This window comes from Corynebacterium sp. HMSC05D08 (assembly GCF_001807215.1).
GTDB classification, from domain to species: Bacteria; Actinomycetota; Actinomycetes; order Mycobacteriales; family Mycobacteriaceae; genus Corynebacterium; species Corynebacterium striatum.
This window is the reverse complement of the sequence record NZ_KV788361.1, coordinates 142,454-190,070: the sequence shown is the minus strand read 5'-3', so window position 1 is coordinate 190,070 and position 47,617 is coordinate 142,454. Positions and strand designations below refer to the sequence as shown.

Here is a 47,617-nt window from a genome sequence, read left to right as displayed (position 1 = left end):
CCCCCGATGTGTCCACTTTCCGGGGGTCGGGCCCCGCAGCGATCAACCACCTGGCCAGCCTGTTTATAGCTTTTTCCAGCGTCAACAAGTTTCAAAGCTTTAGCGATGCGATCCCGCTCGCGTTGTATGGCTCCACCGCGACTGGTATTAGCGAGTTCGATACCGTCTTGGGCAAGGTATCGGTAAGCAGTCTGTGGGAAACCAGTCTCTTTCAGTGCGCTATGCGCAGACTGGCCGCTTTCTACAAGAGCAACGACCTTTTGGTACTGATCTTTGAATTTATTCTCAGTCAGACTCCGCTGACGCTGACCACGGCTAAGGCCCTCAGCCTGACGCCACACCTTCGCCGTAGCCTTCGAGACCCCCAACTCCTTCAGGATCACCGACATCGGACGCGCATCATGCAGATACGCCTCCACGTACCGCTCACACAGCCTCTTATCACTTGACATCTACACAACCTCCTAGCTGTATAGATGCATTCACCACCTGAACTCGCCTTCCCTGCACGGCACCGATTTGGCAGTTAGGGCGAAATCCTCGCCGTGCCCGGCGCCATAACCCAGGCCCACAAAATAGATCTCTGCGCACATAGCCCCGAATCCGCACCGCACGGCCGCATGGCGTAGAATATGCGGTCTGAAAGCTTTCACAACTCGTTCAGGAGGACTTCGTGCCACCAAAGGTCACTGACACTCAGCCCGCTGCAGACCAGAACAATGCAGTCGAGGAGGAGACCGCCCGCGCTGCGCGCCGCATCGTCGCTACTTATGCTGAGGACTTCCTCGATGGCGTGACCTTGATGTCCATGCTCGGCGTCGAGCCAGATGGCTTGGTACACAAGAAGGTCCTCGCAGAGCAGGAAGACGCTGCACCAAAGAAGGCTTCTAAGAAGTCCTCGAAGAAGGCAACCAAGAAATCTTCTAAGAAGACCACCAAGAAGGCAACGAAGAAGTCGACCAAGAAGTCCACAAAGAAGACCGCCAAGAAGGCTTCTAAGAAGACCACGAAGAAGGCCTAAGAACAATGTCTGGCCACGACAATTCCTTCGTGGTGGTGGCCAACCGCCTCCCCGTGGATCTGGAGATCCAACCGGACGGCACCCGCACCTGGAAGGCCTCGCCTGGCGGCTTGGTTACTGCTTTGTCGCCAGTGCTGGAGGCCGAGCAAGGCTGCTGGGTGGGCTGGCCAGGCATCACAAACGACGCCCCGGAACCCTTCCACACCGAAAACGGTGTGCTGCTGCACCCGGTCAAGCTGACCGACGTGGATTACGAGGGCTTCTACGAGGGCTTTTCTAACGCCACCCTGTGGCCGCTCTACCACGACCTCATCGTCACCCCGCAGTACAAGCGCGAGTGGTGGTACTCCTATCGCGAGGTCAACCTGCGCTTTGCCGAAGAAGTAGCCAAGGTCGCAGCACCCAACGCCACGGTGTGGGTACAGGACTATCAGCTGCAGCTGCTGCCAGGCATTCTGCGCCAACTACGCCCTGATCTCACCATCGGCTTCTTCCTGCATATCCCATTCCCTTCCGCAGATCTCTTCCTGCAACTGCCATGGCGCGAAGAGGTCGTCCGCGGGTTGATGGGCGCCGATGTCATCGGATTCCACCTCGAATCCAATGCCCGTAACTTCTTAGAGCTGGCCACTCGCCTCGGCTTAGAGGTCACGGGCGAGGTCAGCACGCGCGACATCACTGCCGGCATCAAGGTCGATGGCCGCACCGTTGGCGTGGGCGCGTTCCCGATCTCCATCAAGTCCTCCGACATGACGCGGTTCAGTAAGGCGGAGGACCGCGACGTCGCCAAGCTGCGTGCGGAATTCGGCGGCCACCACCGCGTCATTTTGGGCGTCGACAGGCTGGACTACACCAAGGGAATCCTGCAGCGCCTCAAAGCTTTCGAGGAGCTGCTGGAGTCGCAGGCGCTGGATCCGAGCGAGGTTACGCTGGTACAGATTGCCACGCCTTCGCGCGAGCGCATCGACCATTACCGCGTGACCCGCTCGCAGGTCGAGGAAGCCGTAGGCCGCATCAATGGGCGCTTCGGCCAGATTGGGCGGCCAGTGGTCCACTACGTGCACCGCGCGGTGGACAAGGACATGCTGCGCAAGTACTACCGGCTTGCCGACGTCATGCTGGTCACCCCTTTCAAAGACGGCATGAACCTGGTGGCCAAGGAGTATGTGACCTGCCACGACGACGGCCGCGGTGCATTGGTGCTCTCCGAGTTTGCCGGCGCCGCCGCGGAGCTCAAGCAGGCCAACCTATGCAACCCTTTCGACATAGAGTCCATCAAACGCGCCCTGCTCAGCGCATTGAAGGCGCTTGATGATTCACCCGACACCATGCGCCAGCACATGCTCGACCTGCACGCGCAGGTGGTCCAACACGACGTGGATGTATGGTCGCGCGCCTTTTTGAGCGCCCTAGAGAAAGCAGCGAAGAACAAGTGAAGCGAGTAATTACAGCGGCACTTCTCGCCGCATCAATGACACTTAGCGCCTGCGGCTCCGAGGATGAAGGGCCGCAGCCACGCGGTGACGAGAGAATCGTGGGCAAGGACTGGCAAGTAGTGGCTATCTACACCAAGCCGGATGAGCCTTCTGCGATTCCGCAGACCGCGAAGGCGGTGCCACAAATGAGTTTCGGCGAATCCTCCATTGTGGGCTCTACTGGCTGTGCGCCGTTCCAAGCCAAGGTCTCCTACAGCGAGGCCGAGGATGCCGCCAATATCCGCGACGCGGACACCATGCACATCGATAAGGTGCGAATGGATACCCGTCCCGACGATTGCACCGGCTCCGCACTGTGGGCGGATAATCTGCTACGCAATCTGCTGGCGGAAGACCATGATTTTGAGGTTCGGCTAAACCCGAATAATCAGCTGGTGCTGACTCTGGATACCGCCGAGGTGGACTCCCCCGCTATTCGCATGGTCTCGCTTTAGGGCTGTTTTAGGATGAGGGCATGATTGAAAAGCTCGCAGCAACCAAGCATCTGGCCGTAGTTTCTGACTTTGATGGCACCCTCGCCGGTTTTGCCAATGACATCTATGCGGTTCACGCCGAGCCGCGGTCGTTGGCTGCCCTGGAGCGTCTGGCGCAGCTGCCGGATACCACGGTGGCGGCGCTTTCTGGGCGCCACTTGGAAGGGCTAAAGCGCGTCTTCCCGCTGCGCGAGCCGGTTCTGTTGGGCGGCTCCCACGGCGCGGAGTCCTCGTGGCAGGACTCTTCCCTTTCGCCGGAAGCCCAGGCGCACTTGGACCGCAAGGAAGCAGAAATCCGTGAGCTGATGGAGCGCTTTCCTGGCGCAGAAATTGAGATTAAGCCTTTCCAGCGCGTGTTCCACCTGCGCCGCCTAGAGCTCAGCGACCCGGAGCTAGCCGCCGAGGCCTACGCTGCTTGCCGCGCACTCGACCCAGCCGGTTTCCCCATGACTGCCGGCAAGTCTGTCATCGAGTTCTCCGCTACCCAGGCCACGAAGGGCTCATGGATTTCCGAGCTGCGCGAGCGCGTCGGCGCCACCGCCACCGTCTTCCTGGGAGATGACGTCACCGATGAAGACGGATTCGCGGTTTTGAATCAGCCGCCAGACCTGGGCGTGAAGGTTGGCGAGGGCGAGACGCTAGCCGCACACCGCGTTCCGGATATTGCGGCTGTGTCTGATTTCTTGGAGGAGCTCGCCGCGGCCCGCGCGGTTCACCTCGGCGCTTAAGCGTGATGCGCGGTGAACGGGGCAAGCGCGGTAAACGGAGCAAGCGCGGTACATTTTGCCAAACAAGGCGCTGATTTCGGCAAGTTTTGGCGCAATATTTGGCAAAGTGTGCCGACTAGCGCCGCCAATCCAATAAATGCTGCTCGCGCGGCGAGCCCACCGTGGTCCCCTCGTTGAAGCGAGTGGGCAGCAGCTTATGGTCGTGTGCTGGGGCAGTCTCGGAAAGCGCGGCGTCGATATGCTCGGCCAACATGTGGCCTGCCGCCGCGCCTTTGGCTTTATTCGGCTGGACCACGGTAGTAAGCCCCGCCAGCAAGGCGGTGGTGATGCCGTCAAACCCCGTCACGGAGAGGTCTTTCGGTGCCGCGAGGCCAGCATCGCGCAAGACACCGAGCACGCCGAGCGCCATCGAGTCGGTGGTGCACAGCACGGCGGTCAGCTCAGGGCGCGCGGCAAGCAGCTCTTCCGCGGCAGCGCGCGCGGTGCTCGCATCGTTGATGTGGCGGGTGACAATGGGAATCTCGCCAATGCCTGCCTGTGCAAATACATCGAGAGCGCCCAGCACGCGGTCGCGCTGGACGTGCATGTCTGCGCGTTCGACCTGCTCCGGGCTCACGAAACCATCGATGCGCTCGTGGTGGAGACGAATGCACAGGATGCCAATGCGGCGATGGCCGGCCGCGAGCAACGCGCGGGCGGCGGGTTTGATTGCCTCTCGGTCATCGATGCCCACGAAGGGAAGGCCAGAGTCCTTGGGCTGATCGCAGACCACCAGCGGAAGACCACGCGTTCGCGCCGCTTCCACGGATTCGGACGAGACCGAGTAGATAACGAAGCCATCCACGGCGGCGCGGGTGAGGAGGGCGGCAGCGTCGTCGGAAGGGGCGTCGGGCCCTGCGGGAATCAGAGTTAGGGTGGTCGCGGCACCCGTGGATGCCTCTGCCATGCCGGCTAGAAAATCAACGGAGGCGGCGTCCTCGAAGGCGTAGGACAAGTGCTCGGTCAGGAGGACCCCCGTGGAGCCCGCGCGGCGGGTGCGCAGGCTGCGCGCGGTGGGGTCGGGGCCCGTGTAGCCGTGGGCTGCGGCCGCGGAGAGAATGCGTTCGCGCGTGGCTGGGGCCAGCTGGTCTGGGCGATTATATGCATTGGAAACGGTGGTACGCGAAACACCCAATTCAGCAGCCAGCGAGGCTAGCGTTTTCCGATTCTGGCTGCGTTTTACCATGCTGGCTACCCTACCCTGTTCACCTCTGCGTTTCGCGTTTCAGGCAAGGTCTTTAGCGAGCGGATTATCAATACATTTCCGTTTGACAACAATTTTCAACAAACGCAAACTAGAGGGCATGAGTTTTTCCCTTAAATCCCTGGCTGCGCCCGCCGCTCTCCTGTGTGCAGGCAGCCTCACCCTGGCCGGTTGCTCCAGCACCGATAGCGCCGACGAGGACACCATCAAGGTCGTCGCCTCCACCTCCATCTGGGCAGATGTGGCCCAGGAAGTCATCGACTCCGCACAGGGGCAAGACGTCAAGATTGAGGTCGAGCCAATCGTCAAGGGCAACGGCATCGACCCGCACCACTTTGAGCCCACCGCGGCAGACATCGCCAAGGCCAACGAGGCCGACGTCCTCATCGTCGGTGGCGGCGGATACGATTCCTGGCTTTACCAGGCAGTAAAGAACCAGGACGAGATCATCCACGCGCTGCCGCTAACTGATCACGGCAAGCTTGACGAAGAGCCGGACGTCGTCACCGCGATGGAGGCCAAGGACGTCGCCAAGAAGGAGCCCTCCAAGGTCACCAACATCGAGGGCAATGAGCACGTCTGGTACGACGCTGCCGCCATCGAGAAGGTCGCCACCGAGGTCGCCGACCTCGTAAACGAGGAAAACCCAGAGGCCAAAGCCTCTGCTGATCCGCTGCTGGAGCGCGTCGAGGACATTAAGGAGCGTGTCGAGAAGCTGCCGAAGCTCAACTATGCGCAGACCGAGCCGATCGCGGACTACATCATGAAGTACACCCCTGCCCTTGACGTGACGCCGGAGGGCTTCCGCAAGGCCACTGTGTCCGAGGGCGAGCCAACCGCGGCTGACCTGGCGCGCTTTCTGCAGACCGTCAAGGACGGCAAAGTGGACCTGCTGATTTACAACCCGCAGACTGAGACGGACATCTCCTCGCGCATCCGCAAGGCCGCTGAGGACCGCAACGTGCCGATCGTGGAAATCGGCGAGACCCCGCCGGAGGGCACCAACTTCCTCGACTACTACGATCAGGCTGTCTCCGCACTCGAGGCGGTCAAAGCCTAGTGCTCGTACAGTTTCATGATGCAGCGGTAGAGCCGCTGTGGTCAGGCCTTAACCTCGCCGTCGAAAGCGGCGAGTTTATCGCCGTTTTGGGCCCCAATGGCGTGGGCAAGTCCACGCTGCTCGGCACCATCTTGGGCACGCGTCAACTCACCAGCGGCCGCGTGGAGGTCAACTCGAGCGTGGGCTTTATCCCGCAGCAGCGCATGTTCCCGCAGGATTTGCCGATGCGCGCCCGCGATCTCGTGTCGCTTTCCTTGGCCCATGGCTCCTTTGCTAAACGACGCCCTCCCCGCACCCGCGTCGACGAGCTGCTCGCCGAGGTGGGTGCCACCGGCATCGCTGAGCGCCGCGTGGGCCAGCTTTCCGGCGGCCAGCAGCAATTGGTCCGCCAGGCGCAGGCCCTGTCCAACGACCCACAGCTCATCCTCGCCGACGAGCCACTGCTTTCCCTGGACCCGGCCCGGCAGCAGGCCACGGTGGAAAAACTCGACCGCTGGCGCACGGAGCGCGGCACCTCGATTCTGTTCGTGACGCACGGCATCAACCCGGTGCTGGGCGTGGTGGACAAGGTGCTCTACATCGCCCCACACGGCCACATGTATGGCGCAGTGGACGAGGTCATGCGCTCCGATGTCCTCTCGGAGCTCTACGGTTCCAAGGTCAACGTCATTGAAGTCGATGGGAGGCTCATCGTTGTCTAGCTCGCTGTCTAAGTTTTGGGAAGACACCCAGTACCTGCTCAGTGTCGACTTCGTGCAATCCTCCCTGTGGGCCTGCGCGCTGCTGGGTATCTTGTCCGGCGTTATGACTTCGCTCATCGTGCTGCGGCAGATGTCCTTCTCGGTCCACGCCACCTCAGAACTGGCGCTGATGGGCGCCTCCGCGGCGCTGCTCTTTGGTTTCAACCTGGGCTTCGGCGCAATTGCCGGCGCCATCGTGGCGGCGATCATCCTCGCGGTGCTGGGTCTCAAAGGCCAGCAAGATAGCGCCATTGGCGTGGTGATGAGCTTCGGTCTCGGCCTGTCCGTGCTGTTCTTGCACCTCTACCCGGGCAACTCCAATACGGCGATGACGCTGCTGACCGGCCAGATCGTGGGCGTTTCCGCGGCCTCGGTATGGCTGCTCGCGCTGACCACGGTCATCATCGTGGCCATCGTGGCGCTGTTCTGGCGCCCGATGCTCTTCGCCTCCGCCGACCCCGTCATGGCCCAGGCGGCCGGCGTTCCGGTCCGCGTTATTTCCGTTGGCTTTGCCATCCTGGTGGGCCTGACCGCCGCGCAGTCGGTGCAGATTGTCGGCTCGCTGCTCGTCATGGCCCTGCTCATCACGCCAGGCGCCGCGGCGGTGCAGATTACTTCCTCCCCCGTGCGTGCGGTCTTGTGGTCTACCATCTTCGCGGAGGTCGCAGCCGTGGGTGGTCTCATTTTGTCGCTGGCTCCGGGCCTGCCGGTCTCGGTCTTCGTGACTACGATTTCCTTCATCATCTATTTGCTTTGCCGCCTCATCGGCTGGTTGCGCAATCGCCGCGCGGTTCGCGACGACATCGCCGCCGCCCGCGTCACCAAGGCCCACTTCGAGGGCCGCAGCGATTCAGAAAAGCACCACACCAGCACCCACGACGAGCACTGCGTGCACCAGGACTAAACTAGTGGCCCATGACCACCGTGGAATTTCAGGGCCAAAAGCGCAAGTACACCGTCGTCGCGCCGGAGAATCCTGGCCCTAACCTGCTGCTTTTCCTCCACGGTTCGCTGCAGAATGGCAGCGTTTTGCGGCGCTTCACGGCCGGCACCTTCGACGAGCTAGCCGAGCGCACGGGCACGGTGGTGGTCTATCCGGACGGCGTGGGCCGCCACTTCAACGACTCCCGCGCCATCCTGCCGGTCAAGACCCGCGAGCTGGGCATCGACGACGTCGCGTTCCTGCGCCACGTGGTGGATACAATCCACCACGAGTACGGAACCCAGCGCACCTTCGCGTGCGGCTATTCCAACGGTGGGCAGATGGTCATTCGCTTGCTTTTCGACGCCCCCGGCCTCCTCGACGGCGCCTGCATCTTCGCCTCCACGCTGGGCAGCGGTGCTAACCATGCGCCGTCTAATCCCGATGGCTATAAGCCCACCCCGATGCTCATGATGCACGGCACTGCGGACCCGCTCGCTCCCTACGAGGGTGGTGAGGCAGGCATTATGGGCAGCACGCGCGGAAAGGTGACCTCGGCGCCGTGGACTGCGCAACGCTTCGCTGAGCTCAACGGCGCGGGCGAGGTTGTTGTGTCTCGGCCCTTCGACGACATCGAGCTGCGCACGTGGCCAGGCAAAAACCCAGTGGAGCTGTGGACCATGGAAGGCGTGGGCCACGTCATCCCCTCGGGCAACGAGTTCGACGCGCGCTTAGGCCCGAATACCGATAGCTTCATCGCGGCCCAAGTGGTGGAGGATTTCTTCGGCTTATAGCCCCGCGGCTCGCCTCCCCCACCACCTACCCAGCCCTGGAAATGCAGCTCTCTGGTGGATTGCGCGGCGTCGGCAAGCGCGTGAAAATGCGAGCAGGAGGTCTGGTTTTCCTGCCCTGGGAATTTGCAACAGGTTTGGCAGCTCAACCCATAGCGGGTAAGGTTTTGAGGGCTAACTGGACTCTGTTCTCTGCAGCAAATATGTCGAGCAGCTGGGAAACTATTTTCTTGATCATCGGCACAGAAAGATGGGTTCCCTCCGCGATGCCATAATTTGAGTGCCCACATATAATTCCGTTTAAAACTCGAAGCTGAATCGCGGATAGTCGCTCGAGGTTTCGCTGCATATCTGGTTCAGGCATTGTCCCAACAGCTACGCCGTTTATTTCAAAGCAACAACTTATTTTAAGGCCCCCATGGCCGGATCGAGCTTCCCGGGTAACCACACAATATGCAGACGCGCCCAAATTGATTGCCTTTTGAAGCTTCTCACGCGAATGCTGTGAATAATCCACCAAGTAAATAAAATCGCTGCTCTTTAACTCTTGTATATCCCATACCCAGGTCGCCGAGTCTTTGCGCTCGCACAACACCAGCAATTGCTCCTGTGAGCGAGACAATGCATTCAGCAGCTCCCTCTGAGTGGACGCACATTCAACCTGGGTCCAGAGGAAGTAGCGTCTTAGCTCATCGAGTATCGGTTGCTCATCGTCTCGGATGCCTGCGAGCAGACACGGCATATCCGAGTATTTCAATCGCCACACTAAAGCGTTACCTCGCAGTCTGCTTGGTCGGCTACATGCTTGGAATGCGTCGCGACGACGACAACGGCGCCTTGGTCAGCGAAAGCACGGAGGTGTTCAACAACCAGCTGAGCATTGTCCTCGTCAAGCGCCCCGGTTGGCTCGTCCGCCAATACGATTTTGGGCTTGGAAACGAGGATCCTCGCCAAGGCTACTCGTTGTTGTTCGCCGCCAGACAAGCCGCTGACCACACGCTTTTCATAGCCGCGTAAACCAACCTGCGCCAAAGCGCTGTCTAGCGCCTCGTCGAAAGCACGGCGCGAAACGTTACTGGCTGCGAGCTTCACGTTGTCGACAACGGTGAGGTCAGGAACCAAGCCGTAGTCTTGAAAGAGATACCCAACGCATTCGCGTCGATACTTGCGCAGTCGACCTGCCGATAGCGATGCAATGTTGTTTCCATCCCACATGATTGAGCCTTTGTCCGGCGAGATCAGACCGCCCAAGAGGTTCAACAGGGTGGTTTTCCCACTTCCGGAGACACCGGTTAATGCAGTCACCCGGCCAGCCGCAAAAGACCGCGTAAAGCCGGAAAGAATCATTTTTCCCTTCACACTGTAGTGAAGGTCTTCAACCTGAATTTCCATATCCTAATTTCCTTCGCTGTCTGTCCAGCGCATTTGATTTCGCGCACTAATCCACCAGGTCAAACCGATTGAAATACACATCCACACGATCGAAAATGCGACGACAGCAAGAACGGTTGCCGTGGACCACCTGTTTTCAAACCCCATCGACCACGTTGATGGATAGTGCGATTCCAGTTGTTCCTTATGCTCGCGCAAACGATACAAAACCCAGCCGATGGTGGTAACGAAAAAGAATAGCTCGGCCAGCAGAATCTTCCTGCACATCTTCCACGGGCTGCGCCCACAAATGAAGGAAACATAGAGCTCTCGCCGGAACGCCACCTGGAAACTGAAAAGCCCCGCGACGATTAACAAGGAAACCAGTAATATCGCTACGACCGTATTTAACGACCAAAGGCTGAATTGCTCTTTGGCTTCCTCAAGGGACGATCGCCAGGAATCAGCATGCGGTTGTGCCGTGGCGAGCACCTTGCCCACCGTCCCATCTTTCAGCTCACCAACGACAGTTGGCTCGATGGCAAGGAGGACTTTCTGCGAGGCTTTCGCGAGTAAATTCCGGTCACCGATAGCTTCAAGCCCCACTGGTAACGAAACCACAATGGGGTCATTAATTACTGGCCGCAGCTCAACGTCATAGGAAAAGACTTGCCCAAGCGAACAATCTTCTTTCCAGTTAAAATTTGGAACCTTCTTTTTCGCGAGTTCGGCTTCAAATGCAACAGAGTCAATAATCGTCTGTTTGGATTCTTCACTGAGGGCAACAGGAGCACAAACGGTTATGTCTTCTTCAGAAGGGGCAACACCAGCTTGAACGGCGAACCGATGGTTGCTGAGAATAACCGGGGCTTCCAGTTGAGTCGGCCAGGTAAGCCAAAAAGGATCCGCTAAGAGTAGCTTTCCTTCGCGGTCCGCCTGACGCAAGGGCGCTGCAGCTGCAGCCTGTTCTTTTTCATCCGGAGTGATATTCGAGCTCAGGGCAAACTCTTGCTCATTGGCATGTCCGATCCAATACGGTTGCAATTCCTCTCGCGCGGACACCTCAGCACCGGTATCAACCATCTGTGAAAGTGCCGTCAGGCTCGTCAAGAGTGCCAATAGCCGGACAGCATACAGTGCGTAGGTAATTGGACGCGCCCGAACCTTGCCTTTGATGGCCTGCGGGATCGAAATATTTCGAACCAATAACTGCCCGAGCACATAGCCCAGCGCCAAACCTACCCATTGGAGCAACACAGAAACGCCGAAAAAGGCCCAAAACAACGTCGCTTCTGCCCAGTCGTTGTAAAGATACAATGCCGCCGCAATAAAAATGATCGCAAGAAAAAATGGTAGCCATGTTTGCTTGGCAAGCCGCGTTACATCAAGCCTTAGCGTCTGCGATAGCTTTAGCCCCAAAAGTCTGTGAATGCCGATTTCGCGAGCCCGCACTAGGCAGTGCCCGCCACCCAACACGAGCGCGAGTAGAAAAGCAGCCGCGACCAACAAAGGCAGCGACGAAGTCATGACGAAACTCCAAGTCAAGTTCTGGAGCCCTATCACGGAATACCCGCGCTCCTCCAACCATGTCGTTAGGTCTCGAGCGTCATTTTCTGATCCTTTAATGTTAAAAACTTGGCGCGGTTCCTTAGTCGGAATTTCCGACAATGGATACCAAACAAACTTTTCGCCTCTCTGAAACTTTTGAGACTCAAAGTTAGCTGCACCTGAAGGCAGAGCCGAGGAGTAGATTCGCAGCTCACCATCCGAATCAGCTAGCGAGGCGTAATAAACCGATACGTCAAATCCTGAGTCTCCCGCAAATTCAGAAAGCTCAGGAAACAGTGTTTCTGCGTGACTGTCAGGTTCGAAGTCTTCGATCTGGACAAACTCGTTGCCAAGCCGGTAATCCAGAGTCGATAAGAGGCTGGCTCCGACAAAGGCAATGAATGCGCTACTAACCGTAGAGAGCAAAATCCCTACGGTTAGTAGTCTGACTGAAGTTTTCATCGAGCCTTAGCAGTGTCGGTAGTAGGACTTATTTCCAGAGGACTTCTTGGGAGCTGTTGCCTGCTTAGACATGCCCACTTTCATAAGCATTCCTTTCTTGAGAAGAATCCGAACTTATAGCGCGCGCTGCTAAAAGATATACGCTGCCCATAAACTGGGTTCAAGTGTCAAAAGTTACCTTTCGCAGATTCATCAACTCCGCGCAAATACCCAGGCCTCGATCCGCAGCTCTCTGGTGGATTGCGGGGCGTCGGCAAGCGTGTGAAAATGCGAGCAGGAGGTCTGGTTTTCCAGGCCTGGGTATTTGCCCAAAAGCTAAAACCAGGCCGGGTAAAACAGCAAAAAGGCGCCGCACAACGCGACGCCCTCCAAATTACCTGTTACTTCGCCGCGCGACGCCGACGAGCGAACTCCGAAAGCACGGCACCGGCGGCGACGGATGCGTTCAAGGACTCAACCCAGGCGGTCATCGGAATGGACACGATGACGTCGCAATTCTCGCGCACCAAGCGGGAGATGCCCTTTCCCTCAGAACCGATGACGATGACCACAGGGTCCTTGCCACCGGTGTAGGTGTCGAGCGTGTGCTCGCCGCCGGCGTCCAGGCCTACGACCTGGTAGCCGGCATTTTGAAATTCCTGCACCGTACGGGTCACGTTGGTCACGCGCGCCTTTCCCGGCAAATACCCAGCCCTGGAAACCAAGACCTCCTGTTCACTTTCTCCCACGCTTTCCGACGCCGCGCTTTTCACCAGGAATCTGCATTTCTAGGGCTGGGTATGTGCCACAAGGAGAGGCTGCGGCGCAGGAACGCGCTGGGGCGACCCGCGAGTTACTGTTTCCAGACCACCGCTGTGGCCACCGCGGCGCGACCTTCGGAGCGGCCGGTAAAACCCATGTGGTCGGTGGTGGTAGCGGACACGGAAACGGGAGCGCCTAAAATCTCACTGAGCACGCGCTCGGACTCTTCGCGGCGCGGGCCCATCTTCGGCGACTGCCCCACCAGTTGAGCGGCGGCGTTGCCGATGACAAAGCCATGGGATTCGAGCAGCTCACGGCACTCGCGCAGCAGGCGCTCGCCGGAGACATTGTCGTATTCTTTGCGCCCCACGCCCACAAACGAGCCAAGGTCGCCGAGGTTGGAGGCGGAAAGGAGGGCGTCGACAAGCGCGTGGCTCACCACATCGCCGTCGGAGTGGCCCTCGCAGCCGTCCACGCCCTCGAAGAGCAAGCCCGCGATCCAGCAGGGCTTGCCTTCCTCAATCTGGTGGGCGTCCGTGGCGATGCCAACGCGCGGGATGATCGGCTGGGTCATGAGTTCTCCTTGAGAATCGCGGTAGCCAGGGTGAGGTCCATGGGCGTGGTGATTTTCAGCGCTAACTGGTCGCCCGGCACGGTGGCCACGGGCACGCCGAACCATTCCATGAGGCTGGCGTCATCGGTGGCGATGAACTCCTGCTGCCCGGAGAAGTACTTTTCGTTGGCGCCGCGCAGCGTGGCCAAGTCGAAGCCTTGCGGGGTCTGCACGGCGCGCAGTGAGGAACGATCCGGAGTGGAGACAACACGCTCGGCGTCGACGATCTTGATGGTGTCGGAAACCGGCAGAACCGGGATGACGGCGGGAGCGCCGTCAAGGACGGTCTGGGCCACGCGCGCGATCATGGCTGGCGGGGTCAGGGCGCGGGCGGCGTCGTGGATGAGCACCACGGCGTCTTCTTCGCCAATGGTTTGCAGGCCAGCCCACACGGAGTCGGCGCGCTCGCCGCCGCCGTGGACGAAGGTGATGGGCAAGGGGGCGTCGGCAAGCAATGCTCGCGCGGTGTCTTCCATCACCGGAGAGACGGTGACCACCGCGCGTTTGACCACGCCACTGTGCGCCATGGCTGCTACGGAGCGTTCCAGGAGCGTGCGTCCCTGGAGTTCAACGTATGCCTTGGGCACTTCCGCGCCGAGGCGAGTGCCCATTCCTGCTGCCGCGATGAGCGCGACAACGGGCTTATTCGTCTTCGTCGTCGAAGGAGAGGTCATCGAGATCGATGTCGTTGTCGATGTCGGTGGTGATGGACTTGTCCTCCACGATGCCCGCGGCGCGGTGGCGCTCGATGGTGGCGTCGATTTCCTCCAGCATGGTGTCGGCCTTCTTCTCGTCGACCGGGGAGGCCAACGCGAGCTCGCCCACGAGAATCTGACGGGCCTTGGCCAGCATGCGCTTCTCACCTGCGGACAGACCGCGGTCTTGGTCGCGGCGCCACAGGTCGCGGACAACCTCAGCGACCTTGTTGATGTCGCCGGAAGCCAGGCGCTCCTGGTTAGCCTTGTAGCGGCGGGACCAGTTGCCGGCCTCTTCAACGTCGATTTCACGCAGGACGGAGAATACCTTCTCGAGGCCTTCCTTACCCACGACGTCGCGAACGCCGACGAGCTCCACGTTCTTGGAAGGCACGCGAACCACAAGGTCAGACTGATTGATCTGGAGCACCAAGTACTCCAGGGTCTCGCCACCCATCTCGCGATGCTCAATATCAGCAATCCTGGCAGCACCGTGGTGCGGGTAGACGACGACCTCTCCGACCTTAAATTCCATTGCCACTCCTTATTAAATGTTCGCGCCGCTAACGGCACACATACAGGGCAACGAGTTTAGCACGCGCCGCACAGCTGCTTGCCGACGCCCACGTCTACCCCCGTATTACCCCGCTTACTACCCAATTGGTTTTCACGAAACTGTGTACTCGGCACGGAAAGGTACTAGGCTAAAGCGTTGATAAGCTTTGTGATCGCAATCTATGGAGGACCCTCAAAGTGCAGCCACTGAAGACCGCCGCCCGTCGCGGTGCCATCATTTCCGTAACCGCCCTGTCTGCGCTGGCATTGGCTTCCTGCTCTGCAGGCCACGTTACCCAGACTTCCGACAAGGTTGCGGCTGTCGACGGTTCCTCCGCTGCCACCGAGGACGGCGCAGTCGCAGTTCGCGACGTCACCATTCAGGTCGAACCGGACTCCGGCGAGACCTCCCTGAAGTTCGTAGCTGTTAACCAGGGCTACGAGGTTTCTGATATCACCCTCGAGTCCGTTTCCGTCGATGGCCAGGACGTTGACCTCGGCTCCGTTAAGCCAATGGCTCGCGACCAGTCCATCATCGCTGACTCCGCGGCTAACCTCAAGGAGCTCAAGAAGGACGAGAAGAACAAGAACGTCCAGTACGTTGAGACCACTCTGCAGAACGAGGACTACGGCTACGCCGGTTTCCGCCCGGTTACCTTCACCTTCAACAACGGCACCATCGAGGTAAACGCTGCTGTTTCCGCTTCCCCGCTGAAGTCCGGTGAGTACAATCGCGACTCCAAGTCCACCGAGGGCTACACCACCGAGAAGCCTGAAGCTGGCCACCACCACTAAGGTTTAAGCTTTCGAAGCCCCGCACTTTCGAGTGCGGGGCTTTGCGTTTGGGGCGGGTAGGTACCCGTGTCCGGTGGGTGTCTTAGAGTTACTGGCATGGCAAAGAAGTCCCGTCCCGTCCACACCTGTTCTGAGTGTGGCTACGTCTCCCCCAAGTGGCTTGGCCGCTGCCCAGATTGCGGCTCGTGGGGCACGCTCCAGGAGTCGGCGCCCGCGGCGTCGGCAGGCTCGGCGGCTTCGGCTGCCGTGACGGGGCAGATGGTCAAGGGGCTTACTCCCAGCAGCCCGGCGCAGCCCATCACCAAGATTGGGGCAAGCGCTACCAAGACCATTACCACCGGCATCGGGGAGTTAGACCGCGTGCTGGGAAAGGGCATTGTGCCGGGTTCGGTGGTGCTCATGGCGGGCGAGCCAGGCGTGGGTAAGTCCACGCTCTTGTTGGAGGTGGCCTCGCGTTGGGCGCAGCTAGACCGCAAGGCTCTCTACGTCACGGCGGAGGAATCCGCGGGCCAGGTGCGTGCGCGCGCCGAGCGCACCGACGCCCTGCATGACACGCTGTATCTCGCCGCAGAGTCGAACCTGGACGTAGTCTTCGGGCACGTTGAGCAGCTCAAGCCCAGCCTCATCATCGTGGACTCGGTGCAGACCATGCACGCCGCGGGCGTCGAGGGTGTGGCCGGCGGCGTGGCACAGTCCCGTGCCGTGACCGCGGCTTTGACCACCTTAGCCAAGTCCACCGGCATTCCGGTTCTCTTGGTGGGCCACGTGACTAAAGACGGCAACGTGGCGGGCCCGCGCGTGCTGGAGCACCTTGTCGACGTCGTGCTCAACTTCGAAGGGGACCGCCAATCCAGCCTGCGCATGCTGCGCGGCATCAAGAACCGCTTCGGCGCTACCGATGAGGTGGGCTGCTTCGAGCAGACCTCCGGCGGCATCCGCGAGGTCGCTGATCCTTCCGGGCTCTTCCTCTCGCACCGCGGCAGCACGCCCGATGGCTCAGCGGTGACCGTGGCCATGGATGGCGTTCGCCCCATCCTGGCGGAGGTCCAGGCGCTGACCGTGGATCCTGTGGCCAAGAACCCGCGCCGCGTGGTCACGGGCTTGGACTCCAACCGCGTGCCGATGGTGCTAGCAGTGCTGCAGGCACGCGCGGGCCAGCGCACCAATGACAAGGACGCTTACGTTGCCACGGTGGGCGGCGTGCGCATTCAGGAGACAGCCACGGACCTCGCGGTGGCGCTGGCAACGTGGTCCTCGCTACACGAAAAGCCGCTGCCGGCTAAGACCGTGGTCATCGGCGAGGTGGGCCTGGCCGGCGAGCTGCGCCGAGTGCCAAACCTGGACCGTCGCCTCGCCGAAGCCGCGCGCTTGGGCTATAAAAAAGCAATCGTCCCGGCTGGCAAAGTAGATGCCACCGGGATTCGGGTGCGTCAGGCTGCTACGCTCAGCGAGGTCATAGCGCTGCTGGGCTAAGCGCCGTTCGCATCCACGAGGTTGAACGTCTGAGCCGGTGCTGCGTTATCGCCGATGACCACGTGCATGAAGTATCCACCCATCGGCGATTCCTGACGGTCCACGCACTGGCCCGGCTGGGACATCTTGCGCGACCACACGGCTTCGAACTTGCGCGGCTCGCCCGGCTTGAAGGTCTGCGTCTTCTCCTCGACCGGCGGGTAGCAGTCGGTGTCGGTCCACATCTTCTGGTTGGTCTTCAAGTCATAGACCTCGAAGCGCATGGTGTCGGCTTCCAAATCAATGACACAGTCGACGGCCGTGGGGTTGTTGACCTCCATGTAGAAAGTCGGCTGCTCGCCCGGGCCATAGGTGGGCTTGCTGACAGAGCCCGTCAGTTGCAGGTCTGCAAGAGCGCACGTGTTCTTCTTCGGCTCCTCACTCGGGTTGGTGGCCGATGCCGTGGCGCTGTCTGAGGCCGGCTGCGTGCTCGACTCCTTGGAGCTAGTCGCCTCGCTGGTCTTTTCCGCCTTCGAGGTGGCCTTCGTCTCCGGCGCCGCTGCGGAGCCACGTGCACTTGTCGAAGCCGCCGGAACCGATTCATCCGAGCCGCCAAACATCGAGGTCGCAGCCCACAAGAGCAGGCCCACGACAACCAGGAGTCCAATCAGCGCGGCCACTCGGCGGCGCATGTAGATCTCTTGGGGCAGCGGGTTGCGTCGGTTCTCAGTCACGTTCTTGATTTTAAGGGGCCACGCCCCTAACCTGCACTAACCCTCGCCGCGTGTCTGACTAAATGGCGGGACTCAACTGGGGAGAGAGCGAGTGCAGCACTAAGCTACTGCACACCGTGCAGTACTACGGTCTCCACACTGGAATCCTCCAGCAGATAGCGCAAGCCCACGACGCCGAGGGTTCCGGCGTCGAGAAGCCGGCGGGCCGCAGGCACATCCGCGATGATCTGTGAAACCGTCTGTGCAGTGTTCTCCCGCTCGAAGTCCGGAGTGGAGTCGCGGCCCTCACGGCGCGACTGCAGCGCAGACGCAGCTACCTTCTCAATGATCGGGCGCTGCAGGCCGGTCGGCAGATTCATGTCGCCGTTGAGGAACGCGGAAGCCGCAGCAACCGCGCCGCAGGACTGGTGGCCCATGACCACGAGCAAGTTGGCGTTCAGATTCTCCAGGGCGTAATCCAACGAAGCCAGTACCGCGTTATCGAGGATGTGACCGGCGGTGCGGATGACGAAGGCGTCGCCAAAGCCAATGTTGAATACGTGCTCAATAGGGGCGCGCGAGTCGGAGCACGAAAGCACGATGACGCGCGGATCCTGGCCCTTGGTGAGCCCGGCGCGAATGTGGGCGTCATCGTTGACGGAGATGACGTTGCCGGTTACTAGGCGCTGGTTGCCCGCTTGCAGAGCTTCCCAAACCTTTTGTGGATCTTGTGGAACTTTAGAAAGTGGCATGTCACTAACTGTAGTCCCCTACCACCGCTGTCCTACACTGATTCCCGATGATTGATACCGCCGCCCTCCTTACATGGTTCGACTCCGCCGAACGCCCGTTGCCTTGGCGACGCCCCGGGACCTCCGCGTGGGGCGTTCTGCTCAGCGAGGTCATGAGCCAGCAAACGCCCGTCGCGCGTGTGGCTCCGGTATGGGAGGAATGGATGGAGCGCTGGCCCACCCCGGCGGACTTCGCCGCGGCCTCCCGAGCTGAGGTCCTGCGCGCTTGGGGCAAGCTCGGCTATCCCCGCCGCGCGCTGCGCTTGTGGGAGTGCGCGCAGGAGATTGGTGAGGAGCCGGTGCCAAGCGACGTCGCCAAGCTGCTGGCCCTGCCCGGCATCGGCGAGTACACCGCGCGGGCCGTGGCGTGCTTCCATTACGGGCGCAACGTGCCGGTGGTGGACACCAACGTGCGTCGCGTCTACGCCCGCGCCGTGGATGGGCAGTTCCTCCAGCCGCAACCGTCCAAGAAGGAGTTGGCGCAGGTGGAGGCACTCCTACCCGCGGTAAATGGCCCACGCTTTTCCGCCGCGTTGATGGAGCTCGGGGCTCTCGTGTGCACTGCGAAGTCGCCGAAGTGCGAGGAGTGCCCGCTGCGCACGGGCTGCGCGTGGCAACTGGCGGGCTGCCCGCAGCCCAGCGAGGAGGAGCTCGCGCGCGCAAAGAAGCGCATACAGAAGTTCAAGGGAACCGACCGCCAAGTGCGCGGGCTCATCCTCGACGTGCTGCGCGGGGCATCGGGGCCGGTGCCGCAAAGTTCCATCGACGTGGTGTGGCCTGACGCAGCGCAGCGTTCCAGGGCTTTGGCATCGCTGCTTGACGACGGCCTCGCGGAGCAAGATTCCCAGGGCCTGTTCCACTTACCGGCTTAATACGCTCTAGTACCTAGAGTCGTGCGGCGGGCGGCTGAAGTCGATGAGTCTGCCAAGCGCCCAATCCCGGTCGGAGAGCAGGCGGGCAAAGACGAGGCCGCAACCGATGGACATGACGACCATCGTCGCGGTGGCGAGGTTCGAAAGCGACTGGTCCATGTTGCCCGCGTTAAGGTGGAATACCGCGCGGAACATCGCGGTGCCGGGAATCATGATGACCGCGGCGGGGACCGTGGTGGTAATGCGCGGCAGATGCATCTTGCGAGCCACCTGCGCGCCCAGCAGGCCGATGATGACGCCGCCCACGAATGCCGCGAAGTAGCTCGTGGTGCCCAGCGATAAAATGCCAAGGCGCGCCATGTTCGCCACCGTGCCCACGAGTGCCGCGGCCAGCACCATGCGGCGCGAGGAGTTAAATAGGAACGCAAAGCCGGCGATGCCTGAGAAGCTGGCGACTACCGCGGCGGCGTACCAGGTGGCGTCGGGAGCTGGGGCAGGCGGGATTGGGGTCAGTTCGGTGAACCAGCTGACCATGGCCACTGTGAACGTGGCCGCGATGATGACGGTGAGCGAGTAACTCAGGCGCGCCATGCCGGCGTCGAAGTCGAAACGGGCCAAATCGATGATGGCGGAGAACAACGGGAAACCTGGTATGAGGAATAGCACCGCCGCCACGTAGCCCGAAGAGAATTCGGCGGGATCCGCCCAGCCGATAAGCACGAGGGCCTCCGTGGTGAGGAAGTAGACCATGCTCGAGACCGCACCGCCGGCAACGATGCAACCCAGCTGGTGCACATGCCTGTGATGCAAGGCCCAGCGGGTGAACTGCCCGCAGAACGCGGCCAAGGCAACCAGCAGCACCACATAAGATTGGAAGTAGTTAAGTACCGCGAAGGAAGCGCAGGCCACGCCCGCAGCGCTAGCCAGGACCCAGCCGTTCCAGCGCTTGATGACGTGCGATTCGATGTCGTCGAGGAAAGCATCGAGTTCCTCAGCGGTAATGCCGGCATACAGCCGATGGTGGGTGAGGTCCTCGAGGGCCTCGATGCGGGAGGCGTCGACAGCCGGCGAATGCTGCTGCGCCACCACCGTGCGAAATGCGCGGCCCTTGTGGAAGGTGCAGGTAATCTGCGTAACGCCCACGTTGGCGTCGAGCCGGTCGAAGCCCAGGGCACGGGCCGCGCGCTTCATGCCGCGCAGCACGCGGTAGCCGGACGTACCTGCGCCCATGAGCAACATGCCCAAGCGCAAAATGACGTCGGCTTCGATGCCCATCCGGACATAGTCAGGAGTTGGCTCTCGCATGGCTAAAGCGCTGGTCTTTAGCGCCAGCGACCCCGGAAGTTCAGGCCACCGGGCAGGTTGATCCACATGCCGCCGCGGGAATTGAAGGTCACGGGCCCAACTTTGGTGGACATGGATGCCCCGGAGCCGGAGATATTAATCCAGCTATTCTTGCCGGTTTTCTTGCGTGAACGGTATTGAATGCCCATGGTGACAAATTTTAGCGCACCCCCAGTTGCGCTGGCAGCTAGAGTTTAGTGCGTGAAGTTCCCTCGTCTCATCGCGGCCGCGGTACTCACCGCCGCCCTTAGCGTCCCCGTTCCTGCTGCACTCGGCGTCGAACCAGCGCAGGACACCTCCGACGTCACTGGCGTCGCCGCAGACACCGGTGCGGTCTCAGCGCCGGCGAATCCTGGCGTGAATGCGCCCGGCGCGGGCACCGTCATGGACTCTCGCCCTGCGAGCCATCCCGTAGCGCAGATGTCGTCTGCCACGGGTGCGCGCGCCACCACCTTCACATACGGCTCGACCCGCTCCGATGGCGTGGCCACCCCGGTGACGGGAACCGTGTTTGAGCCGCAGCGCCCGTGGACTGGCAAGGGCGAGCGCCCCACCATCGTGTTCGCGCCGGGCACGCGCGGCCAGGGTGACCAGTGCGCGCCGTCGCGCTCCGGCAGCCAGGTGGGCAACCTGGCTTTAGGCCCAGCCGGCCAGCCCACGTTGAACATGAACTATGAGTACCCTTTCTTCCAGCAGGCCGCTGAGCACGGGATCCGCGTGGTGGTCACGGACTACATCGGGCTGGGCACGCCTGGGCACCACTCTTATGTCAACAACATTGAGCAAGCGCACGCGGTTCTCGACGCCGCCCGCGCCGGCCTTGCGCTCTCCGGCGCGCCTTTGACCTCCCCGGTGGGCTTTGCAGGCTACTCACAGGGCGGCGGCGCTGCTGCGGCCGCGGCGGAGTATGCGGCGCTCTATGCGCCCGAGCTCAACATCAAGGGAACCTACGCTGGCGCCCCGCCGGCTGACCTGCTCTCGGTGATGAACGCGGTGGACGGTTCGAGTATCGTCCACGTCTTGGGATACGCCATCAACGGCTTCGCGGAGCGCAGCCCGGAGTTTTATAACGCGATCATTCCGCAGTTCAACGAGCGCGGCATCCACTTCCTGCGTTCGGCCGCGGACGCCTGCATCGGTGATTCCATGGCCACTTGGGGCTTTACGCGCACCTCCCAGCTAACCAAGACTGGTGAGTCCTTTGCCCACCTCGTTGCCCGCGAGCCGGCCGCCGCACGCGTGCTGGAGGAGCAAAAGCTGGGCAAACACCCGGTGACTGGCCCGATTCTGGTGGCCAACTCCCCTACCGATGACCTCATCCCTTACGAGCAGGCACGCACCATGGCTGGCCAGTACTGCCGCATGGGCGGCGCCGTCCAGTTTGAGGCGGCCCCGGCCGTCACCTTCATCACCGGTACGGGCCTGGGCCACGCTGGCCCGATGATGACTTCCGTACCGCGCGGCTTGGACTACTTGATGGCGCGTTTCAACGACTTCCCTGCTCCCACCAACTGCCTCTAGGTTCTGCTTTTTGTATCGCGTTCTTTCCCTTGCCCCTTGGGAAGCGGTGGCTTGGTCGGCGCCAGATGAGCCCAACTGCCAAATTGTGGGCGGAAATGTCTGATTTTTCGGCACAATTTGGCAATTAGGGCGGCTGCGCAGTTGGCTGCCCCGGGAAAACGACAAAGGTGCCGCCCAAAAGGGCGGCACCACGTCTAGTTCAGTCTAGATAGGCTGGCCAGCACCGGCAGCTGGCGGGTTATCATCGTCGGTTGGGTCTGGCAAGACATCGCTGGTGATGGAATCAGGACTGTCGTTCTGCTCTGCCACGAGCTCCTCGTCAGCCTCGCGTACCTCGGCATCCTCGAGTTCCTCCTCGAACGTGCCCTCCGGCAACGGACGCGGGCGTGGGCTGAAGGTAAAGGTCGCAGAAGAGTTGTCCTTGGACTCGCCGTCCCAGTTCTCCACGTCAACGGTGATGATTTCACCAGCACCGATTTCACCGAAGAGGATCTTCTCGGAGAGCTGATCCTCAATCTCGCGCTGAATGGTACGGCGCAGCGGACGAGCACCCAAGACTGGATCGAATCCGCGCTTTGCCAGTAGATCCTTAGCTTTCTGGGTCAGCTCGATGCCCATGTCGCGCTCTGCCAGCTGCTTTTCCACACGGCCAATGAGCAGCTCGACCATCTCAACGATCTGCTCCTGAGTGAGCTGGTGGAAGACCACAATCTCGTCGATACGGTTGAGGAACTCTGGGCGGAAATGCTTCTTCAGCTCGTCGTTGACCTTATTCTTCATGCGCTCGTACTGAGCATCGCTATCCGTTTCGGAGGAACCGCTAAAGCCCAAGCCCACAGCCTTAGAGATATCTTGCGTACCCAGGTTTGAGGTGAAAATCAGGACCGTGTTCTTAAAGTCCACGATGCGACCCTGGCCGTCGGTAAGGCGGCCGTCCTCGAGAACCTGCAGCAAGGTGTTGTAAATCTCCTTGTGGGCCTTCTCAATCTCGTCGAAGAGAACCACGGAGAATGGCTTGCGGCGGACCTTCTCCGTCAGCTGGCCACCCTCTTCGTAGCCAACGTATCCCGGAGGGGCACCGAAGAGACGGGATGCGGTGAAGCGGTCGTGGAACTCGCCCATGTCGATCTGGATGAGGTCATCATCAGAGCCGAACAGGAAGTTAGCCAGGGACTTCGAAAGCTCCGTCTTACCAACACCGGACGGACCGGCGAAGATGAAGGAACCGGAAGGACGACGCGGGTCCTTGAGACCTGCGCGGGTACGGCGGATGGCGCGGGACACTGCCTTGACTGCCTCGTCCTGACCAATGATGCGCTTGTGCAGCTCATCTTCCATGTGCAGCAAGCGGGAAGATTCCTTCTCCGTCAGCTTGAGCACAGGGATGCCGGTCCAGTGTGCCAGGACCTCAGCGATTTGTTCCTCGCCGACCTCAGCGATTTCCTCGAGGTCGCCGGAGCGCCACTGCTTTTCCTTCTCAGCGCGCTCTTCACCGAGTTTGCGCTCCTTGTCGCGCAAGCCGGCTGCCTTCTCGAAGTCCTGGGCGTCGATAGCCGCTTCCTTCTCGCGGCGGACCTCAGCGATGCGGTCATCGACCTCACGCAGGCCTTCCGGAGCAGTCATGCGCTTAATGCGCATGCGGGCACCAGCCTCGTCGAGGAGGTCAACGGCCTTATCCGGCAGGAAGCGGTCATTGATGTAGCGGTCAGACAGGGAGGCCGCAGCCTTCAGAGCCTCGTCAGTGTAAGAAACGCGGTGGTGTGCCTCGTACTTATCGCGCAGGCCCTTGAGGATGAGGATGGTGTCATCCAGGGAAGGCTCGTCGACCTTGACCGGCTGGAAACGACGCTCCAGCGCGGCATCCTTCTCAATGTGCTTGCGGTACTCGTCCAAGGTGGTAGCACCGATGGTCTGGAGCTCACCGCGGGCCAGCTTCGGCTTCAGCAGCGAAGCGGCGTCGATTGCGCCCTCTGCTGCACCTGCGCCGACCAGGGTGTGAATCTCATCGATAAACAGGATGATGTCACCGCGCTGGTTAATCTCCTTGAGGACCTTCTTCAGGCGTTCCTCGAAATCACCACGGTAGCGGGAACCCGCAACCAAAGAACCAAGGTCAAGCGAGTACAGCTGCTTGTCCTTGAGGGTCTCAGGGACTTTACCGTTAACGATGTCGAGAGCCAGGCCCTCCACGACTGCGGTCTTACCAACACCAGGCTCACCAATGAGAACCGGGTTGTTCTTGGTACGGCGGGAGAGCACCTGCATGATGCGCTCAATCTCGGAATCGCGGCCCACAACTGGGTCGAGCTTGCCATCCTTGGCGGCCTGGGTCAGGTTGCGACCAAACTGGTCAAGAACCAAGGAATTGGAGCGCTCGCCCGCGCCGGACGGTGCGGTGCGGCCACCCAGGCCTGCGCCCGCGCCGGCACCAGCACCGACTGGCCCGCCCTGGGACTGGCCGTCGTTTTCACCATTGCCGCCCTCGTAACCAGACAACAGCTGGATAACCTGCTGACGAACGCGCGGCAGGTCAGCGCCAAGCTTGATAAGTACCTGCGCTGCCACGCCCTCGCCCTCGCGGATGAGGCCCAGCAGCAGGAACTCAGTACCGATGTACTTGTGGCCCATCTGCAGGCCCTCACGTAGGGAAAGCTCCAGCACCTTCTTCGCGCGCGGTGTAAACGGAATGTGACCGGTGTGTGGCTGGGAGCCGTGACCGATAATTTCCTCTACTTCGCGGCGGACGTCCTCAAGCGAGATGCCCATGGACTCCAGTGCCTTGGCGGCAACGCCTTCACCCTCGTGGATGAGGCCGAGCAAAATGTGCTCGGTGCCGATGTAGTTGTGGTTGAGCATGCGTGCTTCCTCCTGCGCCAGGACGATGACGCGGCGGGCACGGTCGGTAAACCTCTCGAACATTGCCTTATACCTCTATGCTTTCGCTAATAATGTGTCACCCACTCTAACGCGCCGACTGGACATGCAATTCACGGTTTTTAGAACCAACTCTCCAGAAGGCACCTTTTCCCAGCTCAGGGCACTGTACGCCGGTAGCGAACAGGCCTTTCAGAAGGTTTCTTTACACCTCGCTACTGGAGTTTGACTCGGTTGCCGTTACTCTTAAATGCGAAAAGGCCCAAAACCATTATTCAAAAGGATGAATCCCTGTGAAAAAGCTCCCTGAGTTCTTCTCTACTCAGCATCAACTCCGTCAGCTTTCCGTAATGGACGAATCCTCGGTCTCCACGCTTTTCGGTGTCGTGGACTCCTCTAATAAGCCAATGACGGTCGAGCTTTTTGAGGCCAACCACCGCGGTGCGGTTAAGCAAGCCTCCGTGCTTGCCGACGTCCACCATCGCTCCATCGCCCCGCTCGTCGGCACCGGAACCACAGAAAAGGGCCAGGACTTTCTGGTGCGCGCCGCACTTTCCGGCGAGCCACTTTCTACCTTCACCGGCTCTGGCCTAGGCGCGCAGCACCTCACCAAGACCGAGGCGCTTTCAGTTTTTACTCCTTTGTCCGAGGCAGTGGATTACCTGTTGCAGAACAACCAGACGGGCTTTGCCATGCATGCGCTGCATCCACGCCGCATCATGGTTACGGGTTCGCGCAGCAATGCGGTGCTGTGTGCGGCAGGCCCGGGCGTGGGCAACGTCACCGCTGAGCAGGTCACGCAGCGCTTTGCGGAGCTCATTAAGTCTGCACATCCGGAGTTCAAGCCAAATTCCCAGTTCAACTCAGCTGGCACGGTTATCGACGCCCTGCGTAACGCCTCTACTTCCACCGGCACCGCTGCAGCGGGAGCAGCTGGTGCCGCAGCCGCAGGTTTTGCTTCCCAGTTCGCCAGCCCGCAAGCTGCGGCACCCCGCGAGCAAACCCACCCGCAGACGCAGCCTCAGCCAGCGCAGCAGGCCCCGCAGCAGCAGATGCCACCGCAGTACATGCCGCAGCAGCAGCCGATGATGCAGCGAGGCCAGTACCAGCAGGGGTTCCAGCAAGGCCAGCCGCAGGGGCAGATGCAGAGCCAACCAAACGGCGCGGGATTTGCTGCACCGGTTGCAGAAAAGAAGTCCGGCTCTGGCAAGAAGACCGGCCTCATCGCGCTATGCGCCGCACTGGCAGTGGTCGTTCTCGCCGCCGCCGGCATCTTCTTCTTCAACCAGTACCCGGGCTGGAACGATGATGAAAGCAACCTCGCAGAGGCCTACCCTGGACTGCTGGGCTCGCGCAGCGGCACCTCCGGCTACGGCGATACCAAGTGCCACCACCGCGAGCCGGAGGAAGGCCAGCTGGCGAAGATCACCTGTGAGGGCGACGACTTAAGCTATGCCGTCGCCTCCTACGAATCCGTGGAAGCCCGCGACGCCATCCTGCCTCCTGATCCAACCGAGCTTTCCAATGGCCAGTGCACCATCCAGAGCTTCGAAGCCCCGAACGCCGAGGAGCCGACCTATTACATGGCAGTACCTGGCACCCAGTCCGCCTTCATTATCTGGGGCACAGAGGCGGAAAACGCGCGCCTAAAGATGCAATTGTGCGCCTAAAGGAGCAGCGGCCATGGATAATTCGCAGGAAAACAAGAGCATCTACATCGCGATTGCCGTCGCAGTCCTAGCACTAATTGCACTGGTTGGCGGCAGTGTTCTGGCCATGCGAATGCTGGGCGGTGCCAAAGAAAATGCGCAGTCCCAGCTAGCCCCACTTGCCGAAGCCCCTGCAACTGGGAGCACCTCGCAAGAGGATGAGAATTCAGAAAGCAGCCAACGCACTGAGAGCGAGAAATCTGAAGAAACTGCAACCATGACCAAGACCGTGGAGCAGACGGTCACGCAGGAATACACGGCGCCTGCAACTAAAGATTCCAGCTCGGACTTGCCCGCTGGATTTAATCCTTCCGCCGTTGCTTGCGACGGCCGCGGCGTGCTGATCGTCGATTCCGTCGTGGCCAACAGCCCCGCAGAGGCCCTTCCGCAAATCCAACGATCTGTTGCTAACAACCCCGGCGCGGAGTACTACAACCCGGGAATCTGCCCGTCGTTACGCGGCGAGGTAGCAGAGGGCAAGGTCTACCCGGTGGTCATCGACTATGGCTTCGACACCGATGCGCTGTGCTACGCTGCTTCCCGCCTGGGTGGCAACCCGCGTATCCTCTCCACCCGCGCAGAGTTCCTCTCCCCCTGTTAGTCCTGCGGGACCGGACGCAGCAGCGGCGCCAGCACGAGCACCACAATCGACGCCGCGCCGGCGAACAGGAAAGCCCAGTGGGCACCCTGCGCGATCGCGGCGGCCTCGTCCATTCCCGACTGCATGCCGGCCACGGTGCCACGAGTCAGGAATACAACCAAGAATGCCGTTCCCGTCGCGCCCGCGAGCTGCTGCAGGGTGTTCATGATCGCCGAGCCATGCGAGTAAAGCTCATGCGGCAGCGAAGACAAAGCCGTGGTCATCAGCGGCGTCATCATCAAACCCATGCCCAAGGCAAAGGTGACGTGCATGGCAACAACCATCCACACCTGGGATTCGGCGTCGAGAGTCGTCATCAAGAACAGGCCCGCAACCAGCAGGATGGCGCCCGGAATCGTCAGCGGCCGCGGACCACGCGCGTCAAAAATACGGCCCACGAACGGAGAGATGATGCCCTGCAACAAACCGCCGGGCATCACCACGAGACCCGTCACTAGGGCGGAAACACCCACGGAGGTCTGGAGGTAAATAGGCAGCACCGTCACCGAGCCCAGCATCAGACCGAATGAGATGAGCATGATGGCCACCGCGATGGTGTAGTTGCGCACGCGGAACGGGCGCAGATCCAACAGCGCACGATTATCCTTTGCCAGGCTCATCTGACGGCGGGTGAAGATGATGAGCGCTACGACGCCGACCACCGAAACGATGATCTCCACCATGCCCTTTCCTTCGAGCATCTTCTCGATGGAGGAAAGGCCATACACCAAACCTCCGAAAGCTAGGACCGAAAGCACCACAGAGAATGGATCCAACGGGGTGTTGCGGTTCTCGCCCACGTTAACCAGCTTGATCACACCGGCAAACAGAATAAGAGCCACCAAGGGAACCATTGCCCAGAAGATGAAGTGCCAGCTCAAGGCATTGAGGATTGCGCCACCAACCGTCGGGCCTAGGGCTGGCGCAACCGAGATGACAATAGAGATAATTCCCATTACTGAGCCACGTCGCTGTGGTGGCACTAGCGTCATCGCTACTGTCATCAGCGTCGGAATCATCAATGCTGTTCCGGCAGCCTGCACCACGCGGCCAGCAAGCAAGACGATGAAGACTGGCGCCAGCGCTGCAATGACTGTACCGGCAAGAAACATCCCGGTAGAGGCGAGGAAAATCTGGCGAGTTGTGAAACGCTCGAGCAAGAAACCCGTCGTCGGGATAGTCACGCCCATGGTGAGCATGAAACCGGTAGTCAACCACTGCGCAGAGGTGGCAGGAATACTGAAGTCCGCCATGATCGCGGGCAAGGCGACAGACAAGGAAGTCTCATTGAGAATCATGATCATGGCCCCTAGGACCAAAATCGAGAGGTTGATAACTACGTCGCGGGACAGACGATTCGAACTAGCTGCATTATTAGATTCTTGAGACACGAAGTGTCACGTTAGGTGACACGCCCACCACTTCGTAAGTTCAAGATCGGGTTTGTGAGCAAAGACACTTCCAACTCCGGTGACCTCACCGGCTTTTACCCCGCCGGCAAGCACACCGACTATGCCGTCTTTTATCGGGGTAACTCGGAATCCGCAGCCGAGATTCCAGCCTGCTAAGACCGTCTACTTTTCCGGTTTCACGATTGGGAAGAGGACTGTCTCGCGAATCCCCAGGCCGGTCAGGGCCATGAGCAGGCGGTCCATGCCCATGCCGGTACCGGCTGTCGGAGGCATGCCCTGCTCCATGGCGGCAAGGAAGTCCTCGTCGAGCACCATGGCTTCGTCATCGCCGCCGGCGGCCAGACGAGCCTGATCCTCGAAGCGCTCGCGCTGGATGACCGGGTCAACCAGCTCGGAGTAGCCGGTAGCCAGCTCGAAGCCGCGGACGTAGAGGTCCCACTTCTCGGTAACGCCCGGGATGGAGCGGTGCTGGCGGGTCAGCGGGGAGGTCTCGACCGGGAAGTTCTTGACGAAGATTGGGCCTTCAAGCTGATCCTCGCAGAGCACCTCCCAGATCTCCTCGACGAGCTTGCCGTGGCCCCAGCCGCCGTTCTTTGGGACGTCGAGGCCGATGACGTCGGCGATGCCCTTGAGGGTCTCAACGTCGGTGTCGATGGTGACCTCAGGCTGGCCTGGGAACTTGCGCTGCAGGGCCTCGTTGAGGGACGGGTACATTTCGATCTCCGGCCACTCTTCGCCGCCGAAGTCGTACTCGGTACCGTCGGCCAAGGTGACCTTGTGGGAACCGAAGACCGCCTGAGCAACCGCCTGGATGGACTCGCGGGTGGTGCGGGCGCAGTCGTTGTAGTCGCCCCATGCGGCGTAGGTCTCGAGCATGGCGAACTCTGGGGAGTGCGAGCGGTCGACACCCTCGTTGCGGAAGTTACGGTTAATCTCGAAGACGCGGTCAATGCCGCCGACGACGGCGCGCTTCAAGTACAACTCCGGCGCGATACGCAGGTAGAGGTCGATGTCGAGCGCGTTGGAGTGCGTGACGAACGGGCGAGCAGCCGCGCCACCGTGCAGGGTCTGCAGCATCGGGGTCTCGATCTCCACGAAACCCTGGTCCTCCAGGTAGTTGCGCAGGGCGCGCATGACCTTCACGCGGGTCATCGCGTTCTTGCGGGCCTCTTCGCGCACGATGAGGTCGTTGTAGCGCTGGCGCACGCGGGTCTCTTCATTCATGTCCGCGAAGGCAACCGGCAACGGGCGCAGCGACTTTGCGGCCATGGTCCACTTGGTAGCCATGATGGACAGCTCGCCGCGGCGAGAAGCGATGACGCGGCCACGCACGGAGATAAAGTCACCCAGGTCCACGTCGGACTTCCAGGCAGCGAGCTGCTCCTCGCCGATCTCAGCCAGGGAGAGCATTGCCTGCACCTGGGTGCCGTCGCCGTCCTGCAGGGTGGCAAAACACAGCTTGCCGGTGTTGCGCATGAAGATGAGGCGGCCGGCGATGGCGTGCTCGGTATCAGTCTCCTCGCCCGCGGTGAGGTAGGTAACGCCTTCCTCGGTTCCAGGCTCCTCGCCTTCAGCAACGACCTGGAACTCGTGGCGCAGGTCGCGCATGGAGATCGTACGGTCGACGGTTACTGGATAGGCCTCAACGCCGGAGTCCAGCAGGCGCTCGCGCTTTTCGCGGCGGATGCGCAGCTGCTCGGGTACGTCGTTTACTTCGGGGGAATTCTTCTGCTCACTCACGCTGACAAGAATAGCCCATAGCAAGGTGAGGTCCTATGTTGAGGAGATGGCTTTCGGTGGGGCGTCGTCAAGCGCGCGGCGCCCCACCCTTTAACGAATAGTTCATTCAAATGACATTCTGATTACATAGTCTTGTCATAATCATGGGCTTACATAACTCCTTGGCAAAATCCCCCCATGACCTAGGAGCACTCAGCATGGCACTACTCGGTAAAAATCTACTTCCTTCCCGTTTTACTTCCTCCCGTTCAAGCCTTACCTGCACCTATAAGTGCGGCAACGCCTGCTTGGGTGAATGCGAAAACACCTCTGATAACGAATACTTCGGTGACCAAATCTCCCGCCGCACCGCCCTGCGCGCCGGCGGCCTGACCGTGGTCGCCGTCGGCGGCTCCGCGGCGCTTGCAGCGTGCTCGCCTTCCTCCACCGATTCTGCTGCTAGCTCCTCCACCGCTGCGGGCGGCGGCAAGACTTCCGACGCCAAGGTTGAGTTGACCTCCGCACAGGGCATGCTTTTCGACGCCGTCCAGCCCAACACCAAGGACGAGGTCGTCATCCCTGCCGGCTACGAGCAGTCCGTGCTCATCGCGTGGGGCGACCCAGTCATCGAGGGTGCTCCAAAGTTCGACGTCAACAAGCAGACCGCAGCCGATGCCGAGAAGCAGTTCGGCTTCAACAACGACTTCGCGGGCCTCATCGAGCACCCTTCCGACGACTCCCGCATGGTCTACATGTGCTCCCACGAGTACACCACCGAGCCAATGATGTTCCCGAACTACGACGCGGACAACCCTACCGAGGAGCAGGTCAAGATCGGCTGGGCTGGCCACGGCCACACCATTCTGGAGGTCTCCAAGGTCGAGGGCACCGGTGAGCTCAAGCGCGAGTTCGGACCCCTCAACCGCCGTATCACCGCCACGACCCCGTTTAAGCTCGTCGGCCCGGCGAAGGGCAGCAGCCTGGTCAAGACCAAGGCCGATCCCAAGGGCGAGACCGTCCTGGGCACCCTGAACAACTGCTCCGGCGGCGTGACCCCGTGGAACACCATGCTCTCCGGCGAGGAGAACTTTGACCAGTACTTCGCTGCTGGCGACATCAAAGATGAGAAAGCCAAGAAGTCCCTCGAGCGCTTCGGCATCAAAGACAAAGAGACCGACCGCAAGTGGGAGCGCTTCGACGACCGCTTCGACTGCTCCAAGGAGCCGAACGAGCCGAACCGCTTCGGCTGGGTCGTTGAGATCAACCCGCTGGACCCGAAATCCACGCCGATCAAGCACACCGCCCTCGGCCGCTTCAAGCACGAGGCCGGCAACATTCACATCGCTGAGGACGGCACCGTCGTGTGCTACTCCGGCGACGACTCCCGCTTCGAGTACATCTACAAGTTCATCTCCACCAAGAAGTTTGAGGAGGGCAACCTCGAGCACAACCTTTCCATACTGGACCACGGCACCCTGTACGTGGCGGTCCTCGAGGGCAACTCGCCTGCCGAGGAAATCGACGGCTCCGGCGTCCTGCCGGAGGACGGCAAGTTCGACGGTAAGGGCAAGTGGGTCAAGCTGCTGACTTCCGACACCGAGAACAACAAGTTTACCTCCCACGTTGACGGCTTCAGCGCCGAAGAGGTCGCCGTATTTACCCGCGAGGCTGCCGACAAGGTGGGTGCCACCAAGATGGACCGCCCCGAGGATGTCCAGGTCCACCCGGATAGCCACAAGGTCTACGTTGCCCTGACTAACAACTCCTACCGCGGGGCCACCGGCGAGAACGCCAAGAAGAACAAGGAAGATGTCAAGGAATGGGCTCCCGTGAAGGAGAACAAGAACGGCATGGTCATGGAAATCGAGGACGACCACGCGGGCGAGGAATTCACCTGGAACCTCTTCCTGGTCTGCGGCGATCCGAAGGTGGCTAACACCTACTTCGGCGGCTTCGACAAGTCCAAGGTTTCCCCAATCTCCTGCCCGGATAACCTGGCCTTCGACAACCACGGCAACCTGTGGATTTCCACCGACGGCAACGCGCTGGACTCCAACGACGGCCTCTACGCCGTGACCACCGAGGGCGAGACCCGCGGCGAGCTCAAGTGCTTCCTCACCGTGCCGGCTGGCGCGGAGACCTGCGGCCCCATCGTGGACGACGATCGAGTGATGGTCAACGTCCAGCACCCAGGCGAAGCTGACGACGCCACCTTCGAGGCCGCCACCTCGCACTGGCCTGACGGTGGCAAGTCCACCCCACGCCCGGCAGTGGTTGTGGTGTGGAAGAAGGACGGCAAAATCGGCGTTAACTAGGAGCCGCTAGCCCGGCTTCGCACCGCGTCCTCACCACTTGCGCAGCGTCCTCACCATTTGGACACCGCGAACCTAAATGGTGAGGACGCAATGGTGAGGTCACCCAACAATAATCACACTGGCCAACACAGGTCTCAGTGGTTATGGGGTGACCTCACCATTTGCATTTGTGGCGCGCACTACCTCGCCGCTACTCCACCACTTTCCATTTACCCAGGCCTGGTTACCAAGACCTCAAGGTCGCGGTCCGACCGCGAATAGTAACAGCGCACCGCGAACAGGAGTTCTGGGTTTCCAGGGGTGCAATTCCAGGCCTGGGTATTTGCTTACTGAGGGCGGGCGCGCTAGTTGCGGAGCTGGGCCTCCAACACGTCCTGAGCAAAGTCGAAGAGCGGGGTCACAACTCCAGCGCGCTGGCCCATGCGGCGAATGGCGCCCACCTGCGCGTCAAGTTCGTTAGGCAGGCGATCCTTGATGTCGCGCTGCATGGAAGAGGTGGCCTCCGGGTATTGCTGGCGGGCAAAGCCCATGGTTTCTTCGACCACCTTCTCTGGCAGCTCCACGCCCATGGCGCGGCCCACGGTCTCCACCTCGCGCATAAACGCCTCCAGCTGCTCGGGAATCTCTTTGCAGAGATAGCCGATCGGCTTATCCACCAGCGCGCCCAGCGTTCCTGTGGTGGTCACAAACATTGCCTTGGCCCACACATCCACCAACGGCGTGGGGTGGAACTTGCCGCGGGCGCCGGCGTCGTTGAGGGCGCTGGCAAGCGCTTGGCCCTGCGGCAGCGTACCCGGCACCATCGGCCCAAACGCCAGCGACAGCGGACCGGGATTGCGCTTGACCTTCGCCGCACCCAAGCGGGTGGCGTACACGCGGGCGACGCCGGCCAGAACATTCTCCTCCCCGAACAGATCCGCGGCAAGGTAGGGAATCTCCACGGAGTTGTGGGTCGTCACCACGGGAATCCCCGCCAATGACTCCGGGTCCGGGCCGAAAGTCGCGTTGCCTGGTAGCGCCTTCGAGGCGATAATCGCCACGTCGAGCCCGCCAAGCAGATCCTTGAGTTCCGCGAACGTCTCCGCCGCCAGCAGGCCGGGGAGGATGGTTTCTTTGTCATCGGCGTCGATAAGCGTCAGACCCGTGGTGCGCAGCGTCTGCAGCGTCTCGCCCCGGGCCACAAAGCCCACCTCATGGCCTGCCTGCGCGAGAATGCCGCCAAAATATCCACCGATGGCTCCCGCGCCAAGGAATCCAATCTTCATGGATTCCAGACTAGCTGTCTTGATTGTCCAAATTGCGGAAACCGATACCCAGCGGCAGGCTCACGCTGTCGATCAAGCGCGCTCCACCCAGGGTGGCGGCGACGAAAAGGCGCGCGTCCCCCTCCGCGGGCGGCTCGCCGAGGTCGCGTCCACGCAGCTCCAGGTACTCCGGCTCCACGCCCGCGGCGCTCAGCACCTCGCTGGCGACCTCCAGCACCTTCTCGGCGCCCGCCTCCGCGGCATAAGCACCGGCGGTCAGTGCGGCGGACAGGGCGCTCGCCTGCTCGCGGGCTTCCGGCGCCACGTCGGCATTGCGCAGGCTCATCACCACGCCGTCCGCCATGCGCACGGCCGGCACGCCCTGCACGCGCACGCCAAGGTGCAGGTCCGTACACGCCTGCTGCGTGGCCACGAGGAGCTCGTAGTCCTTCTCGCCCATGACGACGTCGCTTGGCGCAAGTGCACCGATGAGCCCCACGATGCGGGTCAGTTCTGCGCTCACGTCCTCCATGCCGTGAAACTGCGGGACGACGCGTGTGCGCTCGGGCGTAGCGGGGGCATGCCAGACGACGTCCACTTCCCCCAGCACATCCACATCGGTAAGGTCGCTGAGCGCGACGACCACAACGGCGCCGCGGATGCGACGGGCGGCCTGAATGAGGGCGAGGTGGCCCGCGTGCACGCCCTTGCCCAGCGGCACGAGAACGACGCGGCGGCCGGTCTTGCGGTAGGCGCTGCCCACCATGCGGATGCGGTCGATGTCCTCAACGACGTTCATCGGGTTTCCTCCTGTAGTGCCCACATTTCTAGTTCTTCGCGGTGATAGACCTCGCCAACGCGGCGGGCGGCTTCGAGGTAGGCGCGGCGCATGCCGGGCTCCTCGAGACTGCGGAACGCGGCGATGACCTCGGAGCTTTCGAGTGCCGTCAGTGCGTCGCCGTGGGCGGCCGTGACATCGGCAGCGTCGCCAAAGACGTCCGCGTTGGCGTCAACCGCGAGAAGAGTCAGCATTTGGGCATAATACACGCGGGCGGCGAGGGCGGGCCTTTCGATATCGCTAAACGACGCCGCCGTGAACTGCGCCTCCCCCAAAACCAGCTCGGCGACGGTCTCCCCTAGCTCGTCGACGGTGGTCACTGCCCAGCGCTCCGCCGAGTATGGGGCGACTGCGGCCACGACGCAGCCCTTGGTCTCTAGCGGGTCAAGCACCTGCACGCCGCGGGAGAGGCAAGTGTGGAAGACGATGAGACCATTGTGCACGTAGCCCTCGAGAAGGTCCACTGCCTGTGCAAGGCGCGCGTCCCCGACAGCGACGATGAGGGCCTGGTAGTTGCTCAGTTCGCTAAGGTCGCTGAGCGCCTCGACGGTGTGGCCCGCCGTTCGCATTTCGCCGGCGAGTAAACGGCCGGCATTAGACGCGCCGAAGACCGCTACGCGCATCCGCGGGGCGCGCATCTACTTCTTCTTTTTCATCGCCGCCATGAGCTCCGCCACGGAGACAGCGCCCTCGCGCGGCTCGTCGCTGCGGCGGCGTCCACGGGACTCGGTCTGCTCTGGGGCGCGGTGCTTATGGCTCGCTGGCTTAGGCTGCTGGCTTTCCGACGTCGCTTGCTGCCAACTGCGCTGCTGCGCAGGCGCTTCCTGCTTAGCGTGCGTGGACTGCTGGCCGTCCCAGCGGACGGTTTGGAAGGAAGCAGTATCGAATGTGGACTGTGGCGAGACCTGCGCGGACTGGCCCGCCGGGAAGTGCTGCTTCGGTGCGGTCTGAGGCGGCACCGGCTGTTGGGCGGGCGCCTTTTGTTCATTTCGCTGCTGGACTCGCTGCGCAATGATGTCGTCCAGCGGATTGTGCTGCGGCGTGCGCGGCGCGGATGGCTGCGAGCCAAGGCGACCAGCGACGGCGTCGGCAGTAGGTGCTCCCTTGGAAGCCTGGGTGAAGTTGACCTCCGGCTCGCGGGTCTTTTCCTCCAGCTCCATGATGCGGCGGGCCTCTGCGTGCAGCGCGGCCGGCTCATACGTGAACTCGTGGCCCGACAGCTCCTCGATCTGGGCGCGAATGGAGGCCAGCTCGCGGCGGATCTCCTCCATGATGTCGGAGTCCTGCTGCACCGGCGCAGGCTGACGTGAGCGCTCCGCCTCCAGCAACGCCGCAGACTCGGCTGCCTCGCGGCGGTAACGAACCACCAAGAAGAAGCCCAAGACCGCAGCCCACAACGCCGCGATGAGCGCCAGCTTCAATGCGCTCGCAGAACCCGAAATCAGCATGACCATGCTAGCGATGACGGCCAGAATCACTAGGACAATGAGTCCGATAGAACCAGCATCTGCCTTCTTCGGCGCGGAATTCTGAGTATTAGGGTTCGGAGCAGTCATGTCCACTAATCTACATTCCGTAGCTGAAAAAGACTTACTAAGTATTTCCCAGCGCGTCGGGCGGGACCTCACAATGGCGTTCCAAAACCACTCCTGCCACGGACAACGCCACGCCGCCCAGCGCCGAGGTGAGAACCCCAGCCAAGTCACTCGACGCGGCCACAAGTTCGCCCGCGCGCGGGAGCACATAAACCAGCATGCCCGCATAAACACCGCCGACGATGGCACCCGTCCACGCCGAGGCCTTACCCACCAGCAGAAACTGCGCGATGGTCAGCGGGTTGAGCTGCGATTTGTCCAGTCCAATCCCATGCTCGTCTTCCTTGGCGCTTCGCACTTTCCACGTCAGGAACGCACACACTAACGCCATGGCCCACAACGAAATAGACACCGTGGCCGGAATGGCCAACATGGAACCGTAAAAGCGGGTGGTCAGGATAGCTGCCGCTGCGGCAACAAACAGACCAGTGCCCACGAGCCAGCCAATCGACGTCCGCTTCATAGCGGTTTCACCTGCTCCACCTCGTGCGGGTCGAGCCCTGCGACGAGATCAGCCACGGCAGTATCACCCAAGCGGGCCTTAGGGTCCGCGGCCAACCACGGCACCAGAACGAAAGCGCGCTCGCGGGCAAAAGGATGCGGGAGGGTCAGTTCCGGGTCTTCGGAAGTAATGCCGTCTACCTGCACGATATCAACGTCGAGCGTGCGCGGTCCCCAGTGCCGCACGCGCACGCGCTCCGCAGCCTGTTCCAGGCCCTGCCCGCGGCGCAGCAACTCCATCGGTGTGGAATCCACCTCCACGATGAGCACTGCATTGAGAAACTCGTCTTGGTCCTCCACTCCCCACGGCGGTGTGGAATACACGGGCGAGACCGCGACGGTCTCTTCCGCGAACTCATCAAAGACCGTCTGCAACAGCGCGCGGCGGTCATCCATGTTGGAGCCAATCGACAATACCGCGCGCATCAGCCCATCTTCTTTCGGGAACGCCGTGCCACAACAGCGACGTCAGCGAAGGTGCGCGGAATCGGCGCCTTCGGTTTATGGATGGTCACCTCGACCGCGTGCAGCAGGTCGAATCGCTGCATGATGGTGTCCGCGACCTCGTTGGCCACGGTCTCGATGAGGTCCCGGGACGGGCCCTCCACGATGGTGGCCGCGACGTCGGCAAGCTCTGCGTAATTAACCGTGCCCGCCAAGTCATCGGTGGTGGGGAATTCCGTCCAACAGGTCACGTCCACGATGAAGGGCTGGCCCTCACGCTTTTCCTCCGGGAAGACCCCATGGTAACCAAAGCATTCGAGGCCGGTGAGTTCAATGCGGTCTGCCATCAGTTGCCCTTTCCATTGGTGTAACTGCCCGTGGCGTTTAGCCCGCCAGAATACTCCAGACCGGCGTTCCAGGCGGCGGCCACGTCCACGGCGTCACGGGAGACGCCGACCTCGTGCACGCGCACGCCCCACGCGCCCATCTGCGCAGAGATTGCGGTCACCGCAGCAGTGGCCGGGTCCGCCAGGAGCGGCGAGGACTCCACGCCGCGGTCCTCGCGGATGGCAGCAAGGAAGCGCTTGCGCGACGCCCCCACCAGGATGGGGAACTCGCCCTCAAGGAAGCTCGGGAGCGCTTTGAGCAGCGCCCAGTTGTCCTGCGGGGTCTTGGCAAAGCCCAGGCCCGGGTCGAGGACGATGTTGTCTGCGGAAACTCCTGCTTTAAGGGCGGCGTCGGAAAGCTGCGCTAGGCGTTCGTGCACGTCGCGCACCACGTCACCGCCGTGGTCGGCGCTACCAGCCGCGGAACCGAACTGCACGGTGCGCCAATGCATCAGGCACACGGGCAGCCCGGAATCGGCCATCGCGGCGTACATCTCTTTATCCGCGAGGCCGCCAGAGACATCATTGATGAGGTCTACGCCGGCCTCGGCCGCGGCACTGGCCACGGAAGCGCGCATGGTGTCGACGGAGGTCTTGATTCCCTCTTCGTGGAGCGCACGGATCACCGGAACCACGCGCTGCTTCTCGACGTCCGCCTCCACACGTACCGCTCCCGGCCTGGGCCTGGTGGATTCGCCGCCGACGTCGATCATGTCAGCGCCCGCGGCGACCAGCTCGCGAGCATGCGCGAGCGCGGCATCGACGTCGATCCAGCGCCCACCGTCGGAAAAAGAATCTTCGGTGACGTTCACGATTCCCATGACCAAGGTGCGGCCGGGGACGGTCAAGTCACTAACTGCCATTGCTAGCTCCTAATGAGGCTCATAACCTCGGCGCGGGATGCGGCGTTGCTCTTGAAACCGCCGCGCACAGCCGAGGTTGTGGTGGTGGCGCCTGGCTTGCGGATGCCGCGCATCGCCATGCACAGGTGCTCGCATTCGATGACCACGATCACGGATTGGGCATGGAGGACGTCGACAAGCGCATTAGCGATTTGGGAGGTCAGGCGCTCCTGGACCTGCGGGCGCTTGGCGTACAAGTCCGCCAGGCGAGCCAACTTGGACAGGCCGGTGACCTGACCGTCAGGGCCGGGGATGTAGCCGATGTGTGCCACGCCGTAGAAAGGCACGAGGTGGTGCTCGCAGGTGGAATAAATCGGGATATCACGCACGAGGACCAGCTCCTGGTGCTCTTCCGCGAAGGTCTTGTGGAGGACCTCGGTGGGGTCGGCGTGCAGCCCGGCGAAGACTTCCTTATAGGCGCGGGCGACGCGGGCCGGGGTCTCTTGGAGGCCTTCGCGGTCGGGGTCCTCGCCCACCGCAATGAGCAGTTCCCGCACGGCCGCTTCGGCGCGGGCTTGGTCGAATTCTCGCTTAGCTGGGATGTTATCGCTCATTGTCGTCCTTCTTAGTGCCGTTGTAAGGGTTATTCGCGCGCTGTTCCTCGCCGTAGCTGGACCACTGATCGCTTGGTTCCTGCGGCTTGGAGTGGCGGCCACCGACGCGTGGGATCTCGGAGGTGGGGCGATCGCTCGGCGCGGCCTCTTCCGGCGCGAAGAAGGTGTTTTTACCCTCCACCTTGTCGCCGGCGTGCTGGCCAAAGCTGAAGCCAATCTCGCCCTCGGCCTGGCTTTCACCGGCAAGGCGGCGCTCGCGGGCCGCGCGGGAAGCCTCCACCAGCGTCATGCGCTTCGGAAGCTCCTCCCCGCGTTCTTTGGCCAACTCGGCCGGGGTCTTAACCGGCTCGCGGCCAGCCTGGCGCGGGAAGCGATCATCTTCGTTCGGGAAGACGTCGAAAGCCGCGCGCGGCTCGATGCCTTCGAAGATGCCCTCCAGGTCCGGACGACGCAGGGTCTCCTTGTCCAGCAGCATTTCCGCGAGCTTATCCAGGTAGTCACGGTTTTCCGCCAGGATGTCATAGGCCTGCTGATGCGCACGGTCGAGCAGGTAGCGCATCTGCTCGTCGATGCGTGCGGCCACATCGTCGGAGTACTCAATGGAGCCGCCACCCATGCCGTAGCCGAATGGGTCGCCCTGCTCCTTGCCGTACTTTACGGTGCCCAGGTCCGGCGAGAAGCCGTACTCGGTGAGCATGGAGCGTGCAATCTTGGTGGCGTTCTCAATATCGGAAGAAGCACCCGTGGTCGGCGCACCGAATACGAGTTCCTCAGCGGCACGTCCGCCCATGGCGAAGACCAAGCGGGAGAAGAGCTCGTCGCGGGTGTACATGCCCTTGTCGTCTTCCTGCGAGGTCATCGCGTGGCCACCGGTGCGGCCACGGGCCAAGATGGTGACCTTGTAAACGCGCTCAATGTCCTTGAGCGCCCAAGCGGCCAAGGTGTGGCCGCCCTCGTGGTAGGCCGTGACCTTCTTCTCGTGCTCGGAGATGATCTTGCCCTGGCGGCGCGGGCCGCCCACCACGCGGTCGGTGGCCTCTTCGAGGGCGTCATAAGTAATGACGTTGCCGCCGATACGCGCGGTCAACAGTGCTGCCTCGTTAAGAACGTTAGCCAAGTCAGCGCCGGACATACCAGCAGTGCGCTTGGCCAGCTGCGCCACATCGACTTCCTTGGCCAAAGGCTTGTCCTTAGCGTGGACGCGCAGAATCTCCTCGCGGCCAGCCAGGTCTGGGTTAGTGACCGGAATCTGGCGGTCGAAGCGGCCCGGGCGCAGCAACGCCGGGTCCAGAATATCCGGACGGTTGGTCGCGGCAATGAGGATGACACCCTCACGGTCGCCGAAGCCGTCCATCTCCACGAGCAGCTGGTTCAGGGTCTGCTCGCGCTCATCGTGTCCACCGCCGGTACCGGAGCCGCGCTGGCGACCCACGGCGTCAATCTCGTCGACGAAGATGATGCACGGGCTGTTTTCCTTCGCCTGCTTAAACAGATCGCGCACGCGGGAGGCGCCCACGCCAACGAACATCTCCACGAAGTCGGAACCCGAGATGGAGAAGAAAGGAACGCCCGCCTCACCCGCGACGGCGCGCGCCAGCAGCGTCTTACCGGTTCCCGGAGGGCCATAAAGCAGCACGCCGCGCGGAATCTTCGCACCGAGTGCATGGTAGCGCTCTGGGTCATCCAAGAAGTCCTTGATTTCCTGCAGCTCGTCAACTGCCTCGTCCGCGCCAGCGACGTCCGCAAACGTGTTGGTGGGCATGTCCTTGGTCAGTTGCTTGGCCTTGTTACCTCCGATGCCGAACATGCCGCCGCCGTTTTGCTGCATGCGGGACATAAACCAGAAGAGGAACGCGAACAAGATGATCATCGGCAGCAAGAAGCTGACCATGGAGCCCAAGAAGGATTCCTGGGTGACCTTGGTCTGGTACTTCTCCGCCCCGGAGTCCTTTACCGAGTTGAAAATCTGCTCGGAGGCACGTGCCGGATACTTGGCGATGACCTCTTCAACGCCCTCGCGTTCCTCCACCGTGACCGGTTTCTTGAGCTTGAGGCGTACCTGTTGTTCGCGGTCGTCGATTTGCGCCTCAGCGACGTTCTTATCGCTGAGCTGCTTCATCGCCACAGAAGTATCCACCCGCATGTAGCTGCGGGAGTCATTAGTGAAGAAGGTAAATGCATACAGCGCAACCAAAACGAGCGCTGCGATTCCGCCGTAGCGGAGGACATTCTTGTTTTTCATCAGTACCTATTTGTTGGTGTACACGTCAGGGTGCAAAGTGCCGACGTAGGGCAGGTCGCGGTAACGCTCCGCATAATCGAGGCCGTAACCGATGACGAACTCGTTAGGGATATCGAATCCAACGTCGAGCAGATCGATCTCTGCGCGGATAACTTCAGGCTTACGCAGCAAGGTGACAACCTCGAGGGAACGCGGGTTGCGGCCCTTCAGGTTGCGGATGAGCCACGACAAGGTCAGGCCGGAGTCGATGATGTCCTCAACAATGAGAACGTCGCAATCCTCGATGTCGCGGTCCAAGTCCTTGAGAATGCGGACCACGCCGGAGGAGGATGTGGCATTGCCGTAGGAGGACACAGCCATGAATTCCAACTGGGACGGAATCGACAGCTTGCGCGCAAAGTCCGTCATGAAGAAGACGGCTCCCTTGAGCACGCAAACGAGAATCAGCTCATCCTCTGCGTCCTTATATTTAGCGGAAACGCTGTCCGCCATCTCTTGAATCCTGGCTTGCAGTTCATCCTCGCCGATGAGGATTGCTTCGACGTCTTCGCCGTAGGGGTTTGCTGGGACGTTGAAATCTTTCTTGTCGTGCACGCGTGCGCTCCTTTAGTGACCGGACAATAGTGCCAGTTTGCCACCAACGCGTGACACTTCCAACCTTTGCCCCATAGTTTTGATTGTTTGCGGGTAACTCACAGCTACTCCCCCTTGCCCGTGCCAGTCGACGCACAGCTTGTCGACTCCGCGCACAGCCTCCCGCGTCACCTCCACGCCCTGCGCGTTCAGCCACGCGGCGATGGTGCGACGGCGCACCGGCTCAGCAAGGGCAGCGAGCTCGACTGCATCCATTTCGGGCGTAGCGATATCCATGCTGACGCTGAGGAACTCGTCGTCGCGGGCGGCGTCGGCAGCCGCCTGCGCGAGTGCTGGCACCACGTCCCCACCGACCAGATCCGTGAGCCGCGGAATGATGTCGTGGCGCAGAGCCACCCGGCGGAAGTTGGTGTCGGAATTCTGCGGGTCGTGCCAGGGCTCAAGCCCCAGTTCCTCGCAGGCGCCGAGGGTCTGCGCGCGGCGCACGGTGAGCAGCGGGCGTACCACCTGCACGCCCTCAATCTCGGCCGTGGGCAGCATGCCGGCGACCTTGCCGCGCAGCGCGCCCAGCAACAGGGTTTCTGCTTGGTCGTCGGCGGTGTGTGCCACGGCAACGGGGGCGTCGGTAGCAGCCGCGAACGCGCGGTAGCGCGCCACTCGCGCGGCGGCCTCCATGGAGCCTTGCTTCGCGACGTCCACCTTCAGCACCCGCGCACGCGCCCCCAAGGTCTCAGCTTGCGCCGCGGCCTTCGCCGCCTGCTCGGCCGATCCGTCCTGCAGGCCATGGTCGATGCACAACGCCTCGACGTCGAAGCCCTCGGCTACCAGCGCGGCAGTCAGCGCCAGCGAGTCGGCGCCTCCCGAAAGTCCCACAGCGATTTCCCGGCACGCGGCGAAGTCAGTGACCGCGCGGCGGCAGGCCAGAAAGTTTGGCGAGACCCGCGGCCAAAATGGCGTGCCCGTGAACCTAGAAGTCATGGAGCGCGCTGGCCAGGGCGTCTTGCGCCTTGCGGGCGCCAAGGATGTCTCCGTCGTTGACCAGGAAAGCGAAGGCGTACACGCGGCCGGAGTTGCCCTGCACAGTGCCGGCCAAGGCGGAGACGCCAGTCAGCGTGCCGGTCTTGGCGCGCACGAAGCCGCGTGCTCCGGAATCGCCATAGCGGGTGTACAGCGTTCCGTCGCCACCAGCCAGCGGCAGGTAGCCCAGCAATGGGCGCAGCTCGTCGGTCTCTGTGGCCATGTTCATGATTTGCGTGAGCACCGCGGCCGAAATGCGGTTTTCGGTGGAGAGGCCAGAGTTGTCCTTGATCGACACTCCCGTGACGTCAATCTTGTTAACCTTCAGCACCTCGAGGGTGGCCTCGGCAGCACCGGCGAAGCTCGGCTCCTTGCCGCGCGCAATCGCCAGCTCGCGTCCGATGGCCTCAGCCATGACGTTGTCCGAATCCTTCGCGGCGTCCTGCGCGCGCTCAGACAGCGGCGCGGACTGCACCTCGCCCAGCACCACGCCGGCCTGCGGCGCAGTGCCCTGGCTGACTTTGTCGGTCCCCAGGCGCTTGGCCAGGGCCTTCGCTAGGTCCTGGGCAGGGGTGTGGCTGCGCGGGACGTCGCCAGTGGTCTTGCCCAGGCGACCGCCGTAGAGCATGATGGGCTCCATCGGTGCGACGAATCCCTCATCGACATTCTCCGGGTCCCAGCCCGGTGCCTGCGGGGCGCCCGCCCAGGCGCTGGTGTCGAGAATGACCTCGTCAGCCTTACCCACCTGCGAGGCCAAATCGTCGAGCTGTTCGGAGGTCATCCAGACGTCGCCAGCCGCGCGCAGCACCACGGTGCCTTCCTTCTCCCCCTGCATGACCTGGGTGATTATCCGCTCGTCCTCGTCGAGCGCCAACGTCGCGGCGGCCAGCGTGAGGACCTTCGTGGAGGAAGCGGGTGTCAAGGGGCGCGCGGCATCGCGGTCCCACACGACCTCGCCAGTGGTGGTGTCGATGACCTGCCCGCCAAAGGTGGCCAAGGCCGGGTCCTTGCCCAACTCATTAAGCCTGCCCTTCAACGCCATCAAATCCACCTCGCCTGGCTCCGCGACCTGCAAAGGAGTCACCGGCGCCTCCTGCGAGTAGGGCGTGCCGTGGTCCAAACCGTTGTAGGTGCGCTGGATGTTTACGCCTAGGACAGCCGTGCCTGCAATGGCAGCGGCCATCACCACGGCCGTGCCTGTCCACCACATGTGCTTCGCTTTCATCGCCTTTCACCCTAGCGCGATTGCGCGGCACGGTAGACTATTGGGAGCAATTGACAGACAACTTCCCAATGGAGGAATTCGCAGTGAGCGTACAAGTTACCATCGAGATCCCAAAGGGCTCCCGCAACAAGTACGAGGTTGACCACGAGACCGGCAAGGTCTTCCTTGACCGTTACCTGTTCACGCCGATGGCCTACCCGGCTGACTACGGTTTCATCGACCACACCCTCGGTGAGGACGGCGACCCGCTCGATGCACTGGTCATCCTGCCGGAGCCAGTTTTCCCGGGCGTTGTTGTTGAGGCTCGCGTCCTCGGCGTCTTCAAGATGACCGACGAGGCCGGCGGCGACGACAAGCTGCTTTGCGTCATCGATGATCCGCGCTGGGAGCGCTACCAGGACATCAACGATGTTGAGGACTCCATCAAGGACGAGATCGAGCACTTCTTCGTCCACTACAAGGACCTGGAGCCGAACAAGGAAGTTACCGGCTCTGGCTGGGGCGACAAGGCTGAGGCGGAGAAGATCCTCGAAGAGGCTATCGCTCGCCACAAGTAAGGCTTGGGGCCGAGCGCCTCTGGGGCTCCCTGGCGCGACAGCTTCGCACTTCTGAGGTACATTTTGCCAAGCAAGGGCTTGAAACCCGCGGGTTTTCGCCCACTATTTGGCAAAATGTACCTTTCGCGTTTTCGGGGGAACAACGCGGAAGGCCTAGAAGCACCATCGAGGGGGAAGCGATGGAAATTTACACGGGCAGAAATGCCTCACGCCGCGGCGGGCTTAAGATCTGCCACGGGCTCTACCTCTCTGCGGAGCCAAGCCCGCACCAACTCGCGGAGATCCTCACCCGGCGCTGGCCCGATAGCGCGCTCGACGGCTACTCCGCCGCGGCCAAGCACCTAAACCAGCGCCTTAAGTTTCCGCTGCAACTAATCCGCGCAAACCGGCTGCCCGAGAGCACCTACTTCAAAAGCCGCCGCGCACAGCCCAAGGGCGTATTCCCCTACGACGAAGTCAACGTGTGCAATCCGCTCCAGGCCCTCGAAATAATGCCGGAAGACCACGCGGTGGATTTCCTCGAGCATCTGCTACCCGGCAAGCACGCACGGGAGCGGCTCAAGCTGTGGGAGATGGATTTCCCAAGGTTTCCAGCCCACACCCGGCGCGTGTTGGAGCGGGCCATCCTCGGCGCGGATTCGGTGCCCGAGCGCCGGCTCACCCGCGCCCTCGAGCCGTACTTTGAGGTCCGCAACAACGCAATGATTGGCCCCTACCGCTGGGACCTGCGACTCGATAAGCATCGCATCGCCATCGAGGTGGACGGCTATGCCTATCACAGCGGCGAGACTAGACAGCGTTTCGAACTAGATCGCCAAAAGCTTAACGACGCCGCGCATCGCGGCTGGATTCCTCTCCACTACACGGCCACGACCATAAAACACCACTGCGACAAAGTAGTGCAGCAAGTGCTTGCCATTGCCCACGGCCGGAAAGACTATATGCGCCCGCCGTGGGACTGGCACTTTCTCTGGAGCTACGAGCGAGAGGGCACTTACTCGCGGCGTCCGCCAGAACGCAGCGCGTAGGTGCGCAGCGGCTCTACCGCAACGACGGCAACCAAGGTGACGATCCAGCCGGCACCTAGGAAGGACAACGCCATCAGGATGCGGGAGGTAACGTCGACGTCCATGCCTGGGTCGCTGCTTGCGAACATGATGAATGCCAGCGGCGAGCCCAGCATAAAGCCCAGCAGGCTCACCACTACGACTGGAGCTAGGACCTCGAGCAGCGAAACACCAGAAAGGAAGCTGCGCCGCACGCCCATCAGGCTCAAGGAGCGCCCCAGGCTGGCATCCTCAAAGGCCGCGGAGGCTTGTCCCAGGAAGATAGAGATACCCGTTAACACGAAGCCAAAGATCAAAGTCAGAAGCGCTCCGGTCGAGACATCAGTGAAGACAGTAAGGATGTGTTCTTCTTCGCGCATGGCGAGGGTAAGGCCGTCGTCGCCAAGCGGTGCTCCCACCAGGTAGCCAGCAAGGAAGCCGAAGAAAGCCATGGTCATGACGCGTCGCCAGATGGCCTTCGAGTTGGTGGCGATGCGCTGGCAGGCCACGAGATGCGCAGTGCCCGGGAAATTAGCCATGATCTGCGCGCCCACTTGCAACACGTAGGGAGCCACGAAGTTGATGCTCATCGCGATGAGAAAAAGCATGCTCAACATGCCAATAATAACGCCCTGAGCAGCGGAGAAGCTGAATCCCTTAAGGAAAATGACGCCACCCACCACCACAATGATGAAGAGGATAAGGCGCCAGCGCTTCAGCGCCGGTGGCATCTGACGCCTAGCGACGCCCAGCGGGCTCACACGCACGCGCTGCATACCGACGAACGCGGCGGACAACGCAAGCAGCACAACAGTCGCCGCCACGGTGAGGTAGCCCCACCACGGCAGGTGCAGTTCTTCTAGCTGGACTTGGCGCTCCTGGAAAGAAAGGTGAGTGAACACGGGAGCCACCAGCAGGCTTAAGAGCCAACCCAAGAAGACACCGATGAGGGCTTGGAAGCCGGTCTCGAGAACTGTCATGCGGGTGACTTGGCGTGAACTTAGGCCGATAAGGCGCAGGGTGGCCAGGCGCTTCTCGCGTCCCGAAGCGCCCAGGATAGCTGCCTGCGCGGTCAGGCTGAACAGCGCTGGAATCAGGAAGACGCATGCGAAGAGTGCAAGATCAAACCAGACATAGAGGAAATCCTCGTAATCGTTGTAAAGCTCCATCAACCCCGGCGCGGCGTCCTCGATATGGTGCGCCCGTTCCCAAAGCATCCAGGTACCGCCGGCCACCAGGAAAGCGATGGCCGAGCCGATGGTCAAACTGGCAATCGCCACGATGCTCACCACGCCGGTTCCGGAGCGAGCGCGGATCGATTCGCGGTGCAGGTCCCTAACTAGAGTTGCGGTCCTCATCGTTGCCCTCCCCTAGCTTCAGCGTTGAGACGCCGGTCGTCGTGGATGATGCCATCGCGGATCTCTACGCGGCGTTCCATCCAATCCGCGACCTTTGGGTCGTGGGTGACCATGACCATGCTGGCGCCGGATTGGCGCACCACGGTGGTCAGCAGCTGCATGACCTCGTGCCCGGTGGACTGATCGAGCGCGCCGGTCGGTTCATCCGCAAACACGATGGCCGGGTTTGCCGCCAGCGCACGCGCGATGGCCACGCGCTGGGCTTGGCCGCCGGAGACTTCGGCGGGGCGTCGTTCAGCGAGCTCGCCCAACCCAAGCTGGTCCAGCAGGCGCATCGCCTTCTTGCGCGCCACCGAGCGCCGCGCGCCGCACAGCAAGGCCGGCAGCGCCACGTTGTCCATGTTGCTCAGTTCCGGAAGCAGCTGCCCGTCTTGGAAGACAAAGCCAAAGTTTTCAAGACGCAGCCGCGAGCGGGCCGAATCGCCTAGCGCGGAAAGC

Annotated in this window: 48 protein-coding genes and 1 pseudogene (1 of these 49 only partly in view); 19 read left to right on the top strand and 30 right to left on the bottom strand. The window is 61.7% G+C overall.

Annotated features, from left to right (window positions below; genetic code table 11):
• The 5 genes from HMPREF3148_RS13890 to otsB all read left to right on the top strand — a co-directional run.
• Window positions 1-449, top strand: a 449-nt coding sequence (locus tag HMPREF3148_RS13890; protein ID WP_210383009.1) for a hypothetical protein, incomplete at its 5' end; no start/stop codon positions are given.
• 224 nt (window positions 450-673) lie between these two features.
• The gene (locus HMPREF3148_RS12545; protein ID WP_049063230.1) at window positions 674-1,021 is read left to right on the top strand and encodes a hypothetical protein; all 348 of its coding nucleotides are present in this window, start codon (window positions 674-676) and stop codon (window positions 1,019-1,021) included.
• 5 nt (window positions 1,022-1,026) lie between these two features.
• Window positions 1,027-2,457, top strand: a complete 1,431-nt coding sequence (locus HMPREF3148_RS12540; protein ID WP_049063231.1) for an alpha,alpha-trehalose-phosphate synthase (UDP-forming) — start codon at window positions 1,027-1,029, stop codon at window positions 2,455-2,457.
• The gene (locus HMPREF3148_RS12535; RefSeq protein ID WP_239662593.1) at window positions 2,454-2,951 is read left to right on the top strand and encodes a metal ABC transporter substrate-binding protein; all 498 of its coding nucleotides are present in this window, start codon (window positions 2,454-2,456) and stop codon (window positions 2,949-2,951) included. The genes HMPREF3148_RS12540 and HMPREF3148_RS12535 overlap by 4 nt, the downstream gene beginning before the upstream one ends.
• Window positions 2,952-2,971: 20 nt before the next feature.
• Window positions 2,972-3,718, top strand: a complete 747-nt coding sequence (gene otsB, locus HMPREF3148_RS12530) for a trehalose-phosphatase (protein ID WP_049063232.1) — start codon at window positions 2,972-2,974, stop codon at window positions 3,716-3,718.
• 115 nt (window positions 3,719-3,833) lie between these two features.
• On the opposite strand, the gene HMPREF3148_RS12525 is transcribed toward otsB, so the two are convergent.
• Window positions 3,834-4,943 carry a LacI family DNA-binding transcriptional regulator gene (locus tag HMPREF3148_RS12525; protein WP_049063233.1) on the bottom strand — a complete coding sequence of 370 codons (1,110 nt, stop codon included), beginning with the start codon at window positions 4,941-4,943 and terminating at the stop codon, window positions 3,834-3,836.
• A gap of 118 nt (window positions 4,944-5,061) precedes the next feature.
• On the opposite strand from HMPREF3148_RS12525, the gene HMPREF3148_RS12520 reads away from it, so the two are divergent.
• From HMPREF3148_RS12520 to HMPREF3148_RS12505, 4 genes are read left to right on the top strand one after another with little or no spacing between them, the layout of a single operon-like run.
• Window positions 5,062-6,021, top strand: a complete 960-nt coding sequence (locus tag HMPREF3148_RS12520; RefSeq protein ID WP_070509240.1) for a metal ABC transporter solute-binding protein, Zn/Mn family — start codon at window positions 5,062-5,064, stop codon at window positions 6,019-6,021.
• Window positions 6,021-6,722, top strand: a complete 702-nt coding sequence (locus HMPREF3148_RS12515) for a metal ABC transporter ATP-binding protein (protein ID WP_049151430.1) — start codon at window positions 6,021-6,023, stop codon at window positions 6,720-6,722. Before HMPREF3148_RS12520 ends, HMPREF3148_RS12515 begins: the two co-directional genes overlap by 1 nt.
• Window positions 6,700-7,665, top strand: coding sequence for a metal ABC transporter permease (locus HMPREF3148_RS12510; RefSeq protein WP_201806775.1), 966 nt, complete (start codon window positions 6,700-6,702; stop codon window positions 7,663-7,665). The genes HMPREF3148_RS12515 and HMPREF3148_RS12510 overlap by 23 nt, the downstream gene beginning before the upstream one ends.
• An 11-nt stretch (window positions 7,666-7,676) precedes the next feature.
• Window positions 7,677-8,477 carry a CE1 family esterase gene (locus HMPREF3148_RS12505; protein WP_070509239.1) on the top strand — a complete coding sequence of 267 codons (801 nt, stop codon included), beginning with the start codon at window positions 7,677-7,679 and terminating at the stop codon, window positions 8,475-8,477.
• Between the two features lie 142 nt (window positions 8,478-8,619).
• Here the strand turns inward: HMPREF3148_RS12505 and HMPREF3148_RS13760 are convergent, their stop codons facing one another.
• The 7 genes and pseudogenes from HMPREF3148_RS13760 to HMPREF3148_RS12470 all read right to left on the bottom strand — a co-directional run bounded on the left by HMPREF3148_RS13760 (window position 8,620) and on the right by HMPREF3148_RS12470 (window position 14,439).
• The gene (locus HMPREF3148_RS13760; RefSeq protein ID WP_129720735.1) at window positions 8,620-9,096 is read right to left on the bottom strand and encodes a helix-turn-helix domain-containing protein; all 477 of its coding nucleotides are present in this window, start codon (window positions 9,094-9,096) and stop codon (window positions 8,620-8,622) included.
• Between the two features lie 143 nt (window positions 9,097-9,239).
• Entirely contained in the window at window positions 9,240-9,866 is a 627-nt protein-coding gene (gene ccmA, locus HMPREF3148_RS12495; protein WP_005529899.1) for a heme ABC exporter ATP-binding protein CcmA, read from the bottom strand.
• Between the two features lie 3 nt (window positions 9,867-9,869).
• Window positions 9,870-11,855 (bottom strand): hypothetical protein, encoded by a 1,986-nt coding sequence (locus tag HMPREF3148_RS12490; protein WP_049063240.1) that lies wholly within the window; start codon window positions 11,853-11,855, stop codon window positions 9,870-9,872.
• Between the two features lie 380 nt (window positions 11,856-12,235).
• Window positions 12,236-12,547, bottom strand: a pseudogene (locus tag HMPREF3148_RS12485) (TrmH family RNA methyltransferase); the annotation flags it as partial.
• Between the two features lie 140 nt (window positions 12,548-12,687).
• Window positions 12,688-13,170, bottom strand: a complete 483-nt coding sequence (gene ispF, locus HMPREF3148_RS12480) for a 2-C-methyl-D-erythritol 2,4-cyclodiphosphate synthase (protein WP_070509237.1) — start codon at window positions 13,168-13,170, stop codon at window positions 12,688-12,690.
• On the bottom strand, window positions 13,167-13,883 hold the full coding sequence (ispD, locus tag HMPREF3148_RS12475; RefSeq protein ID WP_070509235.1) for a 2-C-methyl-D-erythritol 4-phosphate cytidylyltransferase: 717 nt from the start codon (window positions 13,881-13,883) through the stop codon (window positions 13,167-13,169). Before ispD ends, ispF begins: the two co-directional genes overlap by 4 nt.
• Entirely contained in the window at window positions 13,852-14,439 is a 588-nt protein-coding gene (locus HMPREF3148_RS12470) for a CarD family transcriptional regulator (protein WP_005529888.1), read from the bottom strand. Before HMPREF3148_RS12470 ends, ispD begins: the two co-directional genes overlap by 32 nt.
• Before the next feature lie 218 nt (window positions 14,440-14,657).
• On the opposite strand from HMPREF3148_RS12470, the gene HMPREF3148_RS12465 reads away from it, so the two are divergent.
• Together HMPREF3148_RS12465 and radA are read left to right on the top strand one after the other, a co-directional pair.
• Window positions 14,658-15,254: a hypothetical protein gene (locus HMPREF3148_RS12465; protein WP_049147057.1), complete on the top strand. Its 597-nt coding sequence runs from the start codon at window positions 14,658-14,660 to the stop codon at window positions 15,252-15,254.
• Between the two features lie 96 nt (window positions 15,255-15,350).
• Window positions 15,351-16,727, top strand: a complete 1,377-nt coding sequence (gene radA / locus HMPREF3148_RS12460; protein ID WP_049151425.1) for a DNA repair protein RadA — start codon at window positions 15,351-15,353, stop codon at window positions 16,725-16,727.
• Here radA and HMPREF3148_RS12455 read toward each other — a convergent pair.
• Together HMPREF3148_RS12455 and HMPREF3148_RS12450 are read right to left on the bottom strand one after the other, a co-directional pair.
• Window positions 16,724-17,440, bottom strand: a complete 717-nt coding sequence (locus tag HMPREF3148_RS12455; RefSeq protein WP_049147061.1) for a hypothetical protein — start codon at window positions 17,438-17,440, stop codon at window positions 16,724-16,726. The two genes, radA and HMPREF3148_RS12455, sit on opposite strands and share 4 nt — an antisense overlap.
• 104 nt (window positions 17,441-17,544) lie before the next feature.
• Window positions 17,545-18,171: a carbonic anhydrase gene (locus HMPREF3148_RS12450; RefSeq protein WP_005529881.1), complete on the bottom strand. Its 627-nt coding sequence runs from the start codon at window positions 18,169-18,171 to the stop codon at window positions 17,545-17,547.
• Between the two features lie 47 nt (window positions 18,172-18,218).
• Between HMPREF3148_RS12450 and HMPREF3148_RS12445 the strand changes: the two genes are divergently transcribed.
• A complete protein-coding gene (locus HMPREF3148_RS12445; RefSeq protein ID WP_168712835.1) occupies window positions 18,219-19,082 on the top strand; it encodes an HhH-GPD family protein in 864 nt (287 codons plus the stop codon).
• A 6-nt stretch (window positions 19,083-19,088) separates the two neighbouring features.
• Here the strand turns inward: HMPREF3148_RS12445 and HMPREF3148_RS12440 are convergent, their stop codons facing one another.
• Both HMPREF3148_RS12440 and HMPREF3148_RS13390 read right to left on the bottom strand, forming a co-directional pair.
• Window positions 19,089-20,357 carry a threonine/serine exporter family protein gene (locus tag HMPREF3148_RS12440; RefSeq protein WP_049147064.1) on the bottom strand — a complete coding sequence of 423 codons (1,269 nt, stop codon included), beginning with the start codon at window positions 20,355-20,357 and terminating at the stop codon, window positions 19,089-19,091.
• Window positions 20,358-20,404: 47 nt separating this feature from the next.
• A complete protein-coding gene (locus HMPREF3148_RS13390) occupies window positions 20,405-20,575 on the bottom strand; it encodes a DUF4236 domain-containing protein (RefSeq protein WP_005529875.1) in 171 nt (56 codons plus the stop codon).
• A 52-nt stretch (window positions 20,576-20,627) separates the two neighbouring features.
• Between HMPREF3148_RS13390 and HMPREF3148_RS12435 the strand changes: the two genes are divergently transcribed.
• Window positions 20,628-21,947 carry a lipase family protein gene (locus tag HMPREF3148_RS12435; protein WP_065420376.1) on the top strand — a complete coding sequence of 440 codons (1,320 nt, stop codon included), beginning with the start codon at window positions 20,628-20,630 and terminating at the stop codon, window positions 21,945-21,947.
• 204 nt (window positions 21,948-22,151) lie between these two features.
• Here the strand turns inward: HMPREF3148_RS12435 and HMPREF3148_RS12430 are convergent, their stop codons facing one another.
• Complete coding sequence (locus HMPREF3148_RS12430) at window positions 22,152-24,866, bottom strand: ATP-dependent Clp protease ATP-binding subunit (protein ID WP_049151424.1); 2,715 nt, start codon at window positions 24,864-24,866, stop codon at window positions 22,152-22,154.
• Between the two features lie 248 nt (window positions 24,867-25,114).
• Between HMPREF3148_RS12430 and HMPREF3148_RS12425 the strand changes: the two genes are divergently transcribed.
• A complete protein-coding gene (locus HMPREF3148_RS12425; RefSeq protein WP_049147065.1) occupies window positions 25,115-26,491 on the top strand; it encodes a hypothetical protein in 1,377 nt (458 codons plus the stop codon).
• 13 nt (window positions 26,492-26,504) lie between these two features.
• Window positions 26,505-27,131, top strand: a complete 627-nt coding sequence (locus HMPREF3148_RS12420; protein ID WP_049147067.1) for a hypothetical protein — start codon at window positions 26,505-26,507, stop codon at window positions 27,129-27,131.
• On the opposite strand, the gene HMPREF3148_RS12415 is transcribed toward HMPREF3148_RS12420, so the two are convergent.
• Window positions 27,128-28,561: an MDR family MFS transporter gene (locus HMPREF3148_RS12415; protein WP_070509234.1), complete on the bottom strand. Its 1,434-nt coding sequence runs from the start codon at window positions 28,559-28,561 to the stop codon at window positions 27,128-27,130. The two genes, HMPREF3148_RS12420 and HMPREF3148_RS12415, sit on opposite strands and share 4 nt — an antisense overlap.
• A 54-nt stretch (window positions 28,562-28,615) precedes the next feature.
• On the opposite strand from HMPREF3148_RS12415, the gene HMPREF3148_RS14165 reads away from it, so the two are divergent.
• Complete coding sequence (locus HMPREF3148_RS14165; protein ID WP_256364835.1) at window positions 28,616-28,738, top strand: hypothetical protein; 123 nt, start codon at window positions 28,616-28,618, stop codon at window positions 28,736-28,738.
• A gap of 6 nt (window positions 28,739-28,744) precedes the next feature.
• Here the strand turns inward: HMPREF3148_RS14165 and lysS are convergent, their stop codons facing one another.
• Window positions 28,745-30,322: a lysine--tRNA ligase gene (gene lysS, locus HMPREF3148_RS12410; RefSeq protein ID WP_034657100.1), complete on the bottom strand. Its 1,578-nt coding sequence runs from the start codon at window positions 30,320-30,322 to the stop codon at window positions 28,745-28,747.
• A gap of 197 nt (window positions 30,323-30,519) precedes the next feature.
• Between lysS and HMPREF3148_RS12405 the strand changes: the two genes are divergently transcribed.
• A complete protein-coding gene (locus HMPREF3148_RS12405; RefSeq protein WP_005529862.1) occupies window positions 30,520-32,616 on the top strand; it encodes a PhoX family protein in 2,097 nt (698 codons plus the stop codon).
• Window positions 32,617-32,960: 344 nt separating this feature from the next.
• Here HMPREF3148_RS12405 and HMPREF3148_RS12400 read toward each other — a convergent pair whose 3' ends face one another.
• From HMPREF3148_RS12400 to dacB, 13 genes are read right to left on the bottom strand one after another with little or no spacing between them, the layout of a single operon-like run.
• A complete protein-coding gene (locus HMPREF3148_RS12400; protein WP_049147072.1) occupies window positions 32,961-33,881 on the bottom strand; it encodes a 2-dehydropantoate 2-reductase in 921 nt (306 codons plus the stop codon).
• 10 nt (window positions 33,882-33,891) lie between these two features.
• Window positions 33,892-34,659, bottom strand: a complete 768-nt coding sequence (locus tag HMPREF3148_RS12395) for a pantoate--beta-alanine ligase (protein ID WP_070509232.1) — start codon at window positions 34,657-34,659, stop codon at window positions 33,892-33,894.
• On the bottom strand, window positions 34,656-35,336 hold the full coding sequence (locus tag HMPREF3148_RS12390) for a 6PGD fold domain-containing protein (RefSeq protein WP_083287777.1): 681 nt from the start codon (window positions 35,334-35,336) through the stop codon (window positions 34,656-34,658). The genes HMPREF3148_RS12395 and HMPREF3148_RS12390 overlap by 4 nt, the downstream gene beginning before the upstream one ends.
• Window positions 35,337-36,254, bottom strand: coding sequence for a DUF6779 domain-containing protein (locus HMPREF3148_RS12385; protein ID WP_049151421.1), 918 nt, complete (start codon window positions 36,252-36,254; stop codon window positions 35,337-35,339).
• 37 nt (window positions 36,255-36,291) lie between these two features.
• Window positions 36,292-36,756: a DUF3180 domain-containing protein gene (locus tag HMPREF3148_RS12380; RefSeq protein ID WP_049147076.1), complete on the bottom strand. Its 465-nt coding sequence runs from the start codon at window positions 36,754-36,756 to the stop codon at window positions 36,292-36,294.
• Window positions 36,753-37,220, bottom strand: a complete 468-nt coding sequence (folK, locus tag HMPREF3148_RS12375) for a 2-amino-4-hydroxy-6-hydroxymethyldihydropteridine diphosphokinase (RefSeq protein WP_070509230.1) — start codon at window positions 37,218-37,220, stop codon at window positions 36,753-36,755. The genes HMPREF3148_RS12380 and folK overlap by 4 nt, the downstream gene beginning before the upstream one ends.
• On the bottom strand, window positions 37,220-37,585 hold the full coding sequence (folB, locus tag HMPREF3148_RS12370; protein ID WP_005529852.1) for a dihydroneopterin aldolase: 366 nt from the start codon (window positions 37,583-37,585) through the stop codon (window positions 37,220-37,222). The genes folK and folB overlap by 1 nt, the downstream gene beginning before the upstream one ends.
• The gene (folP, locus tag HMPREF3148_RS12365) at window positions 37,585-38,487 is read right to left on the bottom strand and encodes a dihydropteroate synthase (protein WP_070509229.1); all 903 of its coding nucleotides are present in this window, start codon (window positions 38,485-38,487) and stop codon (window positions 37,585-37,587) included. The genes folB and folP overlap by 1 nt, the downstream gene beginning before the upstream one ends.
• 2 nt (window positions 38,488-38,489) lie before the next feature.
• Window positions 38,490-39,080, bottom strand: coding sequence for a GTP cyclohydrolase I FolE (folE, locus tag HMPREF3148_RS12360; RefSeq protein WP_049063860.1), 591 nt, complete (start codon window positions 39,078-39,080; stop codon window positions 38,490-38,492).
• Window positions 39,070-41,322, bottom strand: a complete 2,253-nt coding sequence (ftsH, locus tag HMPREF3148_RS12355; RefSeq protein ID WP_049063859.1) for an ATP-dependent zinc metalloprotease FtsH — start codon at window positions 41,320-41,322, stop codon at window positions 39,070-39,072. Before ftsH ends, folE begins: the two co-directional genes overlap by 11 nt.
• A gap of 6 nt (window positions 41,323-41,328) precedes the next feature.
• The gene (gene hpt / locus HMPREF3148_RS12350) at window positions 41,329-41,916 is read right to left on the bottom strand and encodes a hypoxanthine phosphoribosyltransferase (protein WP_005529848.1); all 588 of its coding nucleotides are present in this window, start codon (window positions 41,914-41,916) and stop codon (window positions 41,329-41,331) included.
• A gap of 12 nt (window positions 41,917-41,928) precedes the next feature.
• Window positions 41,929-42,894 (bottom strand): tRNA lysidine(34) synthetase TilS, encoded by a 966-nt coding sequence (gene tilS, locus HMPREF3148_RS12345; RefSeq protein WP_049063858.1) that lies wholly within the window; start codon window positions 42,892-42,894, stop codon window positions 41,929-41,931.
• On the bottom strand, window positions 42,884-44,158 hold the full coding sequence (gene dacB / locus HMPREF3148_RS12340; RefSeq protein WP_049159895.1) for a D-alanyl-D-alanine carboxypeptidase/D-alanyl-D-alanine endopeptidase: 1,275 nt from the start codon (window positions 44,156-44,158) through the stop codon (window positions 42,884-42,886). The genes tilS and dacB overlap by 11 nt, the downstream gene beginning before the upstream one ends.
• Before the next feature lie 83 nt (window positions 44,159-44,241).
• Here dacB and HMPREF3148_RS12335 point away from each other — a divergent pair, with 83 nt between their 5' ends.
• Together HMPREF3148_RS12335 and HMPREF3148_RS12330 are read left to right on the top strand one after the other, a co-directional pair.
• Window positions 44,242-44,715 carry an inorganic diphosphatase gene (locus tag HMPREF3148_RS12335; protein ID WP_034657157.1) on the top strand — a complete coding sequence of 158 codons (474 nt, stop codon included), beginning with the start codon at window positions 44,242-44,244 and terminating at the stop codon, window positions 44,713-44,715.
• A 179-nt stretch (window positions 44,716-44,894) separates the two neighbouring features.
• Window positions 44,895-45,743, top strand: coding sequence for a hypothetical protein (locus tag HMPREF3148_RS12330; RefSeq protein ID WP_049063853.1), 849 nt, complete (start codon window positions 44,895-44,897; stop codon window positions 45,741-45,743).
• Here the strand turns inward: HMPREF3148_RS12330 and HMPREF3148_RS12325 are convergent.
• Window positions 45,710-47,119, bottom strand: a complete 1,410-nt coding sequence (locus HMPREF3148_RS12325; RefSeq protein WP_049063851.1) for an FtsX-like permease family protein — start codon at window positions 47,117-47,119, stop codon at window positions 45,710-45,712. The two genes, HMPREF3148_RS12330 and HMPREF3148_RS12325, sit on opposite strands and share 34 nt — an antisense overlap.
• Window positions 47,116-47,617, bottom strand: partial view of an ABC transporter ATP-binding protein gene (locus HMPREF3148_RS12320; protein ID WP_049063850.1) — the 3' portion only. It continues 200 nt past the right edge of the window; the window shows 502 of its 702 coding nt (coding positions 201-702); the start codon falls outside the window, past its right edge — the gene reads right to left on this strand; the stop codon is at window positions 47,116-47,118. Before HMPREF3148_RS12320 ends, HMPREF3148_RS12325 begins: the two co-directional genes overlap by 4 nt.

Excerpts from the sequence above, each read along its gene's own strand:
- HMPREF3148_RS12540 (WP_049063231.1), top strand. The coding sequence starts at position 1,027 with ATGTCTGGCCACGACAATTCCTTCGTGGTGGTGGCCAACCGCCTCCCC.
- otsB (WP_049063232.1), top strand. The coding sequence starts at position 2,972 with ATGATTGAAAAGCTCGCAGCAACCAAGCATCTGGCCGTAGTTTCTGAC.
- HMPREF3148_RS12525 (WP_049063233.1), bottom strand. The coding sequence starts at position 4,943 with ATGGTAAAACGCAGCCAGAATCGGAAAACGCTAGCCTCGCTGGCTGCT.
- HMPREF3148_RS12520 (WP_070509240.1), top strand. The coding sequence starts at position 5,062 with ATGAGTTTTTCCCTTAAATCCCTGGCTGCGCCCGCCGCTCTCCTGTGT.
- HMPREF3148_RS12510 (WP_201806775.1), top strand. The coding sequence starts at position 6,700 with ATGGGAGGCTCATCGTTGTCTAGCTCGCTGTCTAAGTTTTGGGAAGAC.
- HMPREF3148_RS12505 (WP_070509239.1), top strand. The coding sequence starts at position 7,677 with ATGACCACCGTGGAATTTCAGGGCCAAAAGCGCAAGTACACCGTCGTC.
- ccmA (WP_005529899.1), bottom strand. The coding sequence starts at position 9,866 with ATGGAAATTCAGGTTGAAGACCTTCACTACAGTGTGAAGGGAAAAATG.
- HMPREF3148_RS12490 (WP_049063240.1), bottom strand. The coding sequence starts at position 11,855 with ATGAAAACTTCAGTCAGACTACTAACCGTAGGGATTTTGCTCTCTACG.
- ispF (WP_070509237.1), bottom strand. The coding sequence starts at position 13,170 with ATGACCCAGCCGATCATCCCGCGCGTTGGCATCGCCACGGACGCCCAC.
- ispD (WP_070509235.1), bottom strand. The coding sequence starts at position 13,883 with ATGACCTCTCCTTCGACGACGAAGACGAATAAGCCCGTTGTCGCGCTC.
- HMPREF3148_RS12470 (WP_005529888.1), bottom strand. The coding sequence starts at position 14,439 with ATGGAATTTAAGGTCGGAGAGGTCGTCGTCTACCCGCACCACGGTGCT.
- radA (WP_049151425.1), top strand. The coding sequence starts at position 15,351 with ATGGCAAAGAAGTCCCGTCCCGTCCACACCTGTTCTGAGTGTGGCTAC.
- HMPREF3148_RS12450 (WP_005529881.1), bottom strand. The coding sequence starts at position 18,171 with ATGCCACTTTCTAAAGTTCCACAAGATCCACAAAAGGTTTGGGAAGCT.
- HMPREF3148_RS12445 (WP_168712835.1), top strand. The coding sequence starts at position 18,219 with ATGATTGATACCGCCGCCCTCCTTACATGGTTCGACTCCGCCGAACGC.
- HMPREF3148_RS12440 (WP_049147064.1), bottom strand. The coding sequence starts at position 20,357 with ATGGGCATCGAAGCCGACGTCATTTTGCGCTTGGGCATGTTGCTCATG.
- HMPREF3148_RS13390 (WP_005529875.1), bottom strand. The coding sequence starts at position 20,575 with ATGGGCATTCAATACCGTTCACGCAAGAAAACCGGCAAGAATAGCTGG.
- HMPREF3148_RS12430 (WP_049151424.1), bottom strand. The coding sequence starts at position 24,866 with ATGTTCGAGAGGTTTACCGACCGTGCCCGCCGCGTCATCGTCCTGGCG.
- HMPREF3148_RS12420 (WP_049147067.1), top strand. The coding sequence starts at position 26,505 with ATGGATAATTCGCAGGAAAACAAGAGCATCTACATCGCGATTGCCGTC.
- HMPREF3148_RS12405 (WP_005529862.1), top strand. The coding sequence starts at position 30,520 with ATGGCACTACTCGGTAAAAATCTACTTCCTTCCCGTTTTACTTCCTCC.
- HMPREF3148_RS12400 (WP_049147072.1), bottom strand. The coding sequence starts at position 33,881 with ATGAAGATTGGATTCCTTGGCGCGGGAGCCATCGGTGGATATTTTGGC.
- HMPREF3148_RS12395 (WP_070509232.1), bottom strand. The coding sequence starts at position 34,659 with ATGAACGTCGTTGAGGACATCGACCGCATCCGCATGGTGGGCAGCGCC.
- HMPREF3148_RS12390 (WP_083287777.1), bottom strand. The coding sequence starts at position 35,336 with ATGCGCGCCCCGCGGATGCGCGTAGCGGTCTTCGGCGCGTCTAATGCC.
- HMPREF3148_RS12385 (WP_049151421.1), bottom strand. The coding sequence starts at position 36,254 with ATGACTGCTCCGAACCCTAATACTCAGAATTCCGCGCCGAAGAAGGCA.
- HMPREF3148_RS12380 (WP_049147076.1), bottom strand. The coding sequence starts at position 36,756 with ATGAAGCGGACGTCGATTGGCTGGCTCGTGGGCACTGGTCTGTTTGTT.
- folK (WP_070509230.1), bottom strand. The coding sequence starts at position 37,220 with ATGCGCGCGGTATTGTCGATTGGCTCCAACATGGATGACCGCCGCGCG.
- folB (WP_005529852.1), bottom strand. The coding sequence starts at position 37,585 with ATGGCAGACCGCATTGAACTCACCGGCCTCGAATGCTTTGGTTACCAT.
- folP (WP_070509229.1), bottom strand. The coding sequence starts at position 38,487 with ATGGCAGTTAGTGACTTGACCGTCCCCGGCCGCACCTTGGTCATGGGA.
- folE (WP_049063860.1), bottom strand. The coding sequence starts at position 39,080 with ATGAGCGATAACATCCCAGCTAAGCGAGAATTCGACCAAGCCCGCGCC.
- ftsH (WP_049063859.1), bottom strand. The coding sequence starts at position 41,322 with ATGAAAAACAAGAATGTCCTCCGCTACGGCGGAATCGCAGCGCTCGTT.
- tilS (WP_049063858.1), bottom strand. The coding sequence starts at position 42,894 with ATGACTTCTAGGTTCACGGGCACGCCATTTTGGCCGCGGGTCTCGCCA.
- dacB (WP_049159895.1), bottom strand. The coding sequence starts at position 44,158 with ATGAAAGCGAAGCACATGTGGTGGACAGGCACGGCCGTGGTGATGGCC.
- HMPREF3148_RS12330 (WP_049063853.1), top strand. The coding sequence starts at position 44,895 with ATGGAAATTTACACGGGCAGAAATGCCTCACGCCGCGGCGGGCTTAAG.
- HMPREF3148_RS12325 (WP_049063851.1), bottom strand. The coding sequence starts at position 47,119 with ATGAGGACCGCAACTCTAGTTAGGGACCTGCACCGCGAATCGATCCGC.